The organism is Curvibacter lanceolatus ATCC 14669, assembly GCF_000381265.1.
Taxonomy (GTDB): domain Bacteria; phylum Pseudomonadota; class Gammaproteobacteria; order Burkholderiales; family Burkholderiaceae_C; genus Curvibacter; species Curvibacter lanceolatus.
The window spans coordinates 1-57,671 of record NZ_KB906276.1 but is presented as its reverse complement, the minus strand read 5'-3'; the positions used below and the strand labels follow the sequence as shown (position 1 = coordinate 57,671).

Genomic DNA, 57,671 nt, shown 5'->3' with positions numbered 1-57,671 from the left:
CTTGAATCCAGCGCCACGATCACCGTGACAGGGGCCGAATCGACCTTGTCGACATTGCCGGGGGCCATGCAAAGTCGCAGACGTGCCTTGGCTTTCGCGCTGTGCACGAAGACGTAGCGAGCTGGCTGTGTGTTCATGGAGGTTGGGCCCCATTTGGTCAATTCGTAGATCTGGTGGAGCAGTGCCTCCGGCACTGCACGGTCCTGAAATCGGGCGTAGGTTCGCGCCGCCAGAAAGGCCTGTTCATGGGCTTGGGTCATGGATGGGTGGTTTGTCTGATTCATGAGGCGGGTGGCTCAGGCTGCGGTATAGGCCGTCTTGACCGTGGTGTAGAACTCGCTGGCGTAGCTGCCTTGCTCGCGAGCACCCATGCTGGAGGCTTTGCGCCCGCCGAAGGGCACGTGGTAGTCGGCCCCGGCCGTGGGGGTGTTGACCATCACCATGCCCGCCTGAGCATGGCGCTTGAACTGGCTGGCGTGGCGCAGGCTGGTGGTGCAGATACCGCTGGACAGGCCGAAGGCGGTGTCGTTGGCCAGCGCAAGGGCCTGCTCAAGGTCACGCGCCCGCAACACGGTGGCAACCGGTCCGAAGACTTCCTCGCGGTTGATCCGCATCTCTGCGTGGGTATCGGTGAAAAGTGCCGGGGTCAGAAAGAACCCGGGCCTGCCCTGATCGTCGTGCTGTCGGTGCTCGCCACCAAAGGCCAGCGTGGCGGCTTCAGCCTTGGCCGAGGCGATGTATCCCATATCGATGGCCAGTTGGCGTTCGTCGACGACAGGGCCGATGTCGACTCCGGGGCTGCGAGCGTCACCCACCTTCAACTGGGTCAGTCGTTCAACGACTGCGGCGACGAAGCGGTCATGGATGCCGTCAGTGACAATCAGCCGGCTGGTGGCCGTGCAACGTTGGCCCGTTGAGTAGTAGGCGCCTTGCACTGCGCAGTTGACGGCCACCGATAGATCAGCATCGTCCAGCACGATCAGGGGGTTCTTGCCACCCATTTCGAGCTGGAATTTGATCCCATGTGCAGCACAGGACTGCGCTATACGCCGGCCGGTGGTTTGCGAGCCTGTGAAGCTGACACCCGCAACCCGGGGGTCTTCGGTCAGGGCTGCGCCCACTTCGGCCCCGCGGCCCATGACCAGGTTGAATGCACCACTCGGCAGGCCGCTGCGCGACAGGATCTCCGCCAGCGCCCAGGCACTGGCAGGCACCAGTTCGGCCGGCTTGAACACCACGCTGTTGCCGAAGGCCAGGGCAGGGGCGATCTTCCAGGCCGGTATGGCGATCGGAAAATTCCAAGGGGTGATCAACGTCACCACGCCCAGCGGTTCTCGCGTCACCTCGACGGTGATGCCTGGGCGCACCGAGGGGAGCAGGTCACCCCGCAGGCGCAGCGCCTCGCCCGCGAAGAACTTGAATATCTGGCCGGCGCGGGTCACCTCGCCGATGGCCTCGGGCAGTGTCTTGCCTTCTTCGCGCGCCAGCAGATCGCCCAACTCCTGGCTGCGGGCCAGCAACTCAGCACCTACCCGATCCAGCACATCAAAGCGCTGTTGCGGGGTCGATTGGGCCCAGACCGGTGCCGCGGCATAGGCCGCAGCCACGGCCTCGCGGGCTTGAGCGGCGTCTGCCTGGGCGAATTCTCCGATCACATCGCGAAGATCCGAAGGGTTGACGTTGGGCACCGCCCGAACGCCATCGAGCCATTGGCCGCCGATGTAATTGCCTTTCATCCGCGTGCTCCGACGCCCTTCTGGCGGAAGCGTTCCTGCCATTCGGCCAGAGGCATGAAGCTGGGGTCGTCGCGCACCATGGCGTGGGTTTCGCTCAGCAGCGCTTCTTCGGTCTTGTTCAGATCCAGCGGCACGCCATAGGGCTGATTGACGTAGTAGGGCGTGTCCATGTAGACCTCGACCCGGTTGCCTTCAGGGTCGAAGTAATAGACCGACCAGGCATTGCCATGGTTCATGGGTTGGATCTGGGTGGCCCCGAGCGCCTGTGCCTGCTCGCGGTTCCAGCGCAGTTCAGCCAGATCCGGCACGATGAACGAGGCCTGCATGATGGTGCTCACCGGTGACTCTGCCGAGCGACCGCCCGAGAGCACGAACTGGTGGTGCTGATCCTCGGTGGCGCTCATGAAGACCAGGCGATTGCCGAAGTTCTTGCCTATGCCTTCGTCGGTGATGGTGAGGCGAAAGACCCGGGTGTAGAAGTCGACCATTCGATCGACGTCATAGACGTAGATGCCGAAGTGAGCGGGGGTAGGGCGCGTGACTTTCATGTTCATTCCTTTTGTATGTGGGCGTCTTTGACCAGTTGGGTCCAACGCTTGAGGTCGCCTTGTATCGTGGCCTGCAGTTCGGCCGGGGGGCTGGCACGTACCTCGCCACCTGTGATCTCTTCAAGCCGGGCCCGCACGGCTTCGTCGGTCAAGGCCTTGCGCACATCGAGTTGCAGCCGATCCAGCAAGGGCTTGGGCAGACCTGCAGGCGCCAGCAAGCCGGTCCAGGAGCGCACGTCGAACTGGGCCACGCCCTGCTCTGCGGCCGTGCGCACTTCGGGCATGCCCGGCCAGCGCGATGGCCCGGTGGTGGCCAGGGCCTGCAGCTTTCCGGAGCGGATGTGCTGCACGGCAGCCGTGGGTGCCACCAGCACCAGGTCCACCTCGCCACCCAGCAAGCCGGTCATGGCGCCACTCTCGCCGCGGTAGGGCACATGAACCATGTTGACGCCGGCCTGCTGGGCCAGCAGAGCGCCCGCCATGTGCTGGCCGGTGCCTACGCCGGCTGAGCCATAGGTCAGCTCGGTGCCCCGGGCGCGGGCCGCCTTGAGGACGTCCTGCAAGGCTGTGTACTTGCTGCCCGCCTGGGCCACGACCAAAAATGGAAACGTGGTCAGGGCCGACACGGGCTGAAAAGACTTCAGCGTGTCGTAGGGCAGGCGGTCGTATAGTGCGCCCGCGATGGCATGACCCCCTGTGACCAGCAGCAGGGTGTAGCCGTCCGGGCGGGCGCTGGCCACGGTGCCGGCGGCGATGGTGCCGCCGGCCCCCGGCTTGGGTTCGACCACCACGGCCTGGCCCAGGCTCTTGCCCAGCTCGGTGGCCAGGATCCGGGCCACCGCATCGGCGTTGCCGCCAGCGCCAAATCCATGCAAGAGCTTCACCGGGCGATCGGGGTAGCGGGGTGCCTGGGCCCAGGTGCTCCGGCTCGCCCCCAGGCCAGGTGCCAGGCAGGCAGAAGCCAGCGCCAAGCCTGCGCGTCTGCGCGTCAATGTCATGTTTGTCTCCATGTGGGCGGGCCAGGGCCTTATTGCTTGGCCTGTGCCACGGGGTTGCTCAGCACCCCGATGCCTTCGATCTCGACCTCAACCACATCGCCAGGCACCATGAAGCGTGGGGGCTTGCGGCTCCAGCCGACCCCGCCCGGTGTGCCGGTGACGATCACGTCGCCTGGCACCAGGGTGAAGATGGTGGAGGCATAGGCGATCTGCTGCGCGACCGAGAAGATCATGTTGCCGGTGTTCGTGCTTTGCATGCGCTCGCCGTTGAGGCGTGTGCTCAGTTCGAGTGGGCGTGCCGGGTCGATCTCATCGGCGGTGACCATCCAGGGGCCGAAGGCGCCAGTCGATTCGAAGTTCTTGCCCGCGGCAATCGCCTTGGCATGGAACTGCCATTCGCGGATGCTGGCGTCGTTGTAGATGGAGTAGCCGGCCACGTACTCATGCGCCTGCGCCTCGGGGATGTTGCGCCCACTGCGACCGATCACCACGGCCAGTTCGCCTTCCCAATCCAGCGAGTCCGAGCAGTCAGGACGCAGGATGGGTTGGCCGTGGGCCACCTGTGAACGCCAGGTGCGCAGGAAGATCGGGGGGTGGCTCGACAGCTCGCGGTCGAGGCCAGCTGCGACCACCTCTTTGTGGTGGTCGTGGTAGTTGCGGATGGCGCAGATGATCTTCTCGGGCTGGGCGATGACGGGCAGGTACTCGATGGCCGCCAGCGCAATGTCTGCCTTCACCCAGGCCACGTCCTGGCTGAGCTGCGGCAGCCGGCCGGCCGCCAGGTAGGACTGCAGGGTCGGGTACTGCGGGTGCGCGCGGCCCAGGTCTGCGATGTGCTCACCGATCACCACACCCCAGGAGGCAACACCCTGGTACTTGAACGACAAAAGTTTCATGGTCGACTTTCAAAGGCGAAGAAAAACCGTTACAGCCAGCAAGCCCTTCGATTGCCTGCCAGGCCCAGCAGCCTGAGGAAAACCCTTAGATCTGCAATCAACTCATTTGTTAAATCAGCTCGGCGGACTTTATCCAGTAAGAAATGCGCATTCAAACGATTTCTTCTCACTATGTCTTGCGTTTATTGCACTCCGAAAGACAATGGCGCCATGCGAAGAAAAATCCCCAGCACCAGCGCCCTGAGCGCCTTTGAGGCCGCCGCACGCCACTCCAGCTTCACCGAAGCGGCCAATGAACTGGCCCTCACGCAAAGCGCCATCTGCCGCCAGATCGGGGGCTTGGAGGAGTTTCTGGGCGTGAAGCTGTTCCGCCGCACCCGCCGAGGCGTGCTGCTGACCGAGGCGGGCGAGGTCTATCACCGCCAGGTCACGCAACGCCTGGACGATGTGGAACGCGACACCCTGGACCTGATGGCACGCCAAGGCCGGGGCGGGCGCCTGGACCTGGCGGTGGTGCCAACCTTTGGCACCCGTTGGCTGATCCCTCGGTTGGCTGACTTTTCGAAGCGGCACCCCGACATCACCATCAACCTCAGCAGCCGCACGCGCCCCTTCCTGTTTGACGACACCCGCATCGATGCCGCCATCTACGCCGGAGATGGCAACTGGCCCGGCGCCACCACCACGTGCCTGATGCAGGAGGCCCTGATCCCGGTCTGCAGCCCCGCGTTGATTGCACCGCGCCGTCAACTCACGCCGCAGGAGCTGGCCCAACTGCCCTTGCTGCAGCAAAGCACCCGGCCTTATGCCTGGCGTCAGTGGTTCGAGTCGGTCGGGCACCTGCCGGGCAATGAGCTGGCCGGCCCCAGCTACGAGCTGTTCTTCATGTCCCTGGAGGCGGCCGCTGTGGGGCTGGGCGTCGCCCTCGTGCCCGAGTACGACCTCGGCAGCGACATCGACTCTGGCCGGCTGATCACCCCGATCCACCATGTCTGCCCGAGTGATCGGGCGTATTACCTGGCCTATCCGGAGCACAAGGCCGAGTCGCCCACGCTCAAGCTGTTCAAGACCTGGCTGGTCGAAGAGACCCGAGACCTGGGCGCAGCCAGCCCACCGGCCGCGAGCGGCCGTGGCCGGGGGGGCGGCGCCGTTGCCCGGCGGGGGTAGGCGTATCGGGGGGGGCGCCAGTCAGTCGCACTGCCCGCCAGCCATGCCTGCCCAGCGATGGCTGATTTCTCCGATGGAGCGCTACCGGCAAGTCTGTGTCGATCCTAGAGTCCTTCGGTCTGGCCTTGCGGGTTTGAAATGCCCAGCTTCCGGCCGGAGAGGTTCACAAAAGACAGGAGACACACTTGAAAAAAATCGCAATCCCGATGGCGCTGTGCGCCCTGGCGCTCGATGCATCCGCGCAGAGTTCGGTCACGCTGTATGGCGTGCTGGACACCACGGTGCAGCGCGCCTCGCAGGGCAGCGCCAGCATCACCCGCGTCTATGGGACGGGCGGAAACCAATACAGCCGGCTGGGCATCCGCGGCACGGAAGACCTGGGGGGTGGCCTGTCGGCCGGCTTCGTGCTGGACGCCGGGCTCAATGTGGCCAGCGGCATCGGCGGGGCGGCCAGCACCGACAACGCCACGGCGGGCACGGCGGGCGGGCTGGTGTTCAACCGTCGCGCTTCGCTCAGCCTGATCTCGCGAGACTGGGGTGAGGTGCGGCTGGGGCGCGGCTTTGTGCCCAGCTACTGGAACCTGATCGTGTTCGACCCCTTCGGTACGGCCGGTGCGGGCGGCATCATCAACACCGCCCAGAGCGCGCTGACCCAGGTGGCGACGGTGCAGACGGCGGTGCGGGCCTCCAACTCGGTGGGCTACTTTCTGCCACAGCTCAATGGCGTCTACGGCGAGTTGATGAAGGCGGTGAACAACGCGCCCTCGACGTCGACCACGCCTGACAACGGCAACTACCAGGGCATTCGCCTCGGCTATGCCCGCGACACCCTCAATGTGGCCGTGGCCTCGGGGCGCACGGCGCTGGCCAATGGCGCAGTCAGTGCCAGCAATGTGGGGGCCACCTATGTGATCGGGCCGGTGACCGCGTCGGCGCTCTATTTTGTGGACCGCAAGAATGCCGTGGCCGGCCCCAACCGGTCCAACGGCTGGATGCTGGGGGCTCAGGTCAAGGTGGCCACGGGCTACATCCCGGTGTCGCTTTCCAAGATCTCTGACAACTCGGCTTCAGGGCGCTCGGCCCAGCAGCTGGCGGTGGGCTATGTGCACGAGTTGTCCAAGAGAACGGCCGTGTATGGCACGTATTCGCAGATCCGCAACCGCAACGGGGCGGCACTCAGCGGCGGCGGTGTGACAGGGGTGGCCAACGCGACCTGGACCGGCATGGACTTCGGCATCCGGCATTCATTCTGAGCTTGTCAGGGCCGGTTCTGCGACCGGCACCAGGGTTTCATGCGAGCGGGGGCGGGCGCGGCCCACGGCCCCCGGGCCGGTTCGGCCCGATCTCGACAGATCGGGCCGCTTTTTTTGCTGGCTCTGTCGCGCCTCAGCCGGGGTCGGTCGCGTTCTGGTTGTAGGCCAGCACGGCACCCTTGTCCCTGATGATCTTCGAGACCACGCGCAGCGCCTGGGTCAACTGCCCCTGTTTGGGCAGCGCCAGGGTGACGTAGCGCTTCAGGTCGGGGTCGATGATCTTGGCTGCCTGCAATTTGCCTGAGCGCAGTTCCTCCTGCACCGCAAACGGCCCGAGCAGGGCGTACAGGTCGTTGTTTTCAGCCAGGATTTCCTTTTGCATGCGCAGCGAGTCGGCCTCGATGACGGCCTGCAATGAAAAGCCCTGGCTGCGTGCCGACTCATCGAGGATGGACCGCCAGTGAGAAGGGCGCCTGGGAAGCACCAACGGCAGGTCATCGAGTTGCTGGAACGAGACCGTGCCCGCCTGCGTCAGAGGCAGGCCGGGCCGCGACACCAGGTAGGTGTCTGCCGTGGCCAGCAGGATCTCTTCCTGGCCACGGGGCGGCTCATAGCGGAACAGGATGGCCATGTCCACGGCGCCGGTGTCGAGCATGGCGTCCAGTTCGCCGCCCTGGCCCTCGCGCACGTTCAGGCGGATCTGCGGGAAGGATCGGCGCAATTCGCTGAACACCTGGGTCATCAGCGGATGGGCCGCCGACGGCAGGATGCCGATCTTCACATCCCCCATCGGTACGCGGGACAGCTGCTGGAAGTCGGCAAACATCTCCTCGCTGTCGCGGATCCAGATGCGCACGCGGCGCTCCACCGACTCCCCGAATTCGGTCAGCACCACGCCCCGGCCGGTGCGGCGGAACAGGGCACCGCCGCATTGCTTTTCAAGCTCGCTGACTTGGCGGCTGATGTACGACTGAGCGGTGTGGCGCTGCGCCGCCACCTTGGTCAGGCTGCCGGCCTCGACCACTTCGAGGAAGAGGCGAAAGTCCTGGATGTTCATCGGTGGGTCCCTTGCCAGCCCCTTTGGGCCAGGCGCTATTCCATGGCTTGCACGATTTGGAGCCCCGGCCTGCGCTGCAGGGCGGCCCTGCTGGCCCCGTTGCCGGCTGGTGCTCAGGGCGTGGTGCTTGCCCCTGGGCAAGCGCTTCACCGGCCCGATTTTGACGGCAGGGGTGCAGACAGAGGCATGACTATATAGAGATATCTGAAAGACATAAATTGCATCTATCTGGATTTCACGGTGAAACCTACAGTCTGCCGTCATCGATGTACCGCAAGGAGACCCCGTGAAACTCGTGAGCTTTATTCAAGACGGCCAGGCCCTGTATGGCCTGGTTCAAGGCGAGGCCTATGTGGCCCCTTCGGCCGGCTTTCTGGCCCGCTACCCGGATCTGAAGGCCGTGCTGGCAGCCAACGCCTTGGCTGACCTGCAGGCGGATGTTCAGAAGGGTGGCCAGCGTGTAGCGCCGGCCCAGGTCCAGGCGCAAGCCGTGATCCCGGCACCGGGCAAGGTCATCTGCGTTGGCCTCAATTACAAGACCCACGTCGCAGAGACCAAGCGCCCCGACAGCGAGCACCCCTCTCTGTTCCTGCGCTTTGCCGACTCCCTGGCAGCCCACGGCGACGAGGTGCTGCGCCCCGAGTTCTCGGAGCGCTTTGACTGGGAGGGCGAGCTGGCCTTCGTGATCGGCAAGGGCGGTCGCCACATCGCTGCAGCAGACGCGTTCGACCACATCGCCGGCTACACCTGCTTCAACGACGTGAGCGTGCGCGACTGGCAGCGCCACACCCACCAATTCACGCCGGGCAAGAACTTTCCGGGCACCGGCCCGCTGGGCCCATTCCTGCTGACGCGCGACGAAGTGCCCGACGTGACCCAGCTCACCCTGCAGACCCGTCTCAACGGGCAGGTGGTGCAGCACGCCAGCCTGGCCGATCTGATTTTCGACATCCCCACCATCGTGGCCTACATCTCGCGCTTCACGCCGCTGTCGCCGGGGGACGTGATCGCCACCGGCACGCCGGGCGGGGTGGGGGATCGGCGCGAACCCCCGCTCTACATGAAGGAGGGCGATGTGGTCGAGGTGGAGATCACCGGTCTCGGCGTGCTGCGCAACCGCATTGGCACAGACCGCTCTGCCCGCTGAACTGGAGACCCCATGACCCAAAAACCCCAATTGCGCATTGCCGTCGACATCGGTGGCACCTTCACCGACATGGCGGCCTTTGACGAAGCCAGTGGCCGCCTCCTGTTTGGCAAGGCCTTGTCCACCCACGGCGAGCTGGTCACCGGCATCCAGGCCACGATCGACAGCGCCAAGATCGACTGGCGCGATGGCCACCTGTTTCTGCATGGTTCCACCATCGCCATCAACACCTTGCTGGAGCGCAACGGCGCCAAGACGGCGCTGCTGATCACCGAGGGCTTCCGCGACATCTACGAGATCGGGCGCGTCAACCGCCCGGATGCCTACAACCTGTTCTTCAACAAGCACCAGCCTCTGGTCAAGCGCTCGCTGCGCTTCGAGGTGGCCGAGCGCCTGCGCGCCGATGGCAGCACCCACAAGCCGCTGGACGAGGCCGCCGTGCGTGAACTGGCGCGCGACCTCCAGGGTGAAGGCATCGAGGCGGTGGCCGTGCTCTTGCTGCACAGCTACCGCAACCCGGCCCATGAGCAGCGCGTGAAGCAGATCCTGCAAGAGGAGCTGCCGGGCGCCTTTGTCTGTGCCTCGCACGAGCTGAGTCAGGAGTACCGCGAGTTCGAGCGCGTCTCGACCGCCGTGGCCAATGCCTATGTCGGCCCCCGCGTGTCCGAGTACCTGGGCCAGCTTGAAAGCCACCTGGGCGAGCAAGGCTTCAAGGGCGATTTCTACATCGTGCAATCCACCGGCGGCCTGTTCCCGGTGGAGCACGCCAAGGTGGGCTGTGTGCGCATGCTCGAATCGGGGCCGGCCGCCGGGGTGATCGGTGCCCAGGCCATCTGCGCACAGTTGGGCATGGGCGACGCCATCGCCTTCGACATGGGCGGCACCACGGCCAAGGCCGGGGTCATCAGCGAAGGCCGCCCTCTGACCACGGGCTCGGCCTTGATCGGTGGCTACGAACGCGCGCTGCCAATCCAGATCCCGATGATGGACATCCATGAGGTGGGCACCGGTGGCGGCTCGATTGCCCGTGTCGAAACCGGCAACGCCCTGCGGGTGGGCCCGCAAAGCGCAGGGTCGATTCCCGGCCCCGTGGCCTATGGCCGTGGGGGCACCGAGCCCACGGTGACCGACGCCAATCTGGTGCTGGGCCGCCTCGACGCGGACAACTTCCTCGGTGGCGAACTCAAGCTCGACCTGGAAGGCTGCCAGCGCCAGATGCGCGAGCGCATTGCCAAGCCCCTGGGGCTGGATGCGACCAAGGCCGCCGACGGCATTCTGCAGATCGCCGTGACCCAGATGTCGCATGCCGTGAAGGCCGTGACGACCGAGCGCGGCCTGGATGCGGGCAGCTTCACCATGGTGGTCTACGGCGGCGCGGGCCCCTTGCACGCCTCGGCGATTGCCCGCGAGATCGGCATCCGCAAGGTGCTGATCCCATACGCCCCGGGCTATTTCTCGGCCTACGGCATGTTGTTCTCTGACCTGCGCTACGACTATGTGCGCTCGGTGTTCCGCAAGCTCAACGATGTCTCTTTCGACGAGATCGAGGCGGCCTACCAGAAGATGGAGGACGAAGGGCGTGCCGCGCTGGCCCAGTCCGGGGTGCAAGCCGATGGCGTGGTGATCGAACGCGCTGCCGACATGCGCTATGTGGGTCAGGAGCATGCCGTGACGGTGGACCTGCCGCTGGCCTTTTTCGAAGGCAAGGATCGCGCGGCCATCAAGCAGCAGTTCGATCAGCTCCACCAGGTGCGCTACGGCACCTCGGCCCCTCAGGAGCCAGCCGACCTGGTGAGCCTGCGCGTGACCGTGCTGGGCACGATGAAGAAGCCGCCCAAGCACAGCGTGGCGCAAGGCACGGCGCGGCCCGAGCCCGCGGCGGTGCGGGCCACCAAGCCGGTGTACTTCCGGTCTTCGGGTTGGGCCGACACGCCGGTGTACCTGCGCGATCGCCTGCTGGCAGGCAACGAGATCGTGGGCCCAGCCCTGATCGAGGAGCACGCCTCCACCACCGTGGTGCAGCCGGGCGACGCGCTGCGCGTCGACGAACTTGGAAACCTGCAAATCGAGATTGGGAGTGATCGGACATGAACACCACAGCTGAGCTCAAGACCGTGGACCCGGTCACCGTCGAAATCATCCGCAACGGCCTGTATGCCGTGACGGAAGAGATGAAGACCAACCTGACCCGCACCGCCTACAACCTCATCATCTACGAGGCGCTGGATTTCACGGTCGGCCTGTTCACCAAGGAGGGCGATACCGTCTCGATCGGGCTGGGGTTGCCGATGTTCATCCGCGGAATGTCCGAGACCGTGAAGGCGAAGATCCGCCACTTCGGCTACGAGAACATCCGACCGGGCGACATCCTGGTGACCAACGACGCCTACACCACGGGCAGTCACCTGAACCACTTCACGTTCACCATGCCGGTGTTCCACGAGGGCAGGCTGGAGGGCTTCACTTGCTGCATGGCGCATTGGCTGGATGTGGGCGGCACGCTGGGCAATGTGACCACCGATATCTTCAGTGAGGGGATCCAGATCCCCATCATGAAGTACCAGCGCGAAGGCGTGGTCAACCAGGACCTGGTGGACATCATCGCCATGAACGTGCGCCTGGCTGAGCGGGCATTGGGGGACCTGCGAGCCCAGATCACGGCCATCACCACGGGCGAGCGCCGCTATGTGGAGCTGTTGCAACGTTATGGCGCCAACGCCGTGAACGGTGCGATTGCCCAGATCATGGATTCCAGCGAGGCCGTGGCACGCCAGAACACCTTGTCGATCCCCGATGGTGTCTACGAGGCCGAGTCCTTCATGGACGACGATGGCCTGGAGATCGGCAAGCGCATTCCGATCCGAGTCAAGGTGACGGTGTCGGGCGACGAGATGACGGTGGACCTGTCGGACGTCAGCAAGCAGGTGCGCGGCTTCTACAACTCGGGCTTCACCACCGGCATCGCCTGTGCCCAGGTGGCCTACAAGTGCCTGACCACGCCCACCGATTACCCGGTGAACGATGGCTCGTTCCGTCCGCTCAAGGTCATCATGCCGATGGGCACCGTCATCAGCGCGGAGCGCCCGTATCCGATGCGGGTCTGGATGACCTTCCCGATGACGGTGATCGACACCATCTTCAAGGCGCTGGCCCCGGCCATCCCGGACCGCTCGATTGCCGGCCACCACGCCGACCTGGTGTTCCCCAACATCCATGGCATCAGCCCCGAAGATGGCCGCCTGTTCATTGTGGGTATCGGCCCGCTGGGTGGCGGCTGGGGCGCCAAGAGCAAGGAAGACGGCGTGTCCGTCACCGTCTGCATCAACGACGGCGACACCCACAACAGCCCCACCGAGCAGCTGGAGGCCAAGTACCCGGTGCTGGTCGAGAAGTATGAGATCCGCCGCGACTCCGCCGGTGCCGGCCAGTACCGGGGGGGCCTGGGGGCCGAGATGGTGGTGCAGGCGCTGTCGCCCTTCACCGTCACTACCCGGATCGACCGCGTGCATTGCAAGCCCTGGGGGCTGGACGGTGGCGGCGACGCCATGGGCAACGGGCTGGCCGTGCGCCACAAGGGCGAGTGGAAGACCGACCACCCTAACGCCAAGATCTTCAACGTGCGCCTCGAACGTGGCGACGCCTACAAGATGTTGTCGGGCGGTGGTGGCGGCTTCGGCAACCCCCTGGATCGCGATCTGGAAAGCGTGGCCGAGGACGTGCGCGAGGGCTATGTGAGCGCCGAAGTGGCACGACAGGTCTACCGGGTGGCGCTGGATGCGCATGGCCAGGTCGATGCCGAGGCCACCCGTGCCTTGCGCGCGCAGCCTGCCGGCCAGCTGGCGACCAGCGACCCCGTGGCCTGGGCCGGCCAGTGAGCCTCGCCATGGCCGAAGAGCAGCTCATGCAGGCGGCCAGGCTGGTCAGCCTGTGGAGCGAGCTGTCGATCCGTCACGTGGCCTTGGGGATGTCCTGTGGCTGCGGGGCGGGGGGCATCAGCCTGCGCCTGGAGGATTTCGAGCTCGACATCGTCGACTACCTCGAAGATGCCGCGCTGCGCAGCGATTTGCCCGCGGTGGCTGCGTACTTCCGCAGCCAGCAGGCGGCAGGTTGGCCGCCTTCACCGCTGCTGGTGCTGCTGCAGCAAGCCAGCGAGGGCGAACTGCCCGCGCCGGTGTGCGACTGGGTGCTGCCCCGTGTCGAAAAGACGCTGACCTCGTTCAAGGCGCTGCATGGCGGGGGGGCCGGAGCATGAGCGGTCATTTCTCGGCCCTGTTGCAGGCCCAAGCACAGCCTCAGCCTTCGGGGCCCCGGGTGCCGGTCAGCGTGCTCACGGGCTTCCTGGGCAGCGGCAAGACCACGCTGCTGAACCGGCTGCTGTCGTCTGCCGACCTGGCGGGAACCGCGGTCATCGTCAACGAGTTCGGTGAGACGGGCCTGGACCACGAGCTGCTCACAGCCGCCTCGGCCGACGATGTGGTGTTGCTGCCCAATGGCTGCCTCTGCTGTGCCGTGCGGGGCGACCTGGTGAAAGCGCTCGGCACCTTGCTGGACCGCCCCGGCCAGGCGATCCAGCGGGTGGTGATCGAAACCAGTGGCCTGGCGGAGCCCGGGCCCATTTTGCGCACCCTGATGCTGGACCCCTTGCTGTCGCAGCGCTACCGATTGGGCACCGTGCTTTGCACCGTCGATGCCGTGCTGGGGCTCCAAAGCCTGGAGCGGCATCCCGAGGCCCTGGCCCAGTTGGCGGCTGCCGATGAGGTGTGGCTCACCAAGCTCGACCTGCTGGCCGATCCCGGGGCCACCGGGCCTTTGCTGCAATGCCTGGCCCAACTCAATCCGGCGGCGCGCGTGCGCCAGGCTGGCCGCGCGGACCTGGGCCCCTTGCTGGAGATCTTGCGCCAGCGCCTGTTGTCGCCCAGGCCCGATCCGGCCTCATCAGAGCAGGTTCATTTCTACCACCCGGTAGGGGCGCCAGACGAGCTGCCGAGCCACCTCGCGGATGTGCAGAGCTTTGTGCTGGTACGCCATGAGCCGCTGGACCTGGAGGGCTTTGCCCAGTGGCTGGATCTGGTGGTGGCGTCGCAGGGCGAGAAGCTGTTGCGCTTTAAGGGCCTGGTTCAGATCGCGCAGTCGCCTGATACACCGATGGTGGTCCATGCCGTGCAGCACCTGTTTCACCCCCCCGAAACCCTGCCGGCCTGGCCTTCCGAAGACCACCGTACCCGCTTGGTGTTCATCACCCGAGGCCTGAGCCGGGACGTGCTCGAAAGCACCCTCGACGTGATGGCCCGGCGCCGCAGCCGGCCTAGACCGGTGTGAACAACCGGTTTGACCTGATAGCGTGACAACCCTGGAGACAAGAATGAAGACATCGAGAAGACAGATGCTGGGCGCCTTGGCGGGCCTGGCCAGCCCGATCCTGGCCCAGGCGGCCACCTTTCCCGAGCCCGACCGCATGTTGCGCATCGTCGTGCCGTTTGCCGCCGGTGGCGGTGTGGATTCTGCAGCCCGCCTGCTGGCCCACCAACTGGGCAAGCAGCTGGGCTTGCCGGTGATCGTCGAGAACCGCGCCGGCGCCAGTGGCACCCTGGGGGGCAAGTACGTCCAGACCTCGCCCGCCGATGGCTATACCCTGCTGTTTTCGGCCGCCACCCACATCTACGCGCGCCAGGTCCTGAAAAACCCGCCCTACGACCCCCAGACCGACTTCGCGCCGATTGCCCGCGTCGGCGAAGCCCCCCTGATGCTGGTGATCGCCCCTGATCAGGAAGCCAGAAAACTGTCAGACGTGCTGGCGGCCGCACGCACCAAGCCGGAGGGGTGGACCGCCGCCATCCCAGCATCGGGTGCCCCCAGTCATCTGGCAACGTTGCTGCTGGCGCGCATGGGGCAGGTCAATTTCACCTATGTGGCCTACAAGGGCACGCAACCGGCCCTGGTGGATGTGGCCGGTGGGCATGTGAACCTGCTGCTCGACTCCATGATCTCGCTGCTGCCCCTGGCCAAGTCGGGCAAGGTGCGGCCCATTGCGGTCACCTCGGTCAAGCGCAGCGCGCTGGCCCCCGAGGTGCCCACCATGGCCGAAAGCGGGCTGGGCCGGTATGCCTATGCCTCCTGGTACGGCGTCTGGGCGCCCCGTGGCACCCCGCCTGAGCGGGTCTTGGCCTTGAACAAGGCGATCAATGCCGCGGTGGTTGACATCGCCCGCGCAGGCGGGCTCAGCGCATTGGGCATCGAGCCTGTCACCGAAACCACGGAGCAGTTCCAGCGCTTTATCGTGTCGGAGGTGACGCAGGGCAGCGAGCTGCTGAAGGCGGCAGGTTTCAAACCGGAGTGATCTTGCCTTTGACGCAGAGCCGGTTACAGGGGGCAGGTCCAGTGATTCGCAGGTGCAGCCACCCATTTCCCGTTGGCGCGCGGCAGGGCAGGGTGCTTGGTGCCCGCGGTGGCCTCGAGCACCTAGAGCGAGCGCAACAGCACCGCAGTGGCCGGCGGCAGGAGCACGCTCACGCTGCCGTCACGGGTCGGTACCGCGGCCATGCCTTGCGCCTGCCAACTGCCATCGGGGGCGACCGTGCTGCCGCCCAGCATCTGGCCGGTGGGGGCATCCATGGAGGTTCCCGTCAACCAGAGGGGGTCGAATGATGCGGGTGCCGAGGCGCCCAGCCCCGTGCTCACCGTTGCCTGCAGCGCTCGGTTGCGGTCTTTGTTCAGCACCAAGAGGTTGATCCCACCATCGCTTCGTTGCACACCCCACAGGCTGGCGTTGAAGTCGCTCGCAAGATTGAGCACGCCAGCCCGTGCCATGCCGGCGGCTGCCAGGCTGAACATCAGCATGCCGTGGTATTCGGGTCGGGCAGCAACAATGATGCCGTTGCTGTCGGCGATAGGGGTGTAGCCGCTGCCGTTGCCCCCACCGTGCAGGTTCACGCCGGTGCAGCCGTTGACCGCACAGGTGAACAGAAAATCCAACACCCACAAGGCGGTGCCGAATGCATTGCTGACGTTGGGCGCCCCGCCGTTGTAGAAGCTGTTGCATTCAGCGAGACGCAGGCCGTTGGCCATGCCCGCAGTGCGTGCGGCGGCAACCAGGCTTTGCAGGCGGCCGGGCAATGCCGCATCGGCTGACAGCAGCAGGTCCAGAGTGGAACTGGTGTCCTGGCCGTTGGCGCGGTAGTAGTGTTGGGTCAGAAGCGGCACACCGGCCCCGGCGTCGCGCGCAAAGGGGACCGTGAAGCGCGCCGTGTCGTAGGCGGCCGCGGGGCCTGAGAACGGCACGCCGGGAACGGCAGCCGCAACTGCAGAGCGCAGCGCACGCCACTCGCTCAGATAGTCGGCATAGCTCCATGTGCTGGGCCGGTCGCCATTGCTGTGGTACAGGTCGGGTTCGTTGCCGATCTCCCAGGCCAGCAAGGCACTGCCCAGGCGTGACGCCACATGGCTGGCCTCAGCCGCCGCATTGGCGGGGGTGTTGTTGGCCATGTTGATGCCATAGATCACCTGCCAGCCCGCGGCTTGCATGCAGGCCGCAAAGGCGTCGATTTGTGCTGGCGTGATCGGGGTCAGGCCGGGCACCAGTCCATTCCAGCTGCTCAGGTCGACGCCGGTGGCACCGATGCGCAGAACCCCCGGCCCCAAGCGTTGCAGCAGTCGGATGAGCGCCGTATTGCCGGCCGAGAACAAGGGGATCGCCAGGCGGGTCTTTTCATAGCTCAGACCCGCAAACCGGCTCGACAGGGTGGCACCTGTTGCTCCACCCAGGCTGCCGGTGGCGCTCACCACCGGTGTGCCCGGAGCCACGGCCGGCGGAGGGGCGGGCGAAGGCGCCGGATTTCCGCCGCCACCGCCGCCACCCCCGCAAGCGCCCAGCAATTCTGTGGTGGCGAAGGCGCCCATCCATTGCATCAGGCGGCGGCGGGCTTCCGAGGTGGGGGGCTGTGTTTGCATGGATCAATGGCGGTCTGTTGGGGGGAAAGCCAGAAGTGGGGCAGCGTCGCTAACCTGAACCTGGTTCGCTTCGGGGCGCTGCGCTGTCTTTCTACAGGCTGCGGCTGGCGTCGCGCAGGGCCAGATCGGTGGCATGGATGGCCTCGTCGATGTGGTGGATCGCGCGATCACGCAGGCCACGGACATCGGCATAGTCTTCTTCACGGGCGATGTCATTGCGCGCCTTGCGCAGCAGCTCCATGGCCCGGTTCAGTCGCCCACGACCATCCAGGTGCTGGTCAACGGGTGGATGGTCGTCCAGGTTCTTGCCGTCATCGAAGGCCGCACGCTTGATTTCGCTGATGCCTTCATTGATGCGATCAACCGCAGCCTCTTCGTCCACGGTCACCCGCAAGTCGCCCGGTCGGTGCGAAAGCAACCATCGCGCGCCGCGCAGGTCGCTCAGCGCGTGTAGATAGGCTGGGTGCTCGGCCCGGTACTGCACGCGCACGGCTTGGGGCGCTGGCTGGGCCGGGGCAGGCTGGATGGCGCAGGCCAGCAGGGGCAGTGTGAGCGTCAGGCTGTAATGCAGTGCTTTCATGGCAGCTCCTTTTGAAAGTCTCGAGTCACTTGCGGTCGCCCATCACTTCTTCCGCGTCAGGTGCCAGATCCAGCGATGCCGGATTGCACGGCTTCGGTGAGGGGCCGACTTCTGTCATGACGACCTTAGCTGTCGCTCACTGACCAGGTCCTGACCACGCTGCGATGCTCAACAACCCGGCCCAGTCATCAGCGAGTGGCCAACCAGGCCCACCCAAGACGCCCATGTCTTGCCCCGGCGCCACCATGGAGTTGGAGGGGGTGACAAGGTGTCGCCACACACCTCGAGTCCCTCTCAATTGGCCAGGATCAAATACCTGAACTTGTCGCGGGTGTGCTATGCCTAGGTCCACTTTTCCTAGCTTGACCTGCCGAAGCGCGCATCGCGCCGGGCACAGGGGCCTTGTCGCTGGAGGCTGTCGCGGCGCCAGGTTCAGCGCGGGCCAATGCTGCTGGGGGCCGGTTGGCCGGGGGCGGCGCTGAGTCAGGTGTCGGTCAACCGTGATCGCGCATCAACGCACTTTCGAGGTGCTCGGCCCCGGTTGGTGGCAGTGTGGGCCTGATCCCGCTCGATCGCTTGCACGAGCACCATTTGGTGCATGCTGAACCACCGGACACGCCACCTGCACCGCTTTCGCGCAGCAAGGCCCCCAATCAGGCAAGGCATCCACCCACTTCAACACCCGCTCCTACAGCCAAAGCACCACCGTCGGCAGCCCGTTGCTCCGCAGCGCACCCGCCGGCCCCTGGCTGGAAAACCCATGCCGGAGGTGCCGTGGCTTAGCAGTGGCATGCATCTTGCGATTTGATTCAGATCAACCCGACCCATGTTGGCGTTCCTGCCACGGTCCATGCCCGCGATGCAAACCCAGTCTGCACCCCTGCCCCCGGCTGGATCCCTTGATCTCAGCCACCTCTACCAGCACTGCCTCTTTCGTTCAGATGCGCAGGTGGATTCGCACGACCAGGTGGCGCGGGAGTTGTCAGACCACGACCTTCGCTGGCGCCACGGTGCGGTGGACACCGCCATGTACAAAGCCGGCATGCGGCGCATGGAGATGTTCGTGCTGCGCTATGGCGCCGAGGTGGAGGTGCGGCCCCGGCCGTTCCAGGACTTTGCGCTGGTGCATCTGTCGCTGCGCGGGGGCACCGAAATCGAGGCTGATGGCGTGCGGGTGTCCATTCCGCAGGGCCGCACGGCCCTGATCGCGCCCCGCAAGAGCATTCGCATGTGGTGGGAGCGGGGCTCCGAACAGTTCATCCTGAAGGTGCCCCACAGCCTGTTGCGCGAGTGCGATGCCTCGTCGCCGGGCGAGCTGAACCTGCCCTCGGCGGCCCTCATGTCCACGCCTCATGAAGGCCCCTGGCGCTCGCTGGTCCAGTCCCTGGTGCACACCACGGCGCTGCCCAACGGCAGCCAGGCGCACGGCGTCTGGGTGGACCATTTCGAGCGCAATGTGGCCTTGTTTCTGCGAACGCACTCGGGGATGGGCGCCGACCCATCGACCTCAGCGGTCACGCGTTCGCCCCACCAGGCAATCAGCATCAGCGAGTCGTCTGCGTATGCGCGGCTGGACGCCATGGAGGCCTACATGCGGCGTCGCCTGGCGGCCCCGCTGGCGCTGGTCGACCTGGCCCAGGCTTCGGGCGTGAGCATTCGAACCCTCACCATGCTGTGCCAGCGGCACCGGGGGGCCTCGCCGATGGAGTTGTTGCGCGCCATGCGCCTCGATGCGGTGCGCGCGCACCTGCAAAGCGATGCCAACGCCAGCGTCACCACCTGCGCGCTGGAGTATGGCTTTGGGCATCTGGGGCGCTTCTCGGCCTACTACCGCGAACGGTTTGGCGAGCTGCCCAGCGAGACCGGCCTGCGCCGGCACTGACGGGCCGTCTTCTCTCGGTCCTCTCGCTGCCTTCTCACGGTCCTCTGGCCAGCGGGTGCTCACGGTTTACGCCTTCGGGGCTCGCCCGCAGTGCCTGTCCAGTACGGGCAACGCCCCCTCCAAGGGGCTGCCGCGCTGTCCGATTCAGGCAAGGCATTCCGGAAGCGGACAGCCCGCTCAGGTGCATTGCCGGTAGTGGATAGCGGCGGGCCCTGTGGATTTCTAGACTGGGTACCAGTGCTTTCAACAGGAGCCCCCCATGTCCGAACAAGTCATCAGTGCCCCGCCTCCCTTGGGCCGCGCGGTGCATTTTCCGCAGCAAGACGGCTCGCGCGTGCCCTACCGCGTGTTCAGCTCGCAGGAGGTCTACGAGCGTGAACAGGAGCGCATCTACCGCGGGCCGGTCTGGAGCTTTCTGGGCCTGGAGGCTGAGATCCCCAAGGTCAACGATTTCAAGAGCACTTTTGTGGGCGACACCCCCGTGGTGGTCACGCGCACGGCCACCGGCCTGGCCAGCTGGGTCAACCGCTGCGCGCACCGTGGCGCGGTGGTGTGCCGCGAAAAGCGCGGCAGCGCCGCATCGCACACCTGCGTGTACCACCAGTGGAGCTACTCCTGCGAGGGCGATCTGCAGGGCGTGCCTTTTCGCCGTGGCCAGAAGGGCCAGGCCGGCATGCCGAAGGATTTCAGCCCCGAGGGCCATGGCTTGCACAAGCTGCGCGTGGACAGCTACAAGGGCCTGATGTTCGCCACCTTCAGTGACGACACCCCGCCGCTGCCCGAGTACCTGGGCGCCGAGATGCGGCCCTGGATCGACCGCCTGTTCCACAAGCCCATCGAGTACCTGGGCTGCACACGCCAGTACTCCAAGAGCAACTGGAAGCTGTACCTCGAGAACGTCAAAGACCCCTACCACGCCAGCCTGCTGCACCTGTTCCACACCACCTTCAACATCTTCCGGGTGGGCATGAAGGCCCGCTCGATCCCGGACGCCACGCACGGTCTGCACAGCATCATCACCGCGACCAAGCTGGAGGAGGCCGGCGACACCGCCGCAGCCTACAACGCGCAGAACATCCGCTCGATGGACGACGGCTTCAGGCTGGAAGACCCCGAGCTGCTGGGCCAGATCAAAGAGTTTGACGAGCTCACCACCAACCACATCCAGCCGATCTTTCCGCAGTTGGTGGTGCAGCAGATCCACAACACGCTGGTGGCACGCCAACTGCTGCCCAAGGGCCCGAACAACTTCGAGCTGGTGTTCCACTTTTTCGGCTATGCCGACGACACGCCCGAGATGCGTGAGTTGCGCCTGCTGCAGGCCAACCTGGTGGGCCCGGCGGGCTACATCTCGATGGAAGACACCGAGGCCACCGAGCTGGTCCAGCGCGGCACGGTGCGCGATGCAGACGCCCTGTCCGTGCTGGACATGGCACGCGACGCACCGGAGCAGCAAGAAACACTGATCACCGAGAACCTCATCCGCCGCTTCTGGATGGGCTACCAGAAACTGATGGGGTACTGAGCACATGAACGCCAACCTGCAACTCTGGCTGGAGCTGAGCGAACTCCAGGCCCGCTATGTCAGCACACTGGACAACCTTCAACTTGAGGCCTGGACCGAGTTCTTCACCGAAGACTGCCGCTACGAGATCATTCCGAAGGAAAACGTGGACGCCGGCCTGCCCGCGCCAGTGGTCTATTGCCGCAACCGCAAGATGCTGCGCGACCGCGTGCTGTCGCTGCGCCACGCCAACATCTACGAGGGTCACACCTACCGCCACATGACCTCGGGCCTGGTCATCACCAGCCACGACGGTGAGGTGGTCACCACCACGTCCAGCTACGTCGTCGTCATCACCGGCCAGGCGGGCGAATCCAACGTCTACCAGGCGGGCACCTACCTTGATGAACTGGTGCGGGTGGACGGTGAATGGCGCTATCGCAAGAAGCGCGTGGTGTTCGACACGCTGCGCGTGCAAACCCTGCTGGCCACGCCGATCTGAGGAGCCCACCATGAACACAGACACCTCCCACATGGCCTGGCACGACGTCGGCGAGCCTGATGACTTTCCCGACGGCGCGGCCTGGCCCGTGCTGGCCGATGGCCTGCCGATCGCGGTGTTCCGCCAGGGCGAAGAGCTGTTCGCGCTGTATGACCTCTGCACCCACGGCGCGGCCAAGCTGTCCGACGGCTGGGTTGAGGACGGTTGCGTGGAATGCCCGCTTCACCAGGGCACCTTCGAGCTGCGCACCGGAGCGCCCTGCAAGGCCCCGGTGACCGAGGCGGTGCGCGCCTTCCCGGTGCGCGTCGTGGGTGGCCGGGTGGAAGTGGCGGTGGCGCCCGCCGCGACCCAGCCCATCGACTGAGACCCCCGTCAGCGTTTTTTCCCTTTCGATTTCATTTCGCACCACAGGAGAGCCCGCATGCCATCTCAATCTGTTTTCAAGGCTTCGCCCCTGAGCCGTCTCGCCATCGTCGCCGCCCTGGCCTGCAGTCAATGGGCCGCAGCCCACGCGGCAGATGCGATCAAGGTCGGTGTCGCGCTCGACATCTCGGGGCCGTTTGCCACCGGTGGCGCCGAGGCGCGCGACGGGATCAACCTCGCGGCCAAGTTGCTGGGCAACAAGCTTGGCGGCTTGCCGGCAGAGTTCATCCAGATGGACACCGCTGGCAGCCCGGACCAGGCCAAGCAGGCCGTCGACCGCCTGATCCAGCAGAGCAAGATCAGCTTCTTCACGGGCCCCACCCCCTCGAACGTGGCGCTGGCAGTCGGCCCGGCCTTGTTCGCGGCCAAGGTGCCCTTCATCACCAGCAACCCGGGCCCGAGCCAGTATGCGGGCGCTCAGTGCAACCCCTACTTCTTCGGCCTGAGCTACCAGAACGACACCTGGGACGAGGCCGCCGGCCAGCACGCCACGGACAAGGGCTACAAGAACGCCTTCATCATCGCCCCCAACTACCCCGCCGGGCGCGACCACCTCACCGGCTTCAAGCGGCGCTACAAGGGCGAGGTCGTGGCCGAGGTCTACAGCAAGGTGGGGCAGCTCGACTACGCCGCCGAACTGGCCGAGATGCGCGCCAGCAAGCCCGCGGCGGTGTACTTCTTTCTGCCGGGGGCCATGGGCATCAACTTCATCAAGCAGTTTGTAGCCTCTGGGCTGTCCAAGGACACGGTGCTGGTGACCAGCCCGGCCTCGGCCGATGAAGACACCATTGCCGCCGTGGGCGAGCCGATGCTGGGGCTGTTCAGCACCTCGCAGTGGTCGCACGACCTGCCCGGCGCCGCCAACCAGAAGTTTGTCAGCGAGTTCCGCAAAGCCTACAACCGCTATCCCACCTTCTATGCCGCGCAAGCCTACGACGCCATCCTGGCCATGGACGCCGCGGTGCGCGATGTGAAGGGCAAGGTGGACGACAAGCCCGCGGTGCTCAAAGCCCTGAAGGCCGCCAACTTTGAATCTGTGCGGGGCCCCTTCAAGTACGGCAACAACAACTTCCCGGTGCAGGACTACTACCTGCGGGTGATCGGCAAGAACGCGCAGGGGCAGATCACCAACAAGACCCTGACCACCGTCCTCAAGGGCCACAGCGATGCCTACCACGAGCAGTGCAGGATGAAGTAAGCCCCACGGCAGAAGGCGCGGAACATGACCACGATTCTTTTCATCGAGCAGATGCTCAACGGGCTGGGCTACGGCTTCATGCTGTTCCTGCTGGCCGCAGGTTTGACCCTGGTGTTCGGCATCATGGACGTGATGAACCTGGCCCATGGCTCACTGTTCATGGCCGGCGCCTATGTGGCGGCCCATGTGCACGGGCGCACGGGTTCGTTCGTCATCGGCGTTCTGGCCGCGCTGGCGGTGGTGCTGGTGCTGGCATTGGTGCTGGAGGTGTTTCTGGTGCGCCGCCTCTATGGGCGTGAGCACCTGGCCCAGGTGTTGGCCACCTTTGGCGTGATCCTGGTGGCGGATGACGCCGTCAAGCTCATCTGGGGGGCTGCGCCGATCATGGCCTCGGCGCCGGCCCTGCTGTCGGGGCCGATCGAGCTGCTGCCGGGCTTGATGTACCCCAGCTATCGATTGCTCATTCTGGCGGCTGGCGTGCTGGTGGCCGTGGGCCTCTACCTGCTGGTCAATCACACCCGGGTGGGCATGCTGGTGCGGGCCGGGGCGTCCAACCGGCGCATGGCCGAGTTCATGGGCGTGCGCGTCGGGCAGGTGTTCTCGATGGTGTTCTTGCTGGGGGCGGCATTGGCCGCGCTGGCGGGGGCGCTCATGGGCCCGCTGACGGCGGTGCAGGTGGGCATGGGTGAGGAGATCCTCATTCCCTCACTGGTGGTGCTGGTGATCGGCGGCATCGGTTCGGTGCGCGGTGCCTTCGTGGCGGCAATGGTGGTGGGCATGGTCGACACCATCGGCCGCGCCTTCCTGCCGCTGCTGCTGCGCAGCTTTTTGTCGCCAACACTGGTCTCTGACCTGGCGCCTGCGATGGCAGGCCTGGCCACTTACGCACTGATGGCCTGCGTGCTGGCTTTCAAGCCCGCCGGCCTGTTCCCGGCCCGTGGCTGAGGAGGTGATGAGCATGAAATTTGAACGTTGGATTCCCTGGGTCGTTTGCGCGTTGCTGGCGCTGTTCCCCCTGGTGGCGTCGTCGCTCGGGCTGGACTTCTATGTCAGCTTCGTGCGGCGGGCCATGATTTTTGCGTTGGCGGCGGCCAGCCTCAATTTCATCCTCGGGTTTGGCGGCATGGCCGCGCTGGGCCATGCGGGCTTTCTGGGGGTGGGCGCTTACGCGCTGGTGGCCCTGTCCGACGCCGGCGTCGAGTCGGCCTGGATCCTGTGGCCCGCAGCCATGGTCGTCGCCGGCCTGGTGGCGGCACTGATCGGCTTGATTGCCCTGCGCACGCGGGGCGTCTACCTGATCATGAGCACGCTGGCCTTTGCCCAGATGCTGTACTACGTGGCCTTGTCGCTGCGCATCTATGGGGGCGACGACGGTTACAACCTGATGGCCCGCCCCAGTTTCGGGCTGGGCCTGGACAGCGCAGACGAGGCCACCTTCTACTGGGTGGTGCTGGGCTTGCTGGCGCTGGTGATGGTGGGGCTCAACCGCGCCACGCATTCCCGCTTCGGCCACGCCCTGATGGGCTTGCGCGACAACGAGACACGCATGCGTGCCATGGGCTACCCGGTGTTCAAGCTGATGCTGGTGGCGTTTGCACTCTCGGGTGCCCTGGCGGGCCTGGCGGGGGCCTTGCTGGTGTCGCACAACGCCTTCGTCAGCCCGTCGGTGATGCACTGGACCCAGTCCGCCACGCTCATCGTCATGGTGGTGATCGGTGGCGTGGGCCTGCGCTGGGGTGGCCCGGTGGGCGCCGTGGTCTGGATCGGGCTGGAGGAACTGGTCAAGCAGTTCACGGAGTACTGGCACCTGCCGCTGGGCCTGCTGCTGATCGTGATTGTGTTTGTGGCGCCGCGCGGTCTGGCCAGCGTGGCCGAGCACTGGCGCCTGCCAAGACGGCCACTGCCCGCCGAACCGGCGGGTGCCGTGCTGACCAAGGGAGAAGGTGCATGAGCCTGTTTGTCGTCAACGGACTCGTCAAGCGCTTTGGCGCCCTGCTGGCAACCGACCATGTGTCGCTGGAGGTACGCCCCGGTGAGATCCATGCCCTGATCGGGCCCAATGGGGCCGGTAAATCGACCTTCGTCAACCTGATCTCGGGGCTGCACCAGCCCGATGCAGGTCGCATCGAACTCGACGGCACCGATCTCACGCCACTGCCCATGGATGCCCGCATCCGGGCAGGTTTGTCGCGTTGCTTCCAGATCACCAGCATCTTTCCCAAGGCCACGGTGATCGACAACCTGATGCTGGCCGTGCAGGCCCAATCGGGCAGCAGCCTGCGCTTTTTGGCCGACCGCCGACGCGATCAGGCGCTGGGCGAGGCCGCCCGCGTGCTGGCGGCACGCGTGGGGCTGGAACACGCCCTGCAACGCATCGCCGGCACCTTGCCCCACGGGGCGCAACGCCAGCTTGATGTGGCCCTGGCCCTGGCAGCCAGGCCCAAGCTGTTGTTGCTGGATGAACCCATGGCCGGCATGGGCCCCGAGGACAGTGAACGCATGACCGAGCTGATCCACACCTTGCGCCGGGACATGGCGATCTTGCTGATCGAACACGACATGAAGGCGGTCTTTGCTTTGGCCGACCGCATCACCGTGCTGGTTTACGGCAAGGTGCTGGTCTCGGGGGATGTGGAGACCATCCGCAACCACCCGCAGGTGCAGGCCGTCTACCTCGGCACAGAAACCACGGAGGCCGCAGCATGAGTGTGCCCATTCCTCTTCTCAGTGCCAGCGGCCTGGCGGCTGGCTACGGCGCCAGCCAGGTCCTGTTCGGGATCGACCTGGAGATTGCAACCGGTCAGGTGGTGACGCTGCTGGGCCGCAATGGCATGGGCAAGAGCACCACCATCAAGACCCTGATCGGCGACTTGCTCACCCGCCAGGGCACGATCCGCTTTGGCGGCGAGCCCATCAACGGCTTGCGCCCCGACGCCATTGCCCGCCTGGGCATCGCCGTGGTCCCGGAAGGCCGGCAGTGCTTTCCCAACCTGACGGTGCACGAGCACCTGGTCGCCTTTGCCGACAACCGAAACGGCCAGCGAGACAGCTGGACCGTGGAGCGCATCTACCGCATGTTTCCCCGGCTCAAGGAACGGGCTCAGAACATGGGCAACCAGCTGTCGGGTGGCGAGCAGCAGATGCTGGCCATCGGGCGTGCGTTGTCCACCAACCCGCGTCTGTTGATCCTGGACGAGGCGACTGAAGGCCTGGCCCCGGTGATCCGGGAGGAAATCTGGCAGTGCCTGGCGCAGTTGCGCGAGGCGGGGCAGACGATTCTGGTGGTCGACAAGTACGTGGACCGGCTGTTGCGCCTGGCAGACCGGCACTTCATCCTGGAGCGGGGCCGCGTCGTGTGGCAAGGCAGTTCTGCGGCGCTGGATGGTGACCGCAGCCTCTGGAAAACCTATCTGGGAGTCTGAGCCAGTCCAGGCGCTTGCCTGGGGGCAGGGCCTCGCTGGGGGCGCTGCCTTGCATGGCGTGGCTGCGTCCGGCGCACCGTACAGGCTCAGCACGTGCACGCCTGCGGCACAGCCACGGGGGTGACCGAGCCTGTTGGCGGAATCTTTACCGCGGCTTGATCGGCCTTTCAAACCAAAAGTGTAATGAGAATTGTTTTTATTTGAACTATGATCACGGCCTTGCGCAGAGGCCCGGGCCTCTGGTGTCACTCAACCCTGATCCCCGTTCCTCATGCCACGTGTGATTTCACATCGTTTCTCCGTTGCCACCCCAAGCTTTCGCAGCCCGCTTCCATCGCGCAGATTGATCGCCCATGCCGCTCTTCTGGCCTGCGGATGGTGCGCTGCGGCCAACGCATCCGCTCAGGCCGAAGAGGCCCAGGACGAGCGCTCTGTGTCATCCCTGAAGGAGGTCCAGATCCAGGAGGGCCGCAGCAGCCGGGGCTATCAAGGCGCTCGGGCTAACACGGCCGCCACGCGCACCGACACCCCCTTGTTGGAAACCCCCCAATCCGTCAGGGTCGTGCCCCAGCAGCTCATGGAAGATCTGGGCGCCACACGGTTGGCCGACACCGTGGATTTCGTGAGCGGCATCACCCGCCTGAACGACTTCGGGGGCACTTGGGACAACTACGCTATCCGCGGTTTCAGCAACACCGACGGGGGCCAACTTCTCAACGGCTTTGCCTCCAACCGGGGTTACGGGCCGCAGCGCGACATGGCGTCGGTGGAGCGCATCGAATTTCTCAAAGGCCCAGCCGCAGCCTTGTACGGCAGCAGCGAGCCAGGGGGCACGCTCAACGTGGTCACCAAGAAGCCGCAGTTCACGCCGGCCCACAAGGTGGGCGTCCAGGCGGGTGGATTGGGCTATCGGCGGGCCACCCTGGACAGCACCGGGCCGATCAACTCTGCCGTGGCCTACCGGCTGAACATCGCGGCCGAGGATGGCGCCAGCCGCAGCTCGCTGGTGGACAACAGCAAAATGGTGGTGGCCCCGGCCGTCACCGTGAACCTGGGTCCGAACACCATCCTGAACTACGAAGCTGAGTTCATCCGCATACGCACGCCCCTGGACCGGGGCATCATCCAGGTCAACGGCAATGTCGGCGCCTTGCCTTCTGACCGCTACCTCGGCGATCCCAGCCGCTCCAACCTGCATGTCAATGGCGACACCCACCAGCTCACGCTGGATCACGATTTCGGCAACGGCTGGAGGAGCCGGACCGGCGCCTCGTACCGCGACACCCAGTTCTATGGTTCGGCGATCGATCTGGTCGGATCGCTGGCTGCGGACGGTCGAACGCTGACCCGCAGAGACAGTTGGAGAAGCTTGCCCGCCCGAGACGTGTCTCTGCAGACCGAGATCGAAGGAAAGCTGCAGCTGGGGGGCTACACCCATACGCTTCTGACCGGGGTGGAGACCTGGCGCCTGAGCACCGCGCAGGACATCCGCTACTCGAACCTGAGTCAGCAGCCCTTTGCCATCAACATCTACAACCCCGTCTACAACCAGGCGCCCGGCAACCTGACGCCTGGCTACGACCTGGGTGATCAGCAAAAGGCGACCGGCCTCTTCGTCCAGGATCAGATCGACCTGAGCGCCCAATGGAAGTTGCTGGCCGGCCTGCGCGTTGACCGCTTCCACCAGGACAGCGTCAATCGACTGCTCGGCACGCGCCAGGTTCAGAACCACTCGGCCGCCACCCCCCGCCTCGGTGTGAGCTACCTGATCAATGCGAACACCTCGGTGTATGCCTCTGCCGGGCGCACGTTCCGCCCCAACGCCGGCACGGATGAAAATGGCCAGGCATTCGATCCCCAGAAAGGCCAGGCTCTGGAGCTGGGCGCCAAGTGGCAGTCAGCCGATCAAGGCCTGAGCGCGAGCCTGGCGCTGTTCGACATCCGCAAGAGCAATGTGCTGACCCGCAGCCCGACAAACGCCAACTTCAGCGTCGCGGCAGGGGAGATCCGCAGCCAGGGTCTTGAGATGGATCTGGCGGGCCAGGTGGATCGGCACTGGCGCATGACGGCCAACATGGCCTACACCGATGCGGTGGTCACCCGCGACAACAACCCCGCGTTGCAGGGCAAGCGGGTCCTCAACGTGCCGCGTGTGAGCGCCGGCCTGTTTGCCATCCGTGAAGACCAGGCCCCGGTGGGCGGCGGTCGCTACGGCCTCGGCGCCGGTCTGGTTCATGTGGGCGAGCGCACCGGCACCTCGACCGATACGTATCGACTGCCAGCCTACACCACCGTCAGGGCCACCGCCTATTGGCAGCTCGACAAGCGCACCCGGCTGACGCTGGACGTGCACAACCTGTTCAACCAGACCTACTACACCGCCTCATGGGGCGCGCTGACGGTGATCCCCGGAATGGCCCGGCAATGGGTGGCGGGTTTGCAGATGGCGTTCTGACGCCGCTGGATTCAGGCCCGGGGCGCCGGCCCTGAGTCCCGGCAGCTGCCGCTGTCCTGCGCCCTGGCGGGCCGGGCCTGACCATGGGCCTGGGCAAACCGGATCATGCTCTGCAAGGCGGCCCGTGCAGAAGCCAGGTAGGCGGCCTGAAGATGGAACACATGCCAGCGCCCCTGGTAGACCTCCAGGGTGCACGCCACGCCGGCAGCTTGGGCGCGCCTGGCCAGCAGTTCGGCATCCGCCAACAGCAGTTCCTGATCGCCGACCTGCAGCAGCAGGGGCGGCAGCCCGGCCAGGTCGTCCACGCTCGGCACCGCGGGGGGCGCGCCATGCCAGCGCAAGCCCTGTTCCAGCCAGCCCATTCTCAGCATGGGGTCGCGCACGTGCGGGGCGGCCGCCTTGGCGGTGGCCAGCGTGGTATCGACCACGGGCGAGATGAGCAGCATGGCCGCAGGCAGCGGCTGGCCGCGTTGCTTCAAGGCCTGTGCCAATGACAGCGCCAGGGCCCCGCCGGCCGAGTCGCCCGCCAGCACGATGCACTGGGCCGGCCAACCCAGTTGAAGCAAGCCCTCGTAAGCGGCAAGCGCATCCTCCAGGGGGGCGGGGTGGGGGTGCTCAGGCGCCAGGCGATAGTCCGGCACATGAACGGTGAAGCCGCCATCGCGTGCCAGGCGGGTGGTGATGCTGCGGTGGCTTGTCGGGCCGCCCAGGCAAAAGGCCCCCCCGTGCAGGTACAGCACCGCTGTTCCGATGTCGCCCCGCTCGGGGGCCACCACCTGGGTCGGCACACGCCCCAAGGTGCGCCGCTTGCTCAGCACCCCACCCACGCCCGGCATGAGGGGCGACAACAAGGCCACCACGCCGCGCTGCAGGCGTGGGCCGAAAGGCGGGCCGATCAGGGTGCGGAAGCTGACCCGCAAGAACTGCCGCAGCCAGTGGGCCTGGATGCTTTCGAGGGAGCTCTGCGGGGGCGCCACGGCCACACCCAGGCCGGGGCCGCGCGGCCGTTCGAAGCGGTAGGCCGCCAGGCTGGAATGGCGCGTCTGCCAGCGGTAGGTGAAGGTGAAGCCGGGCCAGTTGGTGGTGCTGTTGCCGTTGGCATCGGTGTACCAGGTGGTGCAGCCGTTCCACACCGTGCGACGCAGGGCCTCCCGCATCTGCTGGGCATGCGCGCGGTAGCGGCGGGCATCCACCTCGATGGCGGCGGCCCCCACACGCCGCGCGGCGCGGATGCAGCGCATCACATGGGCGATCTGGCTCTCGATCATGTAGACGATCGAGTTGTGGCCCAGGTTGGTGTTGGGCCCATACAGCATGAAGAAGTTGGGGAACCCGGCCACCGTCATCCCCAGGTAGGCCGCCGCGCCGTCGCGCCAGGCCTCGTTCAGGTCCAGGCCGGCCTTTCCGGTGATGCGCATGGGCGACAGGAACTGGGTCGCGGCAAAGCCGGTGCCGTACACGATCACATCGACCGGGTGGCGCTGGCCATCCAGGGTCTCGATGCTGTCCGGGTGCACGCGCCGGATGCCTGTGGTGTGCAGCTTGACGTTGGGTCGGGCTATGGTGGCCAGGTACTCGCTGCTCAGCAGGATGCGTTTGCACCCGATGGGGTAGTCAGGCGTCAGTTGCTGGCGCAGATCGGCCTGAGGCACCTGGGCCATCAGCATGCGCTGGAAGGGCGCGCCCACGGCCCCCTTCATCAAGCCCTTGAAGCGCGTGAACGCCAGGGCCCGCGACTCGTACTTCAGGTAGATCCAGGCCCGGTGCAGCGCAGCCGCGCCGGGCACGACGCGGAACAGTTGCTTCTCAAACGGGCTGTAGGGCCGATCCGGCCTGGGCATCATGTACGCCGGTGAGCGCTGGAACACATGCAAGCTGCCTGCCTGCGGCGCGATGGCCGGCACGAACTGGATGGCCGAGGCCCCCGTGCCCACCACGGCCACGCGTCGGCCCGCCAGCGGCACGGCGTGGTCCCAGTGCGCTGAGTGAAAGCTGGGCCCCTTGAAGCTCGCCAGGCCCTCCAGCGCCGGCAGGGCCGGGCGGCTCAGCTGGCCGTTGCCGCTGATGAGCCATGTGCAGTTGAAGACCCGGCCATCGGTCAGGGTGACCCGCCACAGGCAAGTCCCTTCGTCGTAAGCCGCGGAGGCCACTTCGCAGCCAAATCGGATGTGCTGATGCAGCTCGTACCGGGTGGCGCAGTGCCGCAGATAGGCATGGATCTCGGCCTGCGGCGCAAACACGCGTGACCAATGGGGGTTGGGCTCGAAAGAGAACGAGTACAGGTGCGAGGGCACATCGCAGGCCGCGCCTGGGTAGGCGTTGTCACGCCACACGCCGCCCACGTCCTGAGACTTCTCCACGATCAGAAAGTCGTGGATCCCCGCCTTGCGCAGGGCGATGGCCATCCCCAGGCCGGCAAAGCCGGTGCCGATGATGAGGGCGGAAAGAGGGGCCGTGCTGCGGCTGTCAGGCGAGGTCATGGTGTGTCTCCGGGGGCTTTGTTGTTGTCGGTGCGGCGTGCCCATGGGGCTTCGATGTGCCTCCAAGGTAGCGCCATGTTCGGCGTCAACCCGGCAAATGCCTATGCTTCTTTCGGCCAGAAACTTTATTATTTCGGCCATTGGCAACTGGCTACGGGAAACACCTGATGAGCTTCTGGAACTTCGCCCGCGGGCCGGCAAGTGTTCGATTGCTGCTCGACTTCGGTCAGCATCGGGGGCTTTCCGCGCATGAGTTGTTGGCGGGCAGCAAGATCTCCCCCAGCCAACTCGATGACCCGAACACCGAGCTCGCAGCTACCCAGGAGTTGAAGGTGGTCGAGAACCTGCTGCGCCTGTTGCGCCACCCACCCGGGCTGGGGCTGGAGGTGGGGCAGTGCTACCGCTTTTCCACCTTCGGGCTGTGGGGCTACGGCCTGGTGTGCAGCGCGACCCTGGGCGATGCCCTGTTGCGTGCGCTGCGCTTTGTGCAGCTCACCTATGCCTACTCGGTCATCGAGGAAGGCCTCCAGCCGGGGACCGAGGCCGACACCTGCTGGCTGCGATTGCGTCCCCCCGAGCTGGCCACCGGCTTGAGCCGCTTCCTGGTGGAGCGAGACCTGGCCGCTGCCGCCACGCTGATGTGCGAATTGGGCGGCCCGCACTTTTCGCTGCGCCGCATCGAGCTGCCCGCCGGGCGGGGGCGGGCGTTTCGGCCCTCGGCCAGCCTCACCGCCCTGGGTGGGGCGCCCCTGAGCTATGGGGCGACCGGCTACGGTCTGGCGTTCGACGTGGCGTGGCTGGCGCACAAGCTGCCCAGCGCCAACCCCACCTCTGCCGCCATGTGCGACGAGATGTGCACCCAGTTGCTCGAACGCCGCAGGGTGCGCGCCGGCACCACCACCCTGGTGCGGCAGGTGATGGCCAGCACGCCACAGCACGAGCGCCCCACCATCAGCCGCCTGGCCGACATCACCAGCACCAGCCAACGCACCCTGAGGCGCCGCTTGCGGGGCGAGGGCACATCGTTCCGGGCCCTCATGGCGTCAGCACAGTCCGACGAAGCGGCCCAATTGCTGGGCGACCGATCGCTGTCGATATCGGCCATTGCCGAACGGCTGGGCTATGCAGACCTGTCGAGCTTTTCCCAGGCCTTCAAGCGCTGGCATGGCGTGTCGCCATCCTTGTACCGGCGGCAAAACAGCTGAGCCCTTGCGAAGCCGAGAACCTGAGCACGCCAGGCCGGGATTGGCGCCGCGCTGGCCGATGTGCTGGTAACATTTGCGCAGTGGAGATGGCATTCCTCCATAACCGCCTCCTGCCTGCGGGCAGGGGTGCTGATGATGCCTACATGCATTCCCGGCGGGGGGTGATGTAGGCCTGCGTCCTCGAAATTTCTCGAAGTCCGCGCCATTGCCACACGTCCGGGTCTGATCGTGCTTTCGCTACACAGACAACAGGACGTCCATGAAACTTTCCAAACGCCCCGAATTTTTTGAGCTGCTGCCCTTCCTGGGTCAATGGCTGTTTCTGGCCAGCGCCGTGGCCGCGCTGGCGGGCTCGGCTTCCGCCGTTTTTCTTTTGGCGCTTGACTGGGCCACCCATGCCCGTGTCGCCCACCGCTGGCTGATCTGGCTGCTGCCTCTGGGGGGCTTTGGGGTGGGCTGGCTGTACCTGCGCCTGGGCCGGCATGTCGAGGCGGGCAACAACCTGCTCATCGACGAAATCCACGACCCCCAGAAGATCATCCCGCTGCGCATGGCGCCGCTGGTGTTCGTCGGCACGGTGGTGTCCCACCTGTTTGGGGCTTCGGTGGGGCGGGAGGGGACGGCGGTCCAGATGGGGGGCGCACTGGCTGACCAGTTCACCCGTGTCTTCAAACTCCAGCACGAGGACCGCCGCATCGTCCTCATGGCCGGCATCAGTGCGGGCTTTGCTTCCGTGTTCGGCACCCCCTTGGCGGGCGCGGTCTTCGGGCTGGAGGTGCTGGCCATCGGGCGCATGCGCTACGAGGCCTTGTTCCCTTGTGCGGTGGCGGCCATCGTGGCTGACCAGGTCGGGCTGCTCTGGGGTGTTCACCACACCCACTACAGCATCCCGGAGGTGGGCCCCATCGCCCTGTGGCCGTTGGTGGTGATGGTGATCGCGGGCGCGCTGTTCGGGCTCACCGGCAAGGTCTTTGCGGAGGCCACCCACGCCCTGAGTGCCTGGGTCAAGAAGCAGGTGCACTATGCGCCCCTCAGGCCGCTTCTGGGGGGCGTTCTGGTGGCCTCGGCCGCGTGGTTTCTGGACGCTGAGCACTACATCGGGTTGGGCATCCCGACCATTGTGCAGGCCTTCCAGCAGCCGCTGGCCCCTTACGATTTCGCCGCCAAGATGGCCTTCACGGTGGCCTCTTTGGGCACCGGCTTCAAGGGGGGCGAGGTCACGCCCTTGTTCTACATCGGGGCCACACTGGGCAATGCGCTGGCGCCCCTGTTTCACCTGCCGGTGGCGCTGCTCGCCGGCATCGGCTTCGTGGCCGTCTTCGCCGGTGCGGCCAACACCCCCATCGCATCGACCTTGATGGCGATGGAGCTGTTCGGCTCGGAGATCGGGGTCTATGCCGCCCTGGCCTGCACCGTGAGCTACCTGTGCTCCGGGGCCACAGGCATCTACCGCTCTCAGCGCATCGGGCACGCCAAAAACGGTCAGGCACCCGAAGGCATCAAGCTGGGCGAACTGAGCGCCTACCAACAAGCTCAGCGAGAGACGCCCTAGGCGCAGCGCATGCCCGAACTGCGCCCCCCGGGCGTCTTGCAGGGCCAGCCCCACCCACCCCGGGCCGGCCTGGCGCCTTCGCTATACCTTGGTATAGGCGCGCGATGCCGCAGTAGGTGGCGGCCATCCCAATGCAGGCTGGCCTTCGCGCCACCCGCCGGGGACAATTCACCCTGTTGTCAGCGCCTGTCCGGCCTGCCACACAGCGAGCATGCCGGCTGCGGCCGATGCGCTTGATGCCATGTCGGTGCCCCGGTGCCCGGCCCTTCACAGATCGATTGTTGAAAAGGAGAAAGCCGATGGACCCCGACCCCAGTAGGTGCGCGCACGCGCCCGTTGCCCTTTCCCCCATGTTCATGAATCTCATCAAGTATCGGGCCACCGCCTCGAGGACCTCGCGCACCTGAGTGCAGGGGGCGCCTGAGGGCCGGTGGGCCCCAGGAGGCCCCCATCATGCTGTTCAGCTTCTTCCGCCCCGACGACGCGCTTGTGCGTGAGCTGCGCGTCGCCATCGCCTGCCACCGTCCCACCGTCTTGCACCAGCTGCTGGCTTCGCACGGCAGCCGGGCCTTTGCGAACGCGCTCGCCGATTTGTCCGGCCGGGTGATTGCCGAAGCATTGCCCATGCTTGTGGCAGCGGAGGCCCTCCAGGTGCTGAAGCACCTGCCTCACGCCGCGCGCCGCCGCTTGCACGAGGCGCAAGACGCTGGGTACCGCGATGCGTTCGGCGGCGCCTTGGCACTGCCGGCCTCGCCCCTCGTGCGCGTGCGCTAGCCCCCGCCCGGGGCCGCCCTGCCGCACCGGGCCCCATTTCGCTGCGGCCTTCCGCCGTCCCAAGCCTCTTCGGACCAACCCCTGCCTGACCCCTGGCCAACCCTGGCCCGGGTGTCCTGGCTGCGCCCGTCCGGGGCACAGCGGGCGGGCCGGCCCCACCGCACCCCTCACCTGTGTTCTCCACGGAATCTCGCCATGAAGATTGTTCTAGCCGTCATCACCACCTTTTGCATCGCATCGCTGTCGGCCTGCGATGCATCGCAAGACCCCGCCCCGCCGGCACGGGCGGGGGAGGGGGCCACGCTTCAACGCGAAGGCCGCGTGGTGTTCGTGCCCGAGGCATCACCGCTGCGTCAGAGCCTGCGGCTCGAACGCGTGGAACAACAGCCCTACGCCCAGGTGATCGATGCACCCGCCGTGGTCGAGGCCATGCCCGAAAAGCTGGTGAAGCTGACCCCGCCTCTGGCCGGGCGCATCACCCGGCTGCACCGGCAGCTGGGCGACGCGGTCAGCGCGGGCGAGGCCCTGGTCACCCTCGACTCCCCCGACCTGGGTTCGGCACACAACGACCATGCCAAAGCCCAGGCGGCCTGGGTCCAGGCGCGCCTCGAACTTGAGCGCCAGAAGGCGCTGCTGGACGAGGACATCTCCGCCCGCAAGGACTACGAGCAGGCCCAGCAGGCTCTGGCCGTGGCGCAAAGCGATGTTCGGGCCACGGCCGACCGGCTGGCGCAACTCGGTGCCCCGGCCGGTGCGCCGTCACGGCGTGAATACGTGCTGCGCTCGCCCATTTCGGGCCGGGTGGTCGACATGAACGGCGCGCAAGGCAGCTACTGGAACGACAGCAATGCCTCGATCATGACCATCGCGGACCTGTCCACCGTCTGGCTGTCCGCCAGCGTGCCGGAGAAGGACATTCCCCGCGTGCGGGTGGGGCAGAGCGCGCGCATCGCGTTCAACGCCTACGAAGGCCAGGCCTTCGAGGGCCAGGTGAAGTACGTGGGCGATCTGCTGGACCCGGCCACCCGCACGGCGCGCGTGCGGGTGGCCATCGACAACCGCCAGGGCCGCTTCAAGCCGGGCATGTTTGCCCGCGTGAGCCTGGCCGGTGCCAGCCACCCCGCGCTGCTGGTGCCGGCGACGGCGCTGTTGCAAAGCGGGCTCTACACCCGGGTGTTCGTCGAGCAGTCACCGTTTCGCTATGAATCCCGCATCGTGGCCGTCGGATCGACGGCGGGCGCATGGGTCGAAGTGCTGTCGGGGCTGAAGGCGGGCGAGCGCATCGTGGTTCAGGACGGAGTGCTGCTCAATGATTGAAGATTTCGTCCGCACCTGCTTTCACCGCCGTGGCATTGTCTGGCTGGTGTTTGCGTTCGTTGCGCTGTACGGCGTCTGGAGCTGGAAGCAGCTGCCGGTCGAGGCCTATCCCGACATCGCCGACGTTAGCTCGCAGATCGTCACCCAGGTTCCGGGCCTGGCCGCCGAGGAGGTGGAGCAGCAGATCACCATCCCGCTGGAGCGTGCGCTGCTGGGCACGCCCGGCATGCATGTGCTGCGCTCGCGCAGCCTGTTTGCCCTGTCGCTGATCACCGTCGTCTTCGACGATGGTGTCGAGGGTTACTGGTCGCGTCAGCGCCTGCAGGAGCGCATCAACGATGTGAACCTGCCCTACGGCGCCAAGCCCGGTCTGGACCCTTACACCTCGCCGATCGGCGAGATCTACCGCTACACGCTCGAATCGAAGACACGCAGCCTGCGCGAGCTGTCCGATCTGCAGTTCTGGACCGTGATCCCCCACCTGAAGAAGGTGGCTGGCGTGGTGGACGTGAGCAATTTTGGCGGCCTGACCACCCAGTTCATGCTGGAACTCGACCCGGCCCGACTGCGCCAGTACGACCTCACGCTGCAGCAGGTCAAGGACGCCATCACGGCCAACAACGCCAACGGCGGCGGCAGCGTCATCGACCGCGGCGAACAGAGCTATGTGGTGCGCGGTGTGGGTCTGCTGCGCTCGCTGGCCGACATGGGCAACGTGGTGGTCAAGACCGATCACGGTGTGCCGGTGCTGATCAAGGATCTGGGCGCCCTCGACTACGGCAACGTCGAGCGCCGAGGCATCCTCGGCAAGGATGACCAGGCCGACACGATCTCGGGCGTGGTCTTGCTGCTCAAGGGCCACAACCCCTCGAGTGCGCTGGCGGGCGTGCACCAGGCCGTGGCCGAACTCAATGACAAGCTGCTGCCCAAGGATGTGCGGGTGGTCGCCTACCTCGATCGCACCTCGCTGATTGAGGCCACGCTGCACACCGTGGGCAGCACCCTGACCGAGGGCATGGTGCTGGTCAGCCTGGTGTTGCTGCTGTTTCTGGGCCGCCCGCGGGCTGCCGCCATCGTGGCACTGACGATTCCGCTGTCGCTGCTGATCGCCTTTGTCTTCATGCACCACTTCAACATCCCGGCCAACCTGCTCTCGCTGGGGGCCATCGACTTCGGCATCTTGGTCGATGGCTCGGTGGTGCTGGTCGAGAACATGCTGCGCCGGCGTGAGGAAAGCCAGGAGCGCGCGCTGACGGCGCAGGACGCCATCCAAGCCACCTTGCAGGTTGCCCGGCCGATCGCCTTTGGCATGGCCGTGATCGCCTGTGCCTACCTGCCCCTGTTCGCCTTCCAGCGCATCGAATACAAGCTGTTCTCGCCGATGGCCTATGCCGTCGGTGCTGCCCTGGCCGGTGCCTTGGTGGTGGCGCTGGCCTTGATCCCAGGCCTGGCCTGGCTGGCGCTGCGCAAGCCGGGCCCGGTGTTCCACAACCCGGTGCTCGAGGCCCTGACCGCGCGCTACGCCCGCTTTCTGACGCTGGCGCTTGGCAAGACAAGGTGGGTGATCGCCGCGTGCGTGACCGCCACCCTGGTGCTGGGGGGGCTGTTGGCGACGCTGGGCCGCGACTTTTTGCCCTACCTGGACGAGGGCTCGTTGTGGCTTCAGGTGCAGATGCCGCCCGGCATCACCCTCGACAAGGCCTCGGCCATGGCCGGCGAGTTGCGCCGGGCCACCCTGGCGTTTCCCGAGGTGGCCTACGTGGTGACCCAGACCGGGCGCAATGACGACGGCACCGACTACTGGACACCCTCGCACATCGAGGCCAGCGTGGGCCTGCACCCCTACAAAAGCTGGGCATCGGGCCTCAGCAAGCAGGCGCTGATCGCGCAGCTGGCCGAGCGCTATGCGCAGATGCCGGGCTACACGGTGGCCTTCATGCAGCCGATGATCGACGGCGTACAGGACAAGCTCTCAGGCGCCCACGGCGACCTGACCGTCAAGGTCTTCGGCGACGATCTGGGCGAGGTACGCGGCGTTGCCAACCAGGTGGCCCAGGTGCTGCGCCGGGTGCCCGGGGCCGCCGACATTGCGGTGGACGTCGAGCCCCCGCTGCCCAACCTGAAGATCGAACTCGACCGCGCGGCGGCGGCCCGGCGCGGCGTCAACGCCGCCGATGTGGCCGACCTGATCGCCACCGGCATCGGGGGGGCACCGATCGGCCAGCTATACCTCGGTGAAAAGAGCTACGACATGACGGCCCGCTTTCCAGAGCGCCTGCGCGCCAGCCCCGAGGCCATCGGCAACCTGCCCCTGGCCGCCCCCGGCGGCGAGCGGGTTCCGCTGTCGGACGTGGCGCGCATCGGCACCACCTCGGGCGAGAGCGTGATCGTGCGCGAGATGGGCCGCCGCAACATCATCGTGCGCCTGAACGTGCGTGGGCGTGACCTGTCGCACTTTCTGGCCGAGGCCCAGGACGCCATCCGGCATGAGGTCCGCCTGGACCCCCGTCGCATCCAGATCCAGTGGGGTGGCCAGTTCGAGAACCTGGAGCGGGCCGAAGCCCGCCTGGCCATGATCGCGCCGATGACGCTGGGCATCATGTTCCTGCTGCTGTTTGGCGCCTTCCGCAACCTGCGGCAACCGCTGCTGGTGCTGGCCACGGTGCCCTTGGCGATGCTGGGCGGCCTGGCGGCCCTGCACCTGCGCGGCATGACGCTCAACGTCTCCAGCGCGGTCGGCTTCATTGCCTTGTTCGGTGTGGCCGTGCTCAATGGCGTGCTGATGATTGCGCAGATCAATGGCCTGCGCACCGAGGAGGGCAGGCCGCTGCTCGACGCCGTGCGTGAGGGGGCCCGCAGCCGCATGCGCCCGGTGTTGATGACGGCCACGGTGGCCGCCATCGGCCTCACGCCCGCCATGCTGGCCACCGGCCTGGGCAGCGATGTGCAACGGCCGCTGGCTACCGTGGTGGTCGGCGGGCTGCTGAGCGCCACTGTCCTGACGCTGGCCCTGCTGCCGGCGCTCTACCACCTGATCGAAGACCGCATCGCGCGCCGCCAGGCCGGCGCGCCCGCCCCCGTGGACCCAGGAGCCGCCCCATGAATGGCCTGAAACCCTGTCTGGCGCTCTGCGCCCTGCTGGCCACCGGCGGCTGCACCGTCGGCCCGGATTTCCAGCGCCCGGCCGACCCGGCCACCACCACCTACGGTGCGCAGCCGCTGCCCGCCCAGACCGAGTCGGCCCCCGGGCCTGCCGGCCTGGCCCAGCGATTCGCGCCGGGGCAGCAGGTGCCCTCGCAATGGTGGAAGGCCTTTGGCTCGCCGGCGCTCGATGAGCTGGTGGCCGCGGCCCTGCAGGCCAACCCCGACCTGCAGGCCGCGCAGGCGGCACTGCGTGCGGCACACGAGTCGGTGGCCGCACAGCGCGGGGCCTATTGGCCCAGCGCCGACATCGGCCTGAACTCGACGCGCCAGCGGGTGTCCAGCACGCTCTCCGGCCCGCTGGCGGATTCGGACACCACGCTCTACACCTTGCGCACCGCGCAACTGAGCGTCGGCTACGTGCCCGATGTGTTTGGCGCCAACCGACGCCAGGTCGAAGCCCTGACGGCAGCGGCGGACGTGCGCACCTTCGAGCGTGAGGCCGTCTACCAGACCCTGGTGGCCAGCGTCGTGGGCGCGGCGTTCGAGCAGGCCTCGCTGCGCGCCCAACTGGCCGCCACGCACCAGCTCATCGGGCTGGCGGACCGCTTGCTCGACATCGCCCGCCGCCAACACCGTGCGGGCCAGGCTAGTGGCGCCGACATCGCTGCGCAGGAGGCCGCTCTGGCGCAGGCACAAGCCGCGCTGCCCTCCCTGGAAAGGCAGTTGTCAGAGCAAACCAACCGCCTTGCGGTCCTGCTCGGGCGCCTGCCCAGTGAGATGCAACAGACGCCACTCGATCTGGCCAGCCTGACCTTGCCGCGGGAGCTGCCACTCAGCTTGCCCTCCCGCCTGGTCGAGCAAAGGCCCGACGTGCGCGCCGCCCTGGCCCAGTGGCAGGCCGCCAGCGCTCAGGTGGGGGTGGCGGTGGCCGCGCGGCTGCCCAGCATCACGCTGAGCGCCTCGCTGGGCAGCTCTGCGCTCGACATGTCGCAGCTCTTGCGCAGCGGCGGCTTCTGGTCGGTCGGCGCCAACCTGGCGCAGCCGGTCTTTCGAGGCGGTGCACTGCTGCACCAGCAGCGCGCGGCAGAGGCCGCCTACGCACAGGCCGAGGCCCAGTACCGCAGCACCGTGCTGACGGCGTTCCAGAACACGGCCGACACCTTGCAAGCCATTGTCAGCGGCGCGCAGGCCCTGCGCGCCGCCAGCGCGGCCGAAGCCGCGGCACAGAAAAGCCTGGCCATGGCCCGCCGCCAACGGGCGCTGGGCGCCGCCACCCAGGCGGACCTGATCCTGGCCGAGCAGGCCTGCCAGCAGGCCAGCCTGGCCCGGGTGCAGGCCCAGGCCGGCCGCTACACGAACACCGTGGCGCTTTACCAGGCGCTGGGGGGCTGGTGGTCGGCCTCTGTTCCACCGGCACGCCCACCTGCATTCCCACCCGCACTCCCGACCGCGCTCCCGTCCGCCGCCTCGCTGCCCGCCGGGCCCGCACTGGTCACCTCTCTTGAATGACAGCCCCCAACCGGAGCGATCCGATGAAATTCCTTCAAAGCGTGTTGAAACGGCTCACCCGCCAAAGCCCCGCCGCACCTGGCCCACAGGCCCCACATGCCCCTGAGGCCCCGCTCTGGGGCCGCTCCGGCAGCCTCTTGAGCTGGGCGGCGCTGCCCAGCCGGCATTTCAGGCGCCCGGCCATCCTGGACGTGCTGCACAGCACGGGCAGCGGCGATGGCGGTCCGCGCGGGTTCAACGATCACAGGGGCCGCGGCAAGGCCGTGCCTGCCCATGTCTCGCGCGAGCTGCGGCGCATCGCCTCCGACGATGTCAGCGCGGCCATTGTCCGCATGGACTCCCATGAGGACGGGCTGACCCAGGCCGAAGCCCAGGCCCGTCGCGAGCGCTGCGGGCCGAACGAGCTGGAGCACGACAAGCCCATGCCGGCCTGGCGGCACCTGTGGTCTTGCTACAGCAACCCGTTCAACCTCCTGCTCACGCTGCTGGCGGCCATCTCGTTCCTGACGGACGACATGAAGTCCACCTGCGTGGTCGGCGTCATGGTGGTGCTCAGCACGCTGATCCGGTTTGTGCAGGAGGGGCGCTCGAACCGGGCGGCCGAGCGGCTCAAGGCCATGGTGAGCAACACCGCCACCGTGGTCCGGCGCCCATCGGTGGATGAAGAGCTGGTCGCGATCAGCCGGCGCTACTTCGGGCTCAACCTCCATGGGCAGCGCCCCGCCCGGCAGATCGAAGTGCCGATCCGTGACCTGGTCCCGGGCGAGCATGTGCTGCTGTCGGCCGGCGACATGGTGCCCGCTGACTGTCGGCTGATCGCCGCCAAGGACCTGTTCGTCTCCCAGGCGGCGATGACGGGCGAGTCGCTGCCGGTGGAGAAATTTGCCGGCACCTGCCATCCCTTCCATTCGATGTTCGATGCGCCCAACCTCGTCTTCATGGGCACCAGCGTGATCTCGGGCTCGGCCACGGCGCTGGTGATGAGCACGGGGCCCCGAACCTACCTCGGTGCCTTGTCCGACCGGCTCACCACCACGGATCGCAGCCCGACTGCCTTCCAGGCCGGCGTCAACAGCGTGAGCTGGCTGCTGATCCGCTTCGCCCTCGTGATGGTGCCCATCGTCTTGTTGATCAATGGCTTCACCAAGGGCGACTGGATGGAGGCCTTTCTGTTCGCGCTGTCGGTGGCGGTCGGCCTCACGCCCGAGATGTTGCCGATGATCGTGACCTCCACCCTGGCCAAGGGCGCGGTGAGCCTGTCGCGCCAGAAGGTCATCGTCAAACGCCTGGATGCGATCCAGAACTTCGGGGCCATGGATGTGCTGTGCACCGACAAGACCGGCACCCTCACGCAGGACAAGATCGCCCTGGAGCGCCACACCGACGCTCTGGGCACCCCCTCCGACAGCGTGCTGCGCCATGCCTACCTGAACAGCTGCCACCAGACCGGCCTGAAGAACCTGCTGGACCGCGCGGTGATGGACCATGTCGAGTTGCATGAGCAACTCCGCGTGGCGCAGGACTACCGCAAGGTGGATGAAATCCCCTTCGACTTCGAGCGCCGCCGCATGTCCGTGGTGCTGGCCGAACGCGACGACCACCATGAGCTGATCTGCAAAGGCGCGGTCGAGGAGGTGCTGTCGGTGTGCAGCACCCTGCAGGTCGAGGACGCAGGCCGCAGCCGGCGCGTGCCTTTGGACCGGGCCCTGTTGAATCGGGTGCGCGCTGTGGCGCGCGAGATGAACGGACAAGGCTTGCGTGTCGTCGCCGTGGCGATGAAGGAGCTGCCAACGCAGCCCTCGGCTGATTCGCTGGCCTACACGGTGGCCGACGAGGCGGAGCTGACCCTCGTCGGCTACATCGCCTTCCTCGACCCACCCAAGGATTCGGCCCCGCCCGCCCTGCGGGCGCTGGCCGGGCATGGCGTGCAGGTCAAGGTGCTGACCGGCGACAGCGAGCTGGTCGCGGCCCAGGTCTGCCGGCAGGTCGGGCTGGCGAGCGGTGACTTCCTGCTGGGCACGGACGTCGAAAGAATGAGCGATGAGGCGCTGGCGCGGGCGGCCGAATCGCACCAGCTCTTCGCCCGCCTGACACCCCGCGACAAGGAGCGCATCGTGCGTGCACTGCGCGGCAACGGGCACGTGGTCGGCTTCCTGGGCGATGGCATCAACGATGCACCGGCACTGCGCGCGGCAGACATCGGCATCTCCGTCGATTCGGCGGTGGACATCGCCAAGGAGGCGGCTGACATCATCCTGCTCGAGAAAAGCCTGATGGTGTTGGAGCAAGGTGTCATCGAAGGGCGCAAGACCTTCCGCAACATGCTCAAGTACATCCGCATGACGGCCAGCTCCAATTTCGGCAATGTGCTGTCCGTGCTGGTCGCCAGCGCCTTTCTGCCCTTCCTGCCCATGTTGCCTCTGCAGCTGCTGGTGCAGAACCTGCTGTACGACATCTCGCAGATCGCCATCCCCTTCGACAACGTCGACCCAGAGCAGTTGGCCCGACCGCTGAGCTGGGACCCGGCCGACATCGGTCGCTTCATGCTCTTCTTCGGCCCCCTCAGCTCGGTGTTCGACATCGCCACCTTCGTGCTCATGTGGCATGTGTTCGGCGCCAGCACGGTGGCCGATCAATCGCTGTTCCAGTCGGGCTGGCTGGTCGAGGGCCTGCTCACGCAGACGCTGATCGTGCACCTGATCCGCTCGCCCAAGCGTCCCTTCATTGAAAGCCGGGCCTCGTGGCCGCTGATGGTGATGACGCTGCTCATCATGGCCATCGGGGTGGCCTTGCCGATGAGCCCCCAGGCCACCTACTTCAGGCTGCAGGCCCTGCCCCTGAGTTACTTCGCCTGGCTGGCCGCCATCCTGCTGGGCTATGTGGGCCTCACCACGGCGATGAAGAAGTTCTACATCAGGAGATTCGGCTGGTGATCGCCGCTGTCGGCCCTTGGCGGTAGAGTCTCGGGTAACGACAGTGCCCCCGTGCCACGCCCATGAACCCCATGCAAGCCTCCCCAAGAACCCTGTTCATCCTGAAGATGACCTTGATGGTCATCGTGATGGCGCTGCTCTTCGTGCTGGACACGGTGACGAGCTACGAAGTGGCGGCGGCGGTGTTCTATGCCGTGGTCATCCTGACGGCGGCCCGCATGTTGGGCCGGCGCGCATTGATCGGGCTGGCCGCCGTCAGCATCGCGATGACGGGCCTGAGCCTGGCCTTCACGCCGCATGGCAATCTGCAGTCGGGGCTGATCAACATGGGTATCAGCATGGCCGCGATCATCACCACCACCTACCTCATCCTGAAGATGGAGGCGGCCAGGGCGGCGGCCCAGGCCGCCCAGGCCCAGCTGCTGCGCCTGGCGCGCATCCAGAGCCTGGAGGGGTTGACCACCTCCATCGCGCACGAGGTCAACCAGCCGTTGGCGGCCATCGTCACCAGCGGCCATGCCTGCCAGCGTTGGCTGGCGCAAGACCCGCCCAACCTGGACAAGGCCCGCCTGGCGCTCGACAGAATCCTCAGTGATGCGGGCCGCGCCAGCCAGATCATTGCCCGGGTGCACAGCCTCGCACGGGGCCAGCCGCCGCAGCGCGGCGAGTTCCCGTTCAACGAGGCCATCCTGGAGGTACTGGCGCTGTCCGGCGCTGAAATGGCGCGCCAGGGCATCGAGCTGAGCACCGAACTCGCCCCAGGCTTGCCCACCGCCTTCGCCGACCGCGTGCAGATACAGCAGGTGACTGGCAACCTGGTCCTCAATGCCATCGAGGCCATGGCCGGCGTGGCCGAGCCCGGACGGCGCCTGCACATCAGCACGGAGCTGCGGGCGCACGAGATCGTGCTCTCTGTGCAGGACTCCGGCCCGGGCGTGGCCGCAGGGGTGCAAGAGCATCTGTTCGACGCCTTCTGGACCACCAAGAAGGACGGCATTGGCGTGGGGCTGAGCATCAGCCGGACCATCATCGAAGCCAATGGCGGACGCATCTGGTCCGAACCCGGCCTGGGCCGCGGTGCGGTCTTCCGGTTCAGCATCCCGCCCACCTCGCAGGAGCAGCGCCCATGACCCTCCACACTCCTGAAGGCAAGGACAGCCCCATCGTCTATGTGGTTGACGATGATGTCTCGGTCCGCGCCGCACTCGAAGACCTGCTGGCCTCGGTGGGCCTGCAGGTGCTGTCTTTCGGTTCAACCCAGGAGTTCATCGCTCATGAGCGCGCCGATGCGCCCGCCTGCCTGGTGCTGGACGTGCGCATGCCCGGCCAGAGCGGCATGGACTTTCACCGTCGCATGAGCGATCTGGGTATCAGCCTGCCGACCATCTTCATCACCGGCCACGGCGACATCGCCATGGGGGTCGAGGCCATGAAGAATGGCGCGCTCGAGTTCCTGACCAAGCCCTTCCGCGACCAGAGCCTGCTGGACGCGATCCACAAAGGCATCGAGAAAGACCGGCAACGGCGGCGGGCCGAAGCTGCTGCGGCCGTCCTGCAGCAGCGCTGGGCCTCACTCACCGCGGGCGAGCAGGAGGTCATCCGCCTGGTGGTGCAGGGCTTGCTGAACAAGCAGATCGCCGCCCGGCTTGATCTCAGCGAAATCACGGTCAAGGTCCGCCGCGGCAACGCCATGCGCAAGATGCAGACGGCCTCGCTGGCCGAACTGGTGCGGGTGGCGGAGAAGCTGGGCATGTAGGGCTGGGCCGGCTTGGCGCTGGCCTGGCACCCCAGCGCCTGACGGACCAGCTGAGGCAGGCGCCGGGGCATGGCACCGGGTGCCTGCCTTCGGCCTTGGGGTGGACCTCAGGCCACCCCGGCAAGAGCCCGACTCAGAAAGTGTGCTTGATACCCGCAGACAGGCCGGTGCTGCTGCTCTTGAGGCCAGCGCCCTGGTAGGCGTTCTTCCACTGCGTGCTGTCGGCTTCCAGGTAGACCAGGGACCGGGTCGACAATTTGTATTCGAGGAACGCGATGGTGCGGTTGTAGCCGTCGTCGGCATTCGCTGTGCGCGAGCGGTTCACCCGGTAATGGCTGACCAGCAGGTCCAGTTGCGGCGTGAGTGGCCAGGTGCCGCCCAGGCCCAGAATCTTGTTGGTCGTCTTCGCCGTGGTCGACGTGTCAGCCGTGTGGCCGCTGTAGGTGATGTTCAGCTTGCCGGCAGCCACCGGCACGGCAATCCCGCTGACAAAGCCATTGAGCGTCAGGTTGGTGGCCGTCTTGAACTGGTGGTAAGCCACGGTGGCCTGAAGCACGTTGCTCCTGTAGTCCAGGCTGGCCCCATTGGAAGACAGCTTGCTGTTGCTGTCGGCCTGGTTGCCGAATGCGTGCATCACGCGGGCCGTGGTGTTGCCAAAGCTGTAGGCATATTTCGCCGAGTTGTCGAGGCGATAGGTGCCCGTGCTGGAGCCCGAGGCCCCGTACTCGGCGCCCAACTGATGCGAGCTCAAGGCCGACAACGCCACGTTGGGGTTCAAACCCGCAAAGCGGGTGGCCAATGGATCGACTGGGAAGATGGCATCGGACAGCAAAGTGTTTTGTCGACCGACAGTCAGTGTTCCCAGGTCACCCTTCAGGCCCGTAAACGAGCCCCGGTCAAAGAACTTGCTGGTGTTGGAGGTGGTGCCGTTGTTGATGTTCAGGCCCGATTCCAGAAAGAACAGGGCGGACAGCCCTCCACCCAGGTCTTCGGTGCCGCGAAAGCCCAGACGGCTGGTGGTGTTGATGCCGCTGTTGAGCATGTTGGCATTGCCAGCTGAGCGAACATTGGATGGATCCAGGCCGGAAGCCGTCCGAACACCTGCATCCATGATCCCGTAGAGGGTCACCGAGCTCTGTGCGTGAATGTGCGGGGCGGTCACCAGGCATGCCAGCAGCGAAGCTGTTTTGAGGCTGTTTGGGCTTTTCATCTGTTTATCTCCTTGGATCCATCGATCTCGGTTTTGGGTGGGTTCGGTCACGGCGTGTTGGTGCTGTGCGCTGCACCGAACCCGGCGCAGGCACAGGGTGCAGAGCCGGGGGTGCAAGCCCTTTGCAGTGGCTGCTCGGGGCTTGGGTAGCTTAGGTGCTGGTCTGTTCCAGTACCATGCCGTATTTCCATTCAGTGGAAATTTTTGGGGGGGATGGAAAACGGATTCAAGGCCTCCGCTGCCCGGGGCTGAACGGCCTTTGCATGGGCGCGATTCAATCCAACGTGACCTTGCCTTCGACAACCACTTTCCGCCATCGGGCGATGTCCGCTTCCAGAAAGCGCTGGGTTTGCGCCGGTGGTGCCATCGCAAGCCGAAGCCCTTCCTTGGCCAGCTTGGCCCCGTAGGCTGGTGTTTGAGCGGCCTTCTGCAAGGCTTCGTACACGCGGTTGAGGGTGGCCTCCGGGGTGGCGGCTGGGGCCAGCAGGGCGTACCACACCTCGGCTTCGTAACCCGGCAGGGTCTCCGCGACCGTGGGGACCGATTGGTAGAGGGGTGTGGTGCTGCGTTGCGCCGAGGTCACCGCCAAGGCCCGCATCTTGCCCGCCTCGACAAATTTGGCGACCCCTCCGGCAGTGCCGAACAACAGGTCGACCTGGCCGCCCATGAGGTCGGTGTACGCCGGGCCTGCGCCTCGGTAGGGCACGTGGGTGATGTCCACGCCGGCCATGCTCTTGAACAACTCTGCAGCCAGGTGGACGGCCGAGCCGTTGCCGGAAGACGCGTAGCTCAACTTTCCAGGGGAAGACCGGGCGGCCGATATGACATCGGCCAGGGTCTTGAAGGGGCTCTTCGCGTGTGTGACCACGACATTGGGGCCGCGGCAGATCAGGCTGATGCCTTTCAAATCGCGCTCGGTGCTGTACGGCAACCTGGGCACCAGGGAGGCATTGATCACCACGGCCAAGGTGGTCATCAGCAAGGTGTGGCCATCCGCGGCCGCCTTGGCGACCAGGTCTGTGCCAATGACCGTGCCGCCGCCCGGCTTGTTCTCCATGAAGACGGGCTGTCCCAAGGCTTGCTGCATGCCCTCCAGCAAGGCACGCCCGATGACGTCGGTGCCACCGCCCGGCGCAAACGGCACCACGATGCGCACAGCCCATGTCGGATAGGGCTCTACGGCCCGGGCGGGTGGGCTGTGCACCGCAGCCCAAGCCAGGGGGCTTGCGCCGCCCAGGCCCGAGCCCAGGCGGATCAGCACTTGCCGCCGGGCGTTGTCGGCCGGCATTCTCTGCGCAGGCCGCGATGCATCGGTTGCCGCCATCGCTGGATTTGAAGACGTGTTCATGAGGTGCTTTGAGGGGGCTGCAAGCAAGCGATCCGGCGTGGCGAGGCGGATTGCGTCGCGGGCTGTTGCAAGGCGATGGGGAGGCGGCCGCTCAGATCGCCTGAAAGCCAGGCTTCGGGCGCATGAGCTGGCCAGGTGGCATGGGGTTCAGCGTGGCAGCTCGGCCAACTCTTCCAGGTGCCAAAGTTGCGTCAGCAGGGCCTGTGCGCCGGCCTGCCCGATGACGGGGCTGGCCAGTTCCAGGTACTTGTCGTTGAGTTCCTGGTCGCTCAAGGGCAGTTCAGGGTCGCCCTTGCGGTTGGCTTGCAGGTGTTCAAGGCGTGTGCCGTCCCGCATGACCAGCGTGACACGGGCTGCGCGCTGGGCCGGAAAGGCGGCGTCCAGGGCCGGGTCCACGCTGACCGTGGTGCGCTGCATCAGCGCCCGGGTCTCGGGGTGGTCGACCCGATCGGCCTCGTAGGCTGCCAGACGCACACTGCCATGGGTGAGGGCTGTGGCGACGACATAGCTCAGGCTGAACCGGGCCTCGTTGAGCGTGGTGGGCTGCACGTAGCACGCAATGTCCAAGGCCGGTTTGTAGGTGGCCACATGAACTTCGGCGATCTCGTCGGGCCGGCAGGCGTGCTGTTGCCTGAGTTCCTGCGCCGCATCAATGGCCGCGAAGGTGTGCCCACAGCCGATGTGGTTCTTGAAAGTCAGCCGGGTGATGTGGAAGTCCTGGCCCAGCGTGCTGGCCACCTGCGACCAATCCACCCCTTCGCTCATGGCGGCCCCCAGGCCGGCCTCGCCATCGAGCACGTCCAGCGATCCGGTGACGCCCCGGGCCGCCAGCTGTGCTGCCAGCAAGCCGGCCTCGGCGGCGCGTCCGGCGTGCAGGGGTTTGGACATCGAGTCCATCCTGAACGCCTGCTGCAGCCCGGCTGCAAAGGTGGCCGCGGTTGCCAGCGCATGGGCCATGCCGGCTTCGTCGAGTTGCAGCAGGGTTCCCACCGATGCGGCGGCGCCGAAGGTGCCGATGGTCCCGGTGTTGTGCCAGTGGGTGTAGTGGGGGCGGCCCATGGCAACGCCGATCCGTGTCGAGACCTCGTAGCCCGTGACCACCGCGCGCAGAAACTGCAGGCCCGTGGCGTGGCGCTCATGCGCTGCCGCCAACGCGCCGGCAATGGTGGCCGCACCGGGGTGGTACATCGCTTCGCGGAAGCTGTCGTCCACCTCGGCGGCATGGGCGGCCGTGCCATTCAAAAGGCTTGCAGCTTTGGCGGTGGCGCTGCGGCCGACACCCACCCAGGATGAGCCTCGGTCCAGGTCTTCGCTGAGCACATCGACCAACTGGGGGACGGGCGCCACGCTCAGGCCTGGGTACAGGGAGGCATACCAGTCAATCACAGCCCGCTTGGCGTGGTGCAACACGTGGGCGGGCAGCGGGTGCTGATGCAGTGACACGGCTGCTTGTGCAAGCCGTTGGGTTGCGTACATCTTATTTCTCCTGAAGGGTGGGGGCCTGCAGCCAGTCGTTGAGCAAGCCGTTGCATCGTTCTGCAGCCTCGAACTGAACCCAGTGGCCCACCCCTTTCAGGGTGAGGGCAGTGCAGGCTGAGCGGCGGGTGTTGAGCCGTTCCATGACGGTCAGCGGATCGGCGGTCACATCGTGTTCGCCCCAGACCAGCAGCAACCGGCCGCTGTAGCTGGCGAGCAGATCCGACAAGCCGGCGGCTCGGGACAAGGGCTTGCTGCGCAAGCGTGTGTGGATACAGGCGTCGGTGTGAATCGTCAATGCCAGATCGTCGACCTGCGAGGCTTGATGAACCATGTGCATCAGCAGGTTGTGGCGCATCACGGCGCGAAGGGCCTCGTGGTCCTGGGTCTTGAGCGCCGGCCGCCAGGGCAACAGGTCGCCCTTGGGGCGCCTGGGGCCGCCGTGGCCGGCAGGGCCCAGCAGGGCCAGCCGAGGCACGGCACGCCGCAGGGCCGCCACCTGGGCCGCGACCAGACCACCGAACGAGAACCCGACCAAGGTGATCGGCGTGGACTCGGGGAGCAGTGCGCCCAAAGTCTGCCGGGTCATCTGCGCCACCGCCTCCAGCGAGGGTTGCGCGGGCAGATCGGATTCCCCAAAGCCCGGCAGGTCGGGAACCCACACCGTGTGCCGGGCGCCCAGCGCGATCACATTGCGCGCCCAATGCATCCAGCATCCGTGGCCACCGTGCAGCAACACCGCAGGGGGGCCGCTGCCCCAGCGGCGCCAGATCATGGCGCGGCCATCCAGCTCGACGCGATGGCGTTGCCCGATGGCGGCCAGGGCATCAAGCCATGCCCGGCTGGTGAGTGCGTCGCCTGTCATGGCTTGAAGGGCACGGCAGGCGCCGGGCCGCTGGTGCAAAACAGGCTCCATGGGCTCCAGAGAGGCCAGGGTGGCCTCGCTCGGGCTGTGGCCTCGTGGGTCATGCTGCCAGCACGACCACGCCATCGGCCGCCCTCACCCCCTGGCCTTGGGGCAGGACGAAGAGGGGATTGATCTCGGCCTCCAGCAGGCGATCGCCGAGTTGGGCCGCCATGTTCGAGAAGGCCACAATCGCATCCACCAGGGCTTCGACGTCTGCCTTGGGGCGCCCGCGGTAGCCATCGAGCAGCGGCCAGGTCTTCAGTTCACGGGCCATGCTCAGGGCTTCTGTGCGGCTCAAGCCGCCTTGCGGGGGCAGCAGGCGCAGGCAGGTGTCCTTGAACAGCTCCGCCGTCACCCCCCCCATGCCCAGCAGGATGGCGGTGCCCAGGGCGTCACGGCTGGTCCCCAGAATCAACTCGGTTCCCCCGCTGACCATTTGCTGGACGAGAAAGCGCTCGGGCTTCTTGTGGGTGTGGGCCTGGACCTGCTGGGTCATGGACGCCAGGCGCTCGCCAATCGTGTCGGGGCTCAGGTTGATGGCCACGCCGCCCACGTCGCTCTTGTGGGTGATTTCGGCGGAGAGGATCTTCAGCACCACCCGGCCGCCCAGCTCCAGGGCTGCGCTTTGCGCCTGTGCCGGTGTGCTGACCACTCTTTCCGGTGCGCAGGGGACCTGGAACCGGGCGAACAGGGTCTTGGCTTGCGCTTCATCCAGTGAGCCGCCGGGCAGGTCGTCCACGGGCACCGGCGCTGCGGCCACCTTGTTCGCATCCGACGCCTGCCACGTGGCCCGGTGGAGCAGGGCGGTCAGTGCCGAGGTGCAGCTCTCTGCCGCGGCAAAGGCCGGCACACCGCGCTGGGTGAGCAGGGCCGCCACGTCCGGCGCATGGGGGCTGACGTAGGCCATGATGGGCTTGTCAGACAGGGGCAGGCAGTCCTGGATCGCGCCGGCCATCAGCTCGGGCATGGCCAGGCTGGACGAGCCGACGATGATCACGAGGGCGTCATAGCTCGGGCTGGCCAGCAGTGTCTTGATGGCCCCCCGCAGCAGATCGGGGCGCAGTCCGGCCAGGGTCACATCGATCGGGTTGCGGTCCAGCACCGCATGGTCGCCTGTTTGCAGGTCACGCAGGGCTTGGGCGGTGGCTGCATCGGGGGCCGGTGTCTCGAAGCCCGCCATGCCCAGATCGTCGGATACCAGGGTTCCGGCGCCACCGGTGGAGGTCAGGATGGCCACCCGCCGCCCAGCCAGCCGGCGCCCGGTCTGCAAGGCCGCTGGGATGTCGAGCAGGTCAGCAAAGGTGTCGGCACGGATCACCCCCACTTGTTTGAACAGTGCGTCGTACATGCGATCGGCGCCTGCCATGGCGCCGGTGTGCGACACCGCGGCCTGGGCACCGGCTTCGGAGCGTCCGATCTTGAAGGCCACGATGGGCTTGCCCGCCGCCGCGGCGCGCAAGGCCGCCGCCCGAAACTTGGCCGGGTTGCGCACCGTCTCGATGTACAGGGCGATCACCTTGGTGGCCTCGTCGTCAACCAGGTGGTCGATGAAGTCGGCCAATTCGAGGTCCACCTCGTTGCTGGTCGAGATCAATTTCGACAAGCCGATGCCCCGTGCCGCGGCCCGCGACAGCAGCGAGCCCAGGATGCCCCCGCTTTGTGAAACCACACCGATCGAGCCCACGGGAAACGTGTCCATCTCCAGCGCACCGGTGGCTGACAGCACGATCTTGTCCGTCAGATTCACCAGCCCGATCGTGTTCGGCCCGAGCAGGCGCATGGGGCCTGCGGCCTCCAGCAGTTCTTGCTGGCGCCGTGCGCCCACATCTCCTGTTTCGGTGTAGCCGCTGGCCAGCACAATGGCCGCCGCGGTGCCGCGTGCCGACAACTCGCGCAAGGCCAGATGGGCACGCTCCGCGCCCAGCAGCACGATGGCCACATCGGGTACTTCGGGCAGCGAGGCCACATCGGGGTAGCACTTGAGTTCACCGATGTGGCTGACCTTCGGGTTCACGGGGAAGATGCGGCCGGCATACCCGTGCTTGAGCAGGTAGGACACCGGCCTGCCTGCGGTCTTGCTGGCATCGGCCGAGGCGCCGATGATGGCCACGCTGCGCGGTTGAATGAGTCGTGCGATGGCGCTCATGGGTCATTCCTTCACGGCAGATTTGGCCAGGAAGGCCTCCACCGAGGCCCGGTGCTCGGTGCTGGTGTAGCAGATGCCCTGGGCCTGGCTGCCCTGGGCGAAGACCTGCTGTGCGGTCATCTCGAAACTCTGGTTCAGGATGGTCTTGCCCAGGGCCAGTGCGGTGGCCGACCCCTGGCTCAGTTCGGTTGCCCAGGCCTGGGCCTCTTCCAGCAGACGCTCAGCGCTTGTCTTGCGATCGACGATGCCCAGGGCCAGTGCCTCGTCCACATTCACCTTGCGGCCGGTGAAGATCAATTCCTTGGCCTTGGGCAGCCCGATGCGGCGCGGCAGGAAGTACATGCCACCGCCGTCCGGGATGATGCCGCGGTGGATGTAGGACCAGCTGAAGTTGGCCCACTCGTTGGCGATGATGAAGTCACAGGCCAGCGCCGTATCGGCCCCCAGGCCCGAGGCTGCGCCATTGACGGCTGCAATCGTCGGCTTGGGCATGGTGTGCAGCAGCGCTTGGGTGTGGTGCACGCGCTGCTGGCGCTTCCAGCCATTGAAGCCTACTTCGCCCGCGGGTGCATTCATGCGGCGCTGCATGCCCGCGATGTCGCCACCGGCGCAAAAGCCTTTGCCATTGCCGGTCAGCACCAAGGCGCGGATGGACGGCGTGCTGCTGACGTATTCCAGGGCCTCGATGAATTCGGAGCGCATGTCGTCGCTCATGGCGTTGCGCTTGTCGGGGCGGTTCAGAGCCAGGGTCGCGATGCCGTTGGCTTGCTGCAATTCAAGGTATTGGAAGTTCATGGGTGGGGTCCTCGTGGCGGATGCTCAATCTGCGGTGATGTTGTTGTCTTTCACAACCTTGCGCCAACGGATCTCTTCGCGTTTGGCGTAGGCATCGAAGTCCTGGGGCAGGCCGCCTTTGATGACCAGGCCCTCGTTTTCGAGTTGTTTCTTGAAGGATTCGGCCTGGACCGCCTTGTTGGCGGCGGCATTGAGGCGGGTGATGACGTCCTTGGGCGTGCCTGCCGGGGCAAACAGGCCATACCAGCTGTCAGCCACGTAGCCCGGCACGCCACTCTCGGCAATGGTGGGCACATTGGCCAGGTTGCGGGCCTTGGACCGTGTTTCGGTGGTCACTGCAATGGCGCGCAATTTGCCGCTTTCGACCAGATTCCCGACGGCGGAGGCTGTGGCAAACATCATGTCCACCTGCCCGCCCATCAAATCCGTGAGCGCGGGCCCGGCGCCGCGGTAGGGGATGTGCAGGATGTGGGTGTTGCTGAGGTTCTTGAACAATTCGCCCGCCAGATGCGCCGACGTTCCCGCCCCTTGTGAGGCGAACGACAGCTTGCCTGGGCTGGCTTTGGCCGCATTGATGATGTCCTGTACGGTCTTGAAGGGGCTTTTGGCGTTGACCACCAGAACATTGGGCGACACGCCCACCAGCATCACCGGCGTGAACGCCTTCTCGTACACATAGGGCAGCTTGGACTGGATGCTGGGGTTGACCACGTGGGCCAGGGTGGCCATGACCAGGGTGTAACCGTCGGGGGCGCTCTTGGCCACGGCATCGGTTCCGATGATGGTGGCACCGCCGGGCCGGTTGTCGATGATCACCGATTGACCCAGGTCCTGCCCCATGGGCACGGACATCGAGCGGGCCACCAGGTCTGTGCCGCCGCCGGGTGCGAAGGGCACCACGATGCGGATCGGACGCTCCGGGTAGCCGGCCCAGGCCAGGGAGGGTGCCAGGCAGGCCACGGATGCCGTGAGCGCCAGCGTCAGGCTGCGTCGCCTGGCGTCGCAGAAATGGGGCTTGTTCATGTCTCTTGTCTCCTTTATAGGCCCTGTGCCTGGCGTTCCGGGAGAGGGCGCACAAGCGGGCTGATGGCTTTGAAGCGTAGCTGCATGGGCTTAGAATTGCACCCACCAATTTCCAATGGTTGGAAATAATGAAGGTTCTGCGATGACGACTGACCTGCCCGTGGAGGGCCGCAAGGGCCACCATGAAGACCCTGTTCTCAACCGGTCGCTGGAGCGGGGCATCGAGATCCTGCGTGCCTTTCGCCCCGGTGCGGATCTTCTTGGCAACGGCGAGATCGCCGAACGCACCGGCCTGTCGCGTGCTACCGTGAGCCGGCTGACCCAGACCCTGGTCTCAGGGGGGCTGCTTCAGCATGATCGTTCGCAGCGCGCCTACCGCCTGGCCCCTCTGGTCTTGAGCCTGGCCCATGCCATGCGTTCGGGCTCCATCGCCATGCAGGTGGCCGCCCCGTTGATGCGCAAGACGGCAGAGCACCTTCGGATCAATGTGGGCCTGGCCGTGCCTGATCGCGATGAGATGGTCTACCTGGAGTCCGTCCGGTACAACAAGAAAGTCGCCTTGCGCAGCGTGGTCGCGGGGCAGCGGGTGCCTATCGAATTGACCTCGCTTGGGTTTGCCTACCTGGGTTCGCTGGATAAGGACGCCCGTGAGAGCGTCTTGCAGCGCATTTCAATGCTCCGACCTTCGTCCTGGCAAGAGGCCAGCCAGCAGGTCGATCGGGCATTGACGCATCATGAAAAGCATGGCTTTTGTGTCGCCTCGTGGCAACCCGAGGTGGTGGCGGTGGCGACACCTCTTGCGGTAGAGGGGCACCAGGTGCTGGTGTTGAACATGAGCCTCTCCACCTCCAGTTCCATGCGGGATGTTGCCAAGGAGTTTGGCCCTTGCCTGATGCGTTTGAAGGAAGAGATCGTGGCGGCCTTGGACATGACGGGGCCTGACGGCCAGTGAGAGCCGCTCTGGCTTGTCCCACCCGGTGGTGAACCATCCCCACAAGCCCAAGCCGCCTGGCAAGTGGCGCAACACCGGCCAGCGTTACGGCCTCTCCAGCACCACGGCGATGCCTTGGCCGACCCCGATGCACATTGTGCAAAGCGCATACCGCCCGCCCGTGAAATGCAGGCGGTTGATGGCCGTGGTCACCAGGCGCGCACCCGAGGCCCCCAAGGGGTGGCCCAAGGCAATCGCACCGCCCCAGGCATTGACGCGGGCATCCTCATCGCTGAGGCCAAGCCCGCGCAACACGGCAAGGCCCTGTGCTGCAAAGGCTTCATTGAGCTCGATGACGTCCATCTGCTCCAGCGTCAACCCGGTCTGCATGAGCACTTTCTGCACGGCGGGTGTGGGGCCGTAGCCCATGATGCGCGGGGCGACGCCCGCCGTGGCCATGCCAACCACCCTGGCCCGGGGGGTCAGGCCATGCAGCTTGGCACCCTCTTCGCTGGCCAGCAGCAGGGCGCAGGCCCCGTCATTGACCCCGGAGGCATTGCCAGCCGTCACGGTGCCGTCGGGTCTGACCACCCCCTTGAGTCGGGCCAGTGCTTCCAGGCTGGTCGAGCGAGGGTGTTCATCGTGCTCGACGGTGATGGGGTCGCCCTTCTTCTGAGGGACCTGCACCGGACAGATCTCGCGTGCCAGGTGCCCGGCTTGCTGGGCTGCCACAGCGCGCAATTGGCTGTTCAGGGCCATCTGGTCCTGGGCTTCGCGGCCGATCTTGAAATCGGTGGCCACGTTTTCGGCGGTTTCCGGCATGGAGTCCACGCCGTACAACTGCTTCATGAGCTTGTTCACGAAGCGCCAGCCGATCGTGGTGTCATAGACCGCGTTGGCCCGCGAGAAGGCCGACTCGGCTTTGGGCATCACAAAAGGCGCGCGGCTCATGCTCTCCACGCCGCCCGCGATCATGAGCTGGGCTTCGCCCGACTTGATGGCGCGCGCCGCAGTGCCGACGGCATCCAGGCCCGAGCCGCACAAGCGGTTGATGGTGCTCCCTGGCACCGCCATCGGCAGGCCGGCCAGCAGGCTGGACATGCGCGCCACGTTGCGGTTGTCTTCGCCGGCTTGGTTGGCGCAACCAAAGATGACGTCGTCGACCCGAGACCAATCCACCGTCAGGTTTCGGCTCACCAGTGCGCGCAGCGGGACGGCGCCCAGGTCATCGGCGCGCACGCTGCTGAGGGCGCCGCCGTAGCGACCGAAAGGGGTGCGAATCGCGTCGCAAATATAGGCTTGGTTCATGGTGTACCTTGTTCAGCGGTCGAAGGTTCAGGCCTGGATGGGCAGGCCGATCAGGCGCTCGAGCTCGGCGAGCGCCAGGCCCGGCACCATGTCGATCAGCTTCAGCCCCTGGGGTGTGCAGGCCAGCGTGGCCAGGTCGGTGTAGATGCGCTTCACGCAGGCCACGCCGGTGAGCGGGTAGGTGCAGGCCGGCACGATCTTGCTGGCCCCCTGCTTGGTCAGCAGGTCCATCATCACCCAGGTCTGCTTGGCGCCCACGGCCAGGTCCATGGCCCCGCCCACGGCCGGAATGGTGCCGGCCTCGCCGGTGCTCCAGTTGGCCAGGTCGCCGTTGGCCGACACCTGGAAGGCCCCGAGCACGCAGATGTCCAGGTGGCCGCCGCGCATCATGGCAAAGCTGTCTGCGTGGTGGAAGTAGGCCCCACCCGGCAGCAGGGTCACCGGCTGTTTGCCGGCATTGATCAGGTCGTAGTCCTCCTGGCCGGTGGCGGGTGCCGGGCCCATGCCCAGGATGCCGTTCTCGCTGTGCAGCACGACCTCGATGCCGGCGGGCAGGTGGTTGGCCACCAGGGTGGGCTGGCCGATGCCCAGGTTGACATAGGCACCGTCGAAGATGTCTTGCGCCACGCGGCGGGCGAGCTCGTCTTTGCTGCGTCGTGTGTAGGGGCTCATGGGGGATGTCCTCGGGTTCAATGGGCGGCTTTGAAGCCACCGGCCTGGGTGGCGGTGCGCTCGATCTTCACGATGTGCGAGACGAAGATGCCTGGCGTGACGATGGCCTCGGGGTCCAGCTGGCCCAGCTCGACGATCTCGTGCACGGTGGCCACGGTGCGTTGGGCGGCGGTGGCCATGACGGGGCCGAAGTTGCGCGCGGCCTTTCTGAAGCAGAGGTTGCCCCAGCGGTCCCCGCGTTCGGCCTTGATGAGGGCCACATCGCCATGGATGGGGTACTCCAGCACATAGGGCTTGCCGTGGATCATGCGGGTCTCCTTGGGGCTGCCGTCGGGGTTTAGGGCCAGTTCGGTGCCGAAGCCGGTGGGGGTGAAGAAGGCGCCCACGCCAGCGCCTGCGGCGCGCAAGCGCTCGGCCAGGTTGCCCTGGGGAACCAGTTCGAGTTCGATGCGGCCGCTGCGGTAGAGCTC

General features: G+C 66.3%; 47 protein-coding genes and 1 riboswitch (1 of these 48 running past the window's edge). Of the genes, 28 read left to right on the top strand and 19 right to left on the bottom strand.

What is annotated here, in order from left to right; genetic code table 11:
• The 5 genes in view from F624_RS0126725 to F624_RS0126705 are tightly spaced (at most 36 nt apart) and all read right to left on the bottom strand, a layout consistent with a single transcriptional unit that may run on beyond the window.
• On the bottom strand, nt 1-260 hold the start of the coding sequence (locus F624_RS0126725) for a malonic semialdehyde reductase (protein WP_019577459.1). Its footprint begins 319 nt before the window's first position; only the first 260 of its 579 coding nucleotides appear in the window; it begins with the start codon at nt 258-260; the stop codon falls past the left edge of the window.
• A gap of 36 nt (nt 261-296) precedes the next feature.
• Complete coding sequence (locus F624_RS0126720) at nt 297-1,736, bottom strand: aldehyde dehydrogenase family protein (protein ID WP_019577458.1); 1,440 nt, start codon at nt 1,734-1,736, stop codon at nt 297-299.
• The gene (locus F624_RS0126715; RefSeq protein WP_027473927.1) at nt 1,733-2,284 is read right to left on the bottom strand and encodes a VOC family protein; all 552 of its coding nucleotides are present in this window, start codon (nt 2,282-2,284) and stop codon (nt 1,733-1,735) included. Before F624_RS0126715 ends, F624_RS0126720 begins: the two co-directional genes overlap by 4 nt.
• Nucleotides 2,285-2,286: 2 nt before the next feature.
• Complete coding sequence (locus F624_RS0126710; protein ID WP_031256406.1) at nt 2,287-3,282, bottom strand: tripartite tricarboxylate transporter substrate binding protein; 996 nt, start codon at nt 3,280-3,282, stop codon at nt 2,287-2,289.
• A 29-nt stretch (nt 3,283-3,311) separates the two neighbouring features.
• Nucleotides 3,312-4,178: a fumarylacetoacetate hydrolase family protein gene (locus tag F624_RS0126705; RefSeq protein ID WP_019577455.1), complete on the bottom strand. Its 867-nt coding sequence runs from the start codon at nt 4,176-4,178 to the stop codon at nt 3,312-3,314.
• 210 nt (nt 4,179-4,388) lie between these two features.
• On the opposite strand from F624_RS0126705, the gene gcvA reads away from it, so the two are divergent.
• Together gcvA and F624_RS0126695 are read left to right on the top strand one after the other, a co-directional pair.
• Complete coding sequence (gene gcvA / locus F624_RS0126700) at nt 4,389-5,345, top strand: transcriptional regulator GcvA (protein ID WP_019577454.1); 957 nt, start codon at nt 4,389-4,391, stop codon at nt 5,343-5,345.
• A 185-nt stretch (nt 5,346-5,530) separates the two neighbouring features.
• Nucleotides 5,531-6,598 (top strand): porin, encoded by a 1,068-nt coding sequence (locus tag F624_RS0126695; protein WP_031256404.1) that lies wholly within the window; start codon nt 5,531-5,533, stop codon nt 6,596-6,598.
• A gap of 133 nt (nt 6,599-6,731) precedes the next feature.
• Here the strand turns inward: F624_RS0126695 and F624_RS0126690 are convergent, their stop codons facing one another.
• A complete protein-coding gene (locus F624_RS0126690; protein WP_019577452.1) occupies nt 6,732-7,655 on the bottom strand; it encodes a LysR family transcriptional regulator in 924 nt (307 codons plus the stop codon).
• A 286-nt stretch (nt 7,656-7,941) separates the two neighbouring features.
• Between F624_RS0126690 and F624_RS0126685 the strand changes: the two genes are divergently transcribed.
• The 6 genes from F624_RS0126685 to F624_RS0126660 are packed head-to-tail and all read left to right on the top strand — an operon-like array spanning nt 7,942 to nt 15,139.
• A complete protein-coding gene (locus F624_RS0126685; RefSeq protein ID WP_031256403.1) occupies nt 7,942-8,802 on the top strand; it encodes a fumarylacetoacetate hydrolase family protein in 861 nt (286 codons plus the stop codon).
• 12 nt (nt 8,803-8,814) lie between these two features.
• A complete protein-coding gene (locus tag F624_RS0126680; RefSeq protein WP_019577450.1) occupies nt 8,815-10,893 on the top strand; it encodes a hydantoinase/oxoprolinase family protein in 2,079 nt (692 codons plus the stop codon).
• Nucleotides 10,890-12,677: a hydantoinase B/oxoprolinase family protein gene (locus tag F624_RS0126675; RefSeq protein ID WP_019577449.1), complete on the top strand. Its 1,788-nt coding sequence runs from the start codon at nt 10,890-10,892 to the stop codon at nt 12,675-12,677. Before F624_RS0126680 ends, F624_RS0126675 begins: the two co-directional genes overlap by 4 nt.
• 8 nt (nt 12,678-12,685) lie before the next feature.
• Nucleotides 12,686-13,054, top strand: a complete 369-nt coding sequence (locus F624_RS0126670) for a hypothetical protein (protein WP_019577448.1) — start codon at nt 12,686-12,688, stop codon at nt 13,052-13,054.
• Nucleotides 13,051-14,121 (top strand): CobW family GTP-binding protein, encoded by a 1,071-nt coding sequence (locus F624_RS0126665; RefSeq protein ID WP_019577447.1) that lies wholly within the window; start codon nt 13,051-13,053, stop codon nt 14,119-14,121. Before F624_RS0126670 ends, F624_RS0126665 begins: the two co-directional genes overlap by 4 nt.
• 43 nt (nt 14,122-14,164) lie before the next feature.
• Nucleotides 14,165-15,139, top strand: a complete 975-nt coding sequence (locus F624_RS0126660) for a Bug family tripartite tricarboxylate transporter substrate binding protein (RefSeq protein ID WP_031256401.1) — start codon at nt 14,165-14,167, stop codon at nt 15,137-15,139.
• A 122-nt stretch (nt 15,140-15,261) separates the two neighbouring features.
• Here F624_RS0126660 and F624_RS0126655 read toward each other — a convergent pair whose 3' ends face one another.
• Together F624_RS0126655 and F624_RS0126650 are read right to left on the bottom strand one after the other, a co-directional pair.
• Nucleotides 15,262-16,749 carry a glycoside hydrolase 5 family protein gene (locus F624_RS0126655; RefSeq protein WP_019577445.1) on the bottom strand — a complete coding sequence of 496 codons (1,488 nt, stop codon included), beginning with the start codon at nt 16,747-16,749 and terminating at the stop codon, nt 15,262-15,264.
• A 91-nt stretch (nt 16,750-16,840) separates the two neighbouring features.
• The gene (locus F624_RS0126650) at nt 16,841-17,329 is read right to left on the bottom strand and encodes a hypothetical protein (RefSeq protein WP_019577444.1); all 489 of its coding nucleotides are present in this window, start codon (nt 17,327-17,329) and stop codon (nt 16,841-16,843) included.
• A 949-nt stretch (nt 17,330-18,278) separates the two neighbouring features.
• On the opposite strand from F624_RS0126650, the gene F624_RS0126645 reads away from it, so the two are divergent.
• The 10 genes from F624_RS0126645 to F624_RS0126600 all read left to right on the top strand — a co-directional run bounded on the left by F624_RS0126645 (nt 18,279) and on the right by F624_RS0126600 (nt 28,715).
• The gene (locus tag F624_RS0126645; protein WP_245573747.1) at nt 18,279-19,211 is read left to right on the top strand and encodes an AraC family transcriptional regulator; all 933 of its coding nucleotides are present in this window, start codon (nt 18,279-18,281) and stop codon (nt 19,209-19,211) included.
• Between the two features lie 259 nt (nt 19,212-19,470).
• Complete coding sequence (gene andAc, locus F624_RS0126640) at nt 19,471-20,736, top strand: anthranilate 1,2-dioxygenase large subunit AndAc (RefSeq protein WP_019577442.1); 1,266 nt, start codon at nt 19,471-19,473, stop codon at nt 20,734-20,736.
• Between the two features lie 4 nt (nt 20,737-20,740).
• A complete protein-coding gene (andAd, locus tag F624_RS0126635) occupies nt 20,741-21,217 on the top strand; it encodes an anthranilate 1,2-dioxygenase small subunit AndAd (protein ID WP_019577441.1) in 477 nt (158 codons plus the stop codon).
• A gap of 10 nt (nt 21,218-21,227) precedes the next feature.
• Nucleotides 21,228-21,581: an anthranilate 1,2-dioxygenase ferredoxin subunit AndAb gene (gene andAb, locus F624_RS0126630; protein ID WP_019577440.1), complete on the top strand. Its 354-nt coding sequence runs from the start codon at nt 21,228-21,230 to the stop codon at nt 21,579-21,581.
• Between the two features lie 57 nt (nt 21,582-21,638).
• Nucleotides 21,639-22,838 carry an ABC transporter substrate-binding protein gene (locus F624_RS0126625; protein ID WP_019577439.1) on the top strand — a complete coding sequence of 400 codons (1,200 nt, stop codon included), beginning with the start codon at nt 21,639-21,641 and terminating at the stop codon, nt 22,836-22,838.
• 24 nt (nt 22,839-22,862) lie between these two features.
• Nucleotides 22,863-23,783 carry a branched-chain amino acid ABC transporter permease gene (locus tag F624_RS0126620; protein WP_019577438.1) on the top strand — a complete coding sequence of 307 codons (921 nt, stop codon included), beginning with the start codon at nt 22,863-22,865 and terminating at the stop codon, nt 23,781-23,783.
• A gap of 13 nt (nt 23,784-23,796) precedes the next feature.
• Nucleotides 23,797-24,789, top strand: a complete 993-nt coding sequence (locus F624_RS0126615) for a branched-chain amino acid ABC transporter permease (RefSeq protein ID WP_031256395.1) — start codon at nt 23,797-23,799, stop codon at nt 24,787-24,789.
• Entirely contained in the window at nt 24,786-25,544 is a 759-nt protein-coding gene (locus F624_RS0126610; protein WP_019577436.1) for an ABC transporter ATP-binding protein, read from the top strand. The genes F624_RS0126615 and F624_RS0126610 overlap by 4 nt, the downstream gene beginning before the upstream one ends.
• Nucleotides 25,541-26,260, top strand: coding sequence for an ABC transporter ATP-binding protein (locus F624_RS0126605; RefSeq protein WP_019577435.1), 720 nt, complete (start codon nt 25,541-25,543; stop codon nt 26,258-26,260). The genes F624_RS0126610 and F624_RS0126605 overlap by 4 nt, the downstream gene beginning before the upstream one ends.
• Before the next feature lie 271 nt (nt 26,261-26,531).
• The gene (locus F624_RS0126600) at nt 26,532-28,715 is read left to right on the top strand and encodes a TonB-dependent siderophore receptor (RefSeq protein ID WP_031256394.1); all 2,184 of its coding nucleotides are present in this window, start codon (nt 26,532-26,534) and stop codon (nt 28,713-28,715) included.
• Between the two features lie 11 nt (nt 28,716-28,726).
• Here F624_RS0126600 and F624_RS0126595 read toward each other — a convergent pair whose 3' ends face one another.
• Nucleotides 28,727-31,195, bottom strand: a complete 2,469-nt coding sequence (locus tag F624_RS0126595; RefSeq protein ID WP_019577433.1) for an alpha/beta hydrolase fold domain-containing protein — start codon at nt 31,193-31,195, stop codon at nt 28,727-28,729.
• 167 nt (nt 31,196-31,362) lie between these two features.
• Between F624_RS0126595 and F624_RS0126590 the strand changes: the two genes are divergently transcribed.
• From F624_RS0126590 to F624_RS0126545, 9 genes are all read left to right on the top strand, one after another.
• Nucleotides 31,363-32,400: an AraC family transcriptional regulator gene (locus tag F624_RS0126590; RefSeq protein ID WP_031256392.1), complete on the top strand. Its 1,038-nt coding sequence runs from the start codon at nt 31,363-31,365 to the stop codon at nt 32,398-32,400.
• Between the two features lie 73 nt (nt 32,401-32,473).
• Nucleotides 32,474-32,549, top strand: a riboswitch (Fluoride riboswitch).
• Between the two features lie 110 nt (nt 32,550-32,659).
• Nucleotides 32,660-33,952, top strand: coding sequence for a voltage-gated chloride channel family protein (locus F624_RS0126585; protein WP_019577431.1), 1,293 nt, complete (start codon nt 32,660-32,662; stop codon nt 33,950-33,952).
• Nucleotides 33,953-34,405: 453 nt separating this feature from the next.
• A complete protein-coding gene (locus F624_RS32885) occupies nt 34,406-34,726 on the top strand; it encodes a hypothetical protein (RefSeq protein WP_019577429.1) in 321 nt (106 codons plus the stop codon).
• A 195-nt stretch (nt 34,727-34,921) separates the two neighbouring features.
• Entirely contained in the window at nt 34,922-36,043 is a 1,122-nt protein-coding gene (locus F624_RS0126570) for an efflux RND transporter periplasmic adaptor subunit (RefSeq protein ID WP_019577428.1), read from the top strand.
• A complete protein-coding gene (locus tag F624_RS0126565; RefSeq protein ID WP_019577427.1) occupies nt 36,036-39,146 on the top strand; it encodes an efflux RND transporter permease subunit in 3,111 nt (1,036 codons plus the stop codon). The genes F624_RS0126570 and F624_RS0126565 overlap by 8 nt, the downstream gene beginning before the upstream one ends.
• The gene (locus F624_RS0126560; protein WP_019577426.1) at nt 39,143-40,696 is read left to right on the top strand and encodes an efflux transporter outer membrane subunit; all 1,554 of its coding nucleotides are present in this window, start codon (nt 39,143-39,145) and stop codon (nt 40,694-40,696) included. Before F624_RS0126565 ends, F624_RS0126560 begins: the two co-directional genes overlap by 4 nt.
• A 23-nt stretch (nt 40,697-40,719) precedes the next feature.
• Entirely contained in the window at nt 40,720-43,629 is a 2,910-nt protein-coding gene (mgtA, locus tag F624_RS0126555) for a magnesium-translocating P-type ATPase (protein ID WP_019577425.1), read from the top strand.
• Nucleotides 43,630-43,700: 71 nt separating this feature from the next.
• Nucleotides 43,701-44,759, top strand: a complete 1,059-nt coding sequence (locus F624_RS0126550; protein WP_019577424.1) for a sensor histidine kinase — start codon at nt 43,701-43,703, stop codon at nt 44,757-44,759.
• Nucleotides 44,756-45,385 carry a response regulator transcription factor gene (locus tag F624_RS0126545; RefSeq protein ID WP_019577423.1) on the top strand — a complete coding sequence of 210 codons (630 nt, stop codon included), beginning with the start codon at nt 44,756-44,758 and terminating at the stop codon, nt 45,383-45,385. Before F624_RS0126550 ends, F624_RS0126545 begins: the two co-directional genes overlap by 4 nt.
• Before the next feature lie 133 nt (nt 45,386-45,518).
• Here F624_RS0126545 and F624_RS0126540 read toward each other — a convergent pair whose 3' ends face one another.
• From F624_RS0126540 to F624_RS0126510, 7 genes are all read right to left on the bottom strand, one after another.
• On the bottom strand, nt 45,519-46,595 hold the full coding sequence (locus tag F624_RS0126540) for a porin (RefSeq protein WP_019577422.1): 1,077 nt from the start codon (nt 46,593-46,595) through the stop codon (nt 45,519-45,521).
• Between the two features lie 274 nt (nt 46,596-46,869).
• The gene (locus tag F624_RS0126535) at nt 46,870-47,883 is read right to left on the bottom strand and encodes a tripartite tricarboxylate transporter substrate binding protein (protein ID WP_157443653.1); all 1,014 of its coding nucleotides are present in this window, start codon (nt 47,881-47,883) and stop codon (nt 46,870-46,872) included.
• 207 nt (nt 47,884-48,090) lie between these two features.
• The gene (locus tag F624_RS0126530; RefSeq protein WP_019577420.1) at nt 48,091-49,419 is read right to left on the bottom strand and encodes an MmgE/PrpD family protein; all 1,329 of its coding nucleotides are present in this window, start codon (nt 49,417-49,419) and stop codon (nt 48,091-48,093) included.
• Nucleotide 49,420: 1 nt separating this feature from the next.
• Complete coding sequence (locus tag F624_RS0126525) at nt 49,421-50,335, bottom strand: alpha/beta fold hydrolase (protein WP_245573745.1); 915 nt, start codon at nt 50,333-50,335, stop codon at nt 49,421-49,423.
• A gap of 49 nt (nt 50,336-50,384) precedes the next feature.
• On the bottom strand, nt 50,385-52,472 hold the full coding sequence (locus F624_RS0126520; protein WP_019577418.1) for an acetate--CoA ligase family protein: 2,088 nt from the start codon (nt 52,470-52,472) through the stop codon (nt 50,385-50,387).
• Between the two features lie 3 nt (nt 52,473-52,475).
• Nucleotides 52,476-53,267 carry an enoyl-CoA hydratase/isomerase family protein gene (locus F624_RS0126515; protein ID WP_019577417.1) on the bottom strand — a complete coding sequence of 264 codons (792 nt, stop codon included), beginning with the start codon at nt 53,265-53,267 and terminating at the stop codon, nt 52,476-52,478.
• Nucleotides 53,268-53,291: 24 nt separating this feature from the next.
• Nucleotides 53,292-54,290: a Bug family tripartite tricarboxylate transporter substrate binding protein gene (locus F624_RS0126510; RefSeq protein ID WP_019577416.1), complete on the bottom strand. Its 999-nt coding sequence runs from the start codon at nt 54,288-54,290 to the stop codon at nt 53,292-53,294.
• Nucleotides 54,291-54,432: 142 nt separating this feature from the next.
• Between F624_RS0126510 and F624_RS0126505 the strand changes: the two genes are divergently transcribed.
• Nucleotides 54,433-55,242, top strand: a complete 810-nt coding sequence (locus F624_RS0126505) for an IclR family transcriptional regulator (RefSeq protein ID WP_019577415.1) — start codon at nt 54,433-54,435, stop codon at nt 55,240-55,242.
• Nucleotides 55,243-55,326: 84 nt separating this feature from the next.
• Here the strand turns inward: F624_RS0126505 and pcaF are convergent, their stop codons facing one another.
• The 3 genes from pcaF to F624_RS0126490 form a co-directional block, all read right to left on the bottom strand.
• Nucleotides 55,327-56,529: a 3-oxoadipyl-CoA thiolase gene (gene pcaF, locus F624_RS0126500; protein WP_019577414.1), complete on the bottom strand. Its 1,203-nt coding sequence runs from the start codon at nt 56,527-56,529 to the stop codon at nt 55,327-55,329.
• A 27-nt stretch (nt 56,530-56,556) separates the two neighbouring features.
• Nucleotides 56,557-57,201 carry a 3-oxoacid CoA-transferase subunit B gene (locus F624_RS0126495; RefSeq protein ID WP_019577413.1) on the bottom strand — a complete coding sequence of 215 codons (645 nt, stop codon included), beginning with the start codon at nt 57,199-57,201 and terminating at the stop codon, nt 56,557-56,559.
• A 17-nt stretch (nt 57,202-57,218) separates the two neighbouring features.
• On the bottom strand, nt 57,219-57,671 hold a 453-nt coding region (locus tag F624_RS0126490), incomplete at its 5' end, for a 3-oxoacid CoA-transferase subunit A (RefSeq protein WP_019577412.1).

Coding starts and splice junctions, on each gene's coding strand:
- F624_RS0126720 (WP_019577458.1), bottom strand. CDS start 1,736: ATGAAAGGCAATTACATCGGCGGCCAATGGCTCGATGGCGTTCGGGCG.
- F624_RS0126715 (WP_027473927.1), bottom strand. CDS start 2,284: ATGAAAGTCACGCGCCCTACCCCCGCTCACTTCGGCATCTACGTCTAT.
- F624_RS0126710 (WP_031256406.1), bottom strand. CDS start 3,282: ATGACATTGACGCGCAGACGCGCAGGCTTGGCGCTGGCTTCTGCCTGC.
- F624_RS0126705 (WP_019577455.1), bottom strand. CDS start 4,178: ATGAAACTTTTGTCGTTCAAGTACCAGGGTGTTGCCTCCTGGGGTGTG.
- gcvA (WP_019577454.1), top strand. CDS start 4,389: ATGCGAAGAAAAATCCCCAGCACCAGCGCCCTGAGCGCCTTTGAGGCC.
- F624_RS0126690 (WP_019577452.1), bottom strand. CDS start 7,655: ATGAACATCCAGGACTTTCGCCTCTTCCTCGAAGTGGTCGAGGCCGGC.
- F624_RS0126680 (WP_019577450.1), top strand. CDS start 8,815: ATGACCCAAAAACCCCAATTGCGCATTGCCGTCGACATCGGTGGCACC.
- F624_RS0126675 (WP_019577449.1), top strand. CDS start 10,890: ATGAACACCACAGCTGAGCTCAAGACCGTGGACCCGGTCACCGTCGAA.
- F624_RS0126670 (WP_019577448.1), top strand. CDS start 12,686: ATGGCCGAAGAGCAGCTCATGCAGGCGGCCAGGCTGGTCAGCCTGTGG.
- F624_RS0126665 (WP_019577447.1), top strand. CDS start 13,051: ATGAGCGGTCATTTCTCGGCCCTGTTGCAGGCCCAAGCACAGCCTCAG.
- F624_RS0126660 (WP_031256401.1), top strand. CDS start 14,165: ATGAAGACATCGAGAAGACAGATGCTGGGCGCCTTGGCGGGCCTGGCC.
- F624_RS0126655 (WP_019577445.1), bottom strand. CDS start 16,749: ATGCAAACACAGCCCCCCACCTCGGAAGCCCGCCGCCGCCTGATGCAA.
- F624_RS0126650 (WP_019577444.1), bottom strand. CDS start 17,329: ATGAAAGCACTGCATTACAGCCTGACGCTCACACTGCCCCTGCTGGCC.
- andAc (WP_019577442.1), top strand. CDS start 19,471: ATGTCCGAACAAGTCATCAGTGCCCCGCCTCCCTTGGGCCGCGCGGTG.
- andAd (WP_019577441.1), top strand. CDS start 20,741: ATGAACGCCAACCTGCAACTCTGGCTGGAGCTGAGCGAACTCCAGGCC.
- andAb (WP_019577440.1), top strand. CDS start 21,228: ATGAACACAGACACCTCCCACATGGCCTGGCACGACGTCGGCGAGCCT.
- F624_RS0126625 (WP_019577439.1), top strand. CDS start 21,639: ATGCCATCTCAATCTGTTTTCAAGGCTTCGCCCCTGAGCCGTCTCGCC.
- F624_RS0126620 (WP_019577438.1), top strand. CDS start 22,863: ATGACCACGATTCTTTTCATCGAGCAGATGCTCAACGGGCTGGGCTAC.
- F624_RS0126615 (WP_031256395.1), top strand. CDS start 23,797: ATGAAATTTGAACGTTGGATTCCCTGGGTCGTTTGCGCGTTGCTGGCG.
- F624_RS0126610 (WP_019577436.1), top strand. CDS start 24,786: ATGAGCCTGTTTGTCGTCAACGGACTCGTCAAGCGCTTTGGCGCCCTG.
- F624_RS0126605 (WP_019577435.1), top strand. CDS start 25,541: ATGAGTGTGCCCATTCCTCTTCTCAGTGCCAGCGGCCTGGCGGCTGGC.
- F624_RS0126600 (WP_031256394.1), top strand. CDS start 26,532: ATGCCACGTGTGATTTCACATCGTTTCTCCGTTGCCACCCCAAGCTTT.
- F624_RS0126595 (WP_019577433.1), bottom strand. CDS start 31,195: ATGACCTCGCCTGACAGCCGCAGCACGGCCCCTCTTTCCGCCCTCATC.
- F624_RS0126590 (WP_031256392.1), top strand. CDS start 31,363: ATGAGCTTCTGGAACTTCGCCCGCGGGCCGGCAAGTGTTCGATTGCTG.
- F624_RS0126585 (WP_019577431.1), top strand. CDS start 32,660: ATGAAACTTTCCAAACGCCCCGAATTTTTTGAGCTGCTGCCCTTCCTG.
- F624_RS32885 (WP_019577429.1), top strand. CDS start 34,406: ATGCTGTTCAGCTTCTTCCGCCCCGACGACGCGCTTGTGCGTGAGCTG.
- F624_RS0126570 (WP_019577428.1), top strand. CDS start 34,922: ATGAAGATTGTTCTAGCCGTCATCACCACCTTTTGCATCGCATCGCTG.
- F624_RS0126565 (WP_019577427.1), top strand. CDS start 36,036: ATGATTGAAGATTTCGTCCGCACCTGCTTTCACCGCCGTGGCATTGTC.
- F624_RS0126560 (WP_019577426.1), top strand. CDS start 39,143: ATGAATGGCCTGAAACCCTGTCTGGCGCTCTGCGCCCTGCTGGCCACC.
- mgtA (WP_019577425.1), top strand. CDS start 40,720: ATGAAATTCCTTCAAAGCGTGTTGAAACGGCTCACCCGCCAAAGCCCC.
- F624_RS0126550 (WP_019577424.1), top strand. CDS start 43,701: ATGCAAGCCTCCCCAAGAACCCTGTTCATCCTGAAGATGACCTTGATG.
- F624_RS0126545 (WP_019577423.1), top strand. CDS start 44,756: ATGACCCTCCACACTCCTGAAGGCAAGGACAGCCCCATCGTCTATGTG.
- F624_RS0126540 (WP_019577422.1), bottom strand. CDS start 46,595: ATGAAAAGCCCAAACAGCCTCAAAACAGCTTCGCTGCTGGCATGCCTG.
- F624_RS0126535 (WP_157443653.1), bottom strand. CDS start 47,883: ATGCCGGCCGACAACGCCCGGCGGCAAGTGCTGATCCGCCTGGGCTCG.
- F624_RS0126530 (WP_019577420.1), bottom strand. CDS start 49,419: ATGTACGCAACCCAACGGCTTGCACAAGCAGCCGTGTCACTGCATCAG.
- F624_RS0126525 (WP_245573745.1), bottom strand. CDS start 50,335: ATGGAGCCTGTTTTGCACCAGCGGCCCGGCGCCTGCCGTGCCCTTCAA.
- F624_RS0126520 (WP_019577418.1), bottom strand. CDS start 52,472: ATGAGCGCCATCGCACGACTCATTCAACCGCGCAGCGTGGCCATCATC.
- F624_RS0126515 (WP_019577417.1), bottom strand. CDS start 53,267: ATGAACTTCCAATACCTTGAATTGCAGCAAGCCAACGGCATCGCGACC.
- F624_RS0126510 (WP_019577416.1), bottom strand. CDS start 54,290: ATGAACAAGCCCCATTTCTGCGACGCCAGGCGACGCAGCCTGACGCTG.
- F624_RS0126505 (WP_019577415.1), top strand. CDS start 54,433: ATGACGACTGACCTGCCCGTGGAGGGCCGCAAGGGCCACCATGAAGAC.
- pcaF (WP_019577414.1), bottom strand. CDS start 56,529: ATGAACCAAGCCTATATTTGCGACGCGATTCGCACCCCTTTCGGTCGC.
- F624_RS0126495 (WP_019577413.1), bottom strand. CDS start 57,201: ATGAGCCCCTACACACGACGCAGCAAAGACGAGCTCGCCCGCCGCGTG.